Annotated in this window: 40 protein-coding genes, 1 tRNA gene and 1 pseudogene (1 of these 42 running past the window's edge); 17 read left to right on the plus strand and 25 right to left on the minus strand. The window is 41.7% G+C overall.

The genetic code is table 11. The features are described 5' to 3' along the window. Nucleotides 1–216: 216 nt before the first annotated feature. The 4 genes from ETF27_RS00330 to ETF27_RS00345 form a co-directional block, all read right to left on the minus strand. Nucleotides 217–2,130 carry a RecQ family ATP-dependent DNA helicase gene (locus ETF27_RS00330; protein WP_130829743.1) on the minus strand — a complete coding sequence of 638 codons (1,914 nt, stop codon included), beginning with the start codon at nucleotides 2,128–2,130 and terminating at the stop codon, nucleotides 217–219. Nucleotides 2,131–2,158: 28 nt separating this feature from the next. Continuing rightward, nucleotides 2,159–3,883: a single-stranded-DNA-specific exonuclease RecJ gene (recJ, locus tag ETF27_RS00335; protein ID WP_130829313.1), complete on the minus strand. Its 1,725-nt coding sequence runs from the start codon at nucleotides 3,881–3,883 to the stop codon at nucleotides 2,159–2,161. A gap of 134 nt (nucleotides 3,884–4,017) precedes the next feature. Beyond that, nucleotides 4,018–5,223, minus strand: coding sequence for a C1 family peptidase (locus ETF27_RS00340; protein ID WP_130829314.1), 1,206 nt, complete (start codon nucleotides 5,221–5,223; stop codon nucleotides 4,018–4,020). A gap of 118 nt (nucleotides 5,224–5,341) precedes the next feature. Beyond that, on the minus strand, nucleotides 5,342–6,739 hold the full coding sequence (locus ETF27_RS00345) for an aminopeptidase P family protein (protein ID WP_130829316.1): 1,398 nt from the start codon (nucleotides 6,737–6,739) through the stop codon (nucleotides 5,342–5,344). 86 nt (nucleotides 6,740–6,825) lie between these two features. Between ETF27_RS00345 and ETF27_RS00350 the strand changes: the two genes are divergently transcribed. Continuing rightward, on the plus strand, nucleotides 6,826–7,683 hold the full coding sequence (locus ETF27_RS00350; protein ID WP_130829318.1) for a patatin-like phospholipase family protein: 858 nt from the start codon (nucleotides 6,826–6,828) through the stop codon (nucleotides 7,681–7,683). 112 nt (nucleotides 7,684–7,795) lie between these two features. Here the strand turns inward: ETF27_RS00350 and trmD are convergent, their stop codons facing one another. Further along, nucleotides 7,796–8,470 (minus strand): tRNA (guanosine(37)-N1)-methyltransferase TrmD, encoded by a 675-nt coding sequence (trmD, locus tag ETF27_RS00355; protein WP_130829320.1) that lies wholly within the window; start codon nucleotides 8,468–8,470, stop codon nucleotides 7,796–7,798. A gap of 99 nt (nucleotides 8,471–8,569) precedes the next feature. On the opposite strand from trmD, the gene ETF27_RS00360 reads away from it, so the two are divergent. Next, nucleotides 8,570–9,316 (plus strand): nucleoside-specific channel-forming Tsx family protein, encoded by a 747-nt coding sequence (locus tag ETF27_RS00360; protein WP_130829322.1) that lies wholly within the window; start codon nucleotides 8,570–8,572, stop codon nucleotides 9,314–9,316. Nucleotides 9,317–9,790: 474 nt separating this feature from the next. On the opposite strand, the gene ligA is transcribed toward ETF27_RS00360, so the two are convergent. The 3 genes from ligA to ETF27_RS00375 are packed head-to-tail and all read right to left on the minus strand — an operon-like array spanning nucleotide 9,791 to nucleotide 12,856. After that, nucleotides 9,791–11,767 (minus strand): NAD-dependent DNA ligase LigA, encoded by a 1,977-nt coding sequence (ligA, locus tag ETF27_RS00365; protein WP_130829325.1) that lies wholly within the window; start codon nucleotides 11,765–11,767, stop codon nucleotides 9,791–9,793. 40 nt (nucleotides 11,768–11,807) lie between these two features. Beyond that, a complete protein-coding gene (locus ETF27_RS00370; RefSeq protein WP_130829327.1) occupies nucleotides 11,808–12,470 on the minus strand; it encodes a B3/B4 domain-containing protein in 663 nt (220 codons plus the stop codon). Beyond that, entirely contained in the window at nucleotides 12,455–12,856 is a 402-nt protein-coding gene (locus ETF27_RS00375; protein ID WP_130829329.1) for a (deoxy)nucleoside triphosphate pyrophosphohydrolase, read from the minus strand. The genes ETF27_RS00370 and ETF27_RS00375 overlap by 16 nt, the downstream gene beginning before the upstream one ends. Nucleotides 12,857–12,988: 132 nt before the next feature. Here ETF27_RS00375 and nhaD point away from each other — a divergent pair, with 132 nt between their 5' ends. Together nhaD and ETF27_RS00385 are read left to right on the plus strand one after the other, a co-directional pair. Next, the gene (nhaD, locus tag ETF27_RS00380; RefSeq protein ID WP_130829331.1) at nucleotides 12,989–14,371 is read left to right on the plus strand and encodes a sodium:proton antiporter NhaD; all 1,383 of its coding nucleotides are present in this window, start codon (nucleotides 12,989–12,991) and stop codon (nucleotides 14,369–14,371) included. A 135-nt stretch (nucleotides 14,372–14,506) separates the two neighbouring features. Then, nucleotides 14,507–16,114 (plus strand): NAD(P)/FAD-dependent oxidoreductase, encoded by a 1,608-nt coding sequence (locus ETF27_RS00385; protein ID WP_130829333.1) that lies wholly within the window; start codon nucleotides 14,507–14,509, stop codon nucleotides 16,112–16,114. Between the two features lie 160 nt (nucleotides 16,115–16,274). On the opposite strand, the gene carB is transcribed toward ETF27_RS00385, so the two are convergent. The 5 genes from carB to ETF27_RS00410 form a co-directional block, all read right to left on the minus strand. Further along, nucleotides 16,275–19,499, minus strand: coding sequence for a carbamoyl-phosphate synthase (glutamine-hydrolyzing) large subunit (gene carB / locus ETF27_RS00390; RefSeq protein ID WP_130829335.1), 3,225 nt, complete (start codon nucleotides 19,497–19,499; stop codon nucleotides 16,275–16,277). Beyond that, a complete protein-coding gene (gene carA, locus ETF27_RS00395) occupies nucleotides 19,499–20,575 on the minus strand; it encodes a glutamine-hydrolyzing carbamoyl-phosphate synthase small subunit (RefSeq protein WP_130829336.1) in 1,077 nt (358 codons plus the stop codon). The genes carB and carA overlap by 1 nt, the downstream gene beginning before the upstream one ends. A 27-nt stretch (nucleotides 20,576–20,602) precedes the next feature. Then, nucleotides 20,603–22,495 (minus strand): amidophosphoribosyltransferase, encoded by a 1,893-nt coding sequence (locus ETF27_RS00400; RefSeq protein ID WP_130829338.1) that lies wholly within the window; start codon nucleotides 22,493–22,495, stop codon nucleotides 20,603–20,605. A gap of 29 nt (nucleotides 22,496–22,524) precedes the next feature. Then, nucleotides 22,525–24,372: a glutamine--fructose-6-phosphate transaminase (isomerizing) gene (gene glmS / locus ETF27_RS00405; RefSeq protein ID WP_130829340.1), complete on the minus strand. Its 1,848-nt coding sequence runs from the start codon at nucleotides 24,370–24,372 to the stop codon at nucleotides 22,525–22,527. Between the two features lie 132 nt (nucleotides 24,373–24,504). After that, the gene (locus tag ETF27_RS00410) at nucleotides 24,505–25,287 is read right to left on the minus strand and encodes a polysaccharide biosynthesis/export family protein (RefSeq protein ID WP_130829342.1); all 783 of its coding nucleotides are present in this window, start codon (nucleotides 25,285–25,287) and stop codon (nucleotides 24,505–24,507) included. Between the two features lie 362 nt (nucleotides 25,288–25,649). On the opposite strand from ETF27_RS00410, the gene ETF27_RS00415 reads away from it, so the two are divergent. After that, nucleotides 25,650–26,693: an asparaginase gene (locus tag ETF27_RS00415; protein ID WP_130829344.1), complete on the plus strand. Its 1,044-nt coding sequence runs from the start codon at nucleotides 25,650–25,652 to the stop codon at nucleotides 26,691–26,693. A gap of 37 nt (nucleotides 26,694–26,730) precedes the next feature. Here the strand turns inward: ETF27_RS00415 and dapA are convergent, their stop codons facing one another. The 6 genes from dapA to ETF27_RS00445 all read right to left on the minus strand — a co-directional run bounded on the left by dapA (nucleotide 26,731) and on the right by ETF27_RS00445 (nucleotide 34,364). Next, nucleotides 26,731–27,615 (minus strand): 4-hydroxy-tetrahydrodipicolinate synthase, encoded by an 885-nt coding sequence (dapA, locus tag ETF27_RS00420; protein WP_130829346.1) that lies wholly within the window; start codon nucleotides 27,613–27,615, stop codon nucleotides 26,731–26,733. 869 nt (nucleotides 27,616–28,484) lie between these two features. Next, nucleotides 28,485–30,491: a YgiQ family radical SAM protein gene (locus tag ETF27_RS00425; protein ID WP_130829744.1), complete on the minus strand. Its 2,007-nt coding sequence runs from the start codon at nucleotides 30,489–30,491 to the stop codon at nucleotides 28,485–28,487. A gap of 112 nt (nucleotides 30,492–30,603) precedes the next feature. After that, on the minus strand, nucleotides 30,604–30,915 hold the full coding sequence (locus ETF27_RS00430; RefSeq protein WP_130829348.1) for a hypothetical protein: 312 nt from the start codon (nucleotides 30,913–30,915) through the stop codon (nucleotides 30,604–30,606). 29 nt (nucleotides 30,916–30,944) lie between these two features. After that, entirely contained in the window at nucleotides 30,945–33,530 is a 2,586-nt protein-coding gene (locus tag ETF27_RS00435; RefSeq protein WP_130829350.1) for a golvesin C-terminal-like domain-containing protein, read from the minus strand. Between the two features lie 2 nt (nucleotides 33,531–33,532). Then, entirely contained in the window at nucleotides 33,533–34,087 is a 555-nt protein-coding gene (locus tag ETF27_RS00440; protein ID WP_130829353.1) for a 1-acyl-sn-glycerol-3-phosphate acyltransferase, read from the minus strand. 4 nt (nucleotides 34,088–34,091) lie between these two features. After that, entirely contained in the window at nucleotides 34,092–34,364 is a 273-nt protein-coding gene (locus ETF27_RS00445; RefSeq protein WP_130829355.1) for a hypothetical protein, read from the minus strand. A 195-nt stretch (nucleotides 34,365–34,559) separates the two neighbouring features. Here ETF27_RS00445 and ETF27_RS00450 point away from each other — a divergent pair, with 195 nt between their 5' ends. Next, nucleotides 34,560–36,215, plus strand: coding sequence for a diphosphate--fructose-6-phosphate 1-phosphotransferase (locus ETF27_RS00450; protein ID WP_130829357.1), 1,656 nt, complete (start codon nucleotides 34,560–34,562; stop codon nucleotides 36,213–36,215). A gap of 100 nt (nucleotides 36,216–36,315) precedes the next feature. After that, nucleotides 36,316–37,137 carry a glycoside hydrolase family 25 protein gene (locus ETF27_RS00455; protein WP_376744090.1) on the plus strand — a complete coding sequence of 274 codons (822 nt, stop codon included), beginning with the start codon at nucleotides 36,316–36,318 and terminating at the stop codon, nucleotides 37,135–37,137. On the opposite strand, the gene prmA is transcribed toward ETF27_RS00455, so the two are convergent. Beyond that, on the minus strand, nucleotides 37,070–37,939 hold the full coding sequence (prmA, locus tag ETF27_RS00460) for a 50S ribosomal protein L11 methyltransferase (RefSeq protein WP_130829361.1): 870 nt from the start codon (nucleotides 37,937–37,939) through the stop codon (nucleotides 37,070–37,072). The genes ETF27_RS00455 and prmA overlap by 68 nt on opposite strands. Nucleotides 37,940–38,106: 167 nt before the next feature. Here prmA and ETF27_RS00465 point away from each other — a divergent pair, with 167 nt between their 5' ends. Together ETF27_RS00465 and ETF27_RS00470 are read left to right on the plus strand one after the other, a co-directional pair. Next, entirely contained in the window at nucleotides 38,107–39,048 is a 942-nt protein-coding gene (locus tag ETF27_RS00465; RefSeq protein ID WP_130829745.1) for a hypothetical protein, read from the plus strand. A 43-nt stretch (nucleotides 39,049–39,091) separates the two neighbouring features. After that, entirely contained in the window at nucleotides 39,092–40,699 is a 1,608-nt protein-coding gene (locus ETF27_RS00470) for an OmpP1/FadL family transporter (protein ID WP_130829746.1), read from the plus strand. A gap of 847 nt (nucleotides 40,700–41,546) precedes the next feature. Here ETF27_RS00470 and ccsA read toward each other — a convergent pair. From ccsA to ETF27_RS00500, 5 genes are all read right to left on the minus strand, one after another. Beyond that, complete coding sequence (gene ccsA / locus ETF27_RS00480) at nucleotides 41,547–43,697, minus strand: cytochrome c biogenesis protein CcsA (protein ID WP_240048085.1); 2,151 nt, start codon at nucleotides 43,695–43,697, stop codon at nucleotides 41,547–41,549. Nucleotides 43,698–43,831: 134 nt separating this feature from the next. Continuing rightward, nucleotides 43,832–45,418, minus strand: coding sequence for a di-heme oxidoredictase family protein (locus tag ETF27_RS00485; protein ID WP_130829362.1), 1,587 nt, complete (start codon nucleotides 45,416–45,418; stop codon nucleotides 43,832–43,834). A gap of 110 nt (nucleotides 45,419–45,528) precedes the next feature. Further along, entirely contained in the window at nucleotides 45,529–46,713 is a 1,185-nt protein-coding gene (locus tag ETF27_RS00490; RefSeq protein ID WP_130829749.1) for an imelysin family protein, read from the minus strand. A gap of 46 nt (nucleotides 46,714–46,759) precedes the next feature. Next, nucleotides 46,760–48,103, minus strand: a complete 1,344-nt coding sequence (locus ETF27_RS00495) for a hypothetical protein (protein ID WP_130829363.1) — start codon at nucleotides 48,101–48,103, stop codon at nucleotides 46,760–46,762. Between the two features lie 713 nt (nucleotides 48,104–48,816). Further along, nucleotides 48,817–49,230, minus strand: coding sequence for a DUF3127 domain-containing protein (locus tag ETF27_RS00500; RefSeq protein ID WP_130829364.1), 414 nt, complete (start codon nucleotides 49,228–49,230; stop codon nucleotides 48,817–48,819). A gap of 208 nt (nucleotides 49,231–49,438) precedes the next feature. On the opposite strand from ETF27_RS00500, the gene dnaN reads away from it, so the two are divergent. The 8 genes and pseudogenes from dnaN to ETF27_RS00540 all read left to right on the plus strand — a co-directional run. Beyond that, complete coding sequence (gene dnaN, locus ETF27_RS00505) at nucleotides 49,439–50,563, plus strand: DNA polymerase III subunit beta (RefSeq protein WP_130829365.1); 1,125 nt, start codon at nucleotides 49,439–49,441, stop codon at nucleotides 50,561–50,563. Nucleotides 50,564–50,627: 64 nt separating this feature from the next. Continuing rightward, nucleotides 50,628–51,482: a 3'-5' exonuclease gene (locus tag ETF27_RS00510; RefSeq protein WP_147785305.1), complete on the plus strand. Its 855-nt coding sequence runs from the start codon at nucleotides 50,628–50,630 to the stop codon at nucleotides 51,480–51,482. Nucleotides 51,483–51,485: 3 nt separating this feature from the next. Beyond that, nucleotides 51,486–52,685 carry a bifunctional phosphopantothenoylcysteine decarboxylase/phosphopantothenate--cysteine ligase CoaBC gene (gene coaBC / locus ETF27_RS00515; protein WP_147785306.1) on the plus strand — a complete coding sequence of 400 codons (1,200 nt, stop codon included), beginning with the start codon at nucleotides 51,486–51,488 and terminating at the stop codon, nucleotides 52,683–52,685. Next, nucleotides 52,651–53,547: a type IX secretion system protein PorD gene (porD, locus tag ETF27_RS00520; protein WP_449421270.1), complete on the plus strand. Its 897-nt coding sequence runs from the start codon at nucleotides 52,651–52,653 to the stop codon at nucleotides 53,545–53,547. The genes coaBC and porD overlap by 35 nt, the downstream gene beginning before the upstream one ends. 10 nt (nucleotides 53,548–53,557) lie before the next feature. Next, complete coding sequence (recN, locus tag ETF27_RS00525; protein WP_147785307.1) at nucleotides 53,558–55,237, plus strand: DNA repair protein RecN; 1,680 nt, start codon at nucleotides 53,558–53,560, stop codon at nucleotides 55,235–55,237. Nucleotides 55,238–55,273: 36 nt separating this feature from the next. Continuing rightward, complete coding sequence (locus tag ETF27_RS00530) at nucleotides 55,274–56,938, plus strand: tetratricopeptide repeat protein (protein ID WP_147785308.1); 1,665 nt, start codon at nucleotides 55,274–55,276, stop codon at nucleotides 56,936–56,938. 68 nt (nucleotides 56,939–57,006) lie between these two features. Further along, nucleotides 57,007–57,081: transfer RNA gene (locus ETF27_RS00535), tRNA-Arg, on the plus strand. 244 nt (nucleotides 57,082–57,325) lie between these two features. Next, nucleotides 57,326–57,671 (plus strand): annotated as a pseudogene (locus ETF27_RS00540) (phage integrase SAM-like domain-containing protein); its annotated part runs 19 nt beyond the window's last position; the annotation flags it as partial.

The raw sequence follows: 57,671 nt of genomic DNA on the forward strand, positions 1-57,671 counted from the left end.
AAAAAGGGCTGATACCTCGTGAGAAGTGTCAGCCCTAATTCATAAAAAATGTGGGATGTTTAGCGGACAGTAATAATAAAATATGCCAAATCTCATGGTTGTATGCTTACAAAGAAAAGGTAACTTGCACACTTTTTAGAAATAGTAGCATGCCCGGATAGAGCGGAAGCCTCGAACCTCATTTGTCGAAAAATAGGAAAAATGATGTTTTGAAGGTTAATTGTTCATATTGAGTTGTATGAAACTTCCATCCATAGAGATTTCTTCTTCATCCAATAAGTTCCTAAGTGTGTCTTTTAAATAATCGGCATCAGTGTCTGCGGTTCTTATTGATTTCAGTTCAGTAATCAAATGTTTCTTTCCATCAGACAATAGGGTTAGGATTTGTTCTTTGGGGCTTATCCGCATGTCAGGATGTTTTTCGGTCTGATGTTCGAGACAAACATCGCATTGACAACAATCTTCTGATTTTATTTCCCCAAAATACTTCAGCAACTGTCGGCTTCTGCACACTTTTCCATTTTGCGCATAGCTGATTATAGCCATGATACGAGCGACAAATCGTTCCTTACTGTCTTCGTAAACATTCTTATTGAGGATGATATCTTTCCCATCTTCTCTGTCTTTTGTGTATCGTATCAGTGGAATGTCCTTTCTTGGAATGAAATCAATGATTCTTTTTTTTGCCAAATTCTGTAATGTCAGATACGTTTGGTTGTGATCTAAACCGGCTTCTTCCGCCACATGTCCCTCGTCAATGAAGGAATAGTCCGTGAACAGACCTCCATAATTTCTGAGTAAGGAAATGATAATCTTATTCTCATAACCTGAAAGCGAGTTGAGTTTGTAAAGATCCTCTCGTCCTAACAAGAAATGCACTCTGGCTTTGGTGTCAGGGTCAGGATCGTATTCTATGTATCCCGCTCTTCTGAGAAGATGTAGCGCGGAGTTGACGCGTATGGGGAAATGCTTGAATGCAACGCAGAATTTATCTATCGGGAATTCAAATGTCATGTTGTGTCCGCTGCCCACTCCTATCTGATAAAAATAGGCCAAATGTTCATATACCTGTCGTATATATTCCTTGGGTGGGAATGTGTCGTCTATTCTTTTTCTCAATATGTTTTCATCGTGAGCCGGCGTATAGAGCAGTATGGCGTATGATTTGTTTCCGTCCCTTCCCGCACGCCCTGCTTCTTGAAAATATTCTTCAATTGAATTTGGGAAATCAACATGAATGACAAGGCGGACATCGGGCTTGTCTATACCCATTCCGAAAGCATTGGTCGCCACCATCACCCTCACTTCGCTTTTTTGCCATTTGGTTTGCCGTTTGTCTTTTATCGTAGGTTCCAAGCCGGCATGATACCATGTTGCAGATATGTTGTTATTCAGAAGCAGAGTTGCTAATTCTTTTGTACGCTTTCGGCTTCTGCAATAAATGATGGCTGTGCCTTTTACCGATTGCAGTATGTGAAGCATCTCATTGAGCTTATCTTCGGTTTTTCGCAGAACGTAAGCAAGGTTCTTACGTTCGAAACTCATTTTGAAAACATTCTCTTCCCTAAATTCCAACTGTTGCTGGATGTCTTTTATAACCGCCGGAGTAGCGGTCGCGGTTAGGGCAAGTATGGGTGAGTTCGGAACAAGTCTTCTTATTTTCGCTATGTTGAGATAAGCCGGGCGAAAGTCATAGCCCCATTGACTGATGCAGTGGGCTTCATCCACTGTTATGAAACTTATCTTGATGTGCTTGAGCTTTGCCTGGAAAAGATCTGATGACAATCGTTCCGGAGAGATATATAAAAGTTTGATGCTTCCGAAAATACAGTTTTCGAGTGTGGTAACAATTTCATTGCGCGACATTCCGGAATGGATGGTGGCTGAGAGAACACCCTGTTTTTTGAGATGATCTACTTGATCCTTCATTAGCGAAATGAGTGGTGTTATGACGATGCAAACCCCTTTCTTCGCCAATGCTGGTATTTGGAACGTTAGCGATTTGCCGCCACCGGTGGGCATGAGACCAAGCGTATCTTTTCCCAGACCGATGCTTTCAATAACTTCTTTCTGAATGCCCCGGAAGTCAGGATATCCCCAGTATTTGTGGAGGATATCCTTATAAGTCAATTTCTCTTGTTTACTCACTGATTTCGGCTCAATCTTCTTCAGACGGTCTGATGCCTTCTATTTGCAGCTGTACCGCTCCCCGCTTGAAAATATTGTCTTCTATCGTATAAGCAATGTCGAAAGAACGTTTTGATTTTATGTAGCGCGCCGACTCACTCTGTCCGAACGCAATGCCGTTCATGACATTGTTTGATTTGGAATCGACAAGCTCCAATTTGATGTGTTCCTGTTCGCGACCCACAACCTTACTCGTTCCGAAATCAAACACGTTTTTTGTGCAGAAGAGTGGCTTGGGATTTCCGGGACCAAAGGGTGCGAAACGCTTCAAGTCATTATGAAGTTTCTTCGTGATGTCTTTGAAGTCGATTATTGCATCGATATCAAGAGTTGGTTCTGTTTGTTCGGGGAGAATATGCTCATCTACATATTTCTGTAGTCTGTCCCTGAAAGCCTTTACATCTTCCCAATTGAGTGTCAGTCCGGCGGCGTAGGTATGTCCGCCAAAATTGATTAATAAATCGCTGCAACTTTTTATGGCTGAATAAATATCAAATCCTGCTACACTGCGCGCCGAACCGGTTGCCAATACACCATCTTTTGTGAGTACGATAGTCGGGCGACAATATATTTCCGTTAGCCGGGAAGCAACAATACCTATCACACCTTTTTTCCAATTCTCATCGTACAGTACGATACTGTTTTGATGTTTTTGACTTTCCAGACGTTCCACGATTTGGTTTGCCTCATCAGTCATTTGGCGATCAACATCTTTTCGCTTTTCGTTGTATTCATTGATGTGTTTTGCTTCCAATAACGCACTGGGCAAGTCGCGTTCCACCAACAAATTCACACTTTCACATCCGTTTTCCATTCTTCCGCTTGCGTTAATTCGTGGACCTATCTTGAAAATGATGTCGCTCATGGAAAGTTCCCTTCCGCTCAGACCGCAAATGTCAATAATCGCTTTCAGACCGATACTCGGATTTTGGTTGAGTTGCTTCAATCCGTGAAAAGCCAAAATGCGGTTTTCTTCTACTACCGGTACCAAATCAGCTGCTATGCTAACCGCGCAAAAATCGAGTAAGGGGATGAGCCGTGAAAAAGGAATGTTGTTATTTTTAGCGAAAGCCTGCATGAATTTAAAACCAACTCCACACCCACACAATTCCTTAAATGGGTATGTGTCATCGGGACGTTTGGGATTTAAGATAGCGGTAGCAGGAGGTAGATCATCATCCGGCACATGATGGTCGCAAATAATGAAATCTATTCCCAATCCTTTGGCATACATAATCTCCTTGTTTGCCTTAATGCCACAATCAAGTATGATTATCAATCTTACATTTGTATCTTTGGCATAGTCTATTCCCTTTTTGCTTACGCCATATCCTTCTTCGTAACGGTCAGGGATATAGTAGTCTATATTTGAATAGAATTGTCTTAAAAATTTATACACCAATGCTACAGCCGTACAGCCGTCCACATCATAGTCGCCGTAAATCATGATACGTTCTTTCCTTCCCATGGCATCGTTCAGACGATCAACGGCTATATCCATGTCCTTCATAAGGAATGGATTGATAAGGTCGGATAATTGAGGACGAAAAAACCTCTTTGCCGCACTCTCGGTATTGATACCACGCTTGATTAACAGGGATGCCAATGTAGGACTCATGCTGAGTTTTTCTCCCAATTCTTTAGCTGCGTTTGTCTGTTCAGATGTAGATGGTGTGTAGTTCCATTTGAAATGCATTTTAATTGTTTTTTAATATGCGGTAAAGGTACAAAAAAAAAGCGTAAGTCTGTGTAGATTTACGCTTTTTTAATTTCTGCTTGATAATCCTCTTTTAAGTTAGGGTTATCAGAGAAGAATGAGTTTTTATGCTGTTAAAGCCCCATCTTCTTGCGGAGATTTTCGGGGATGGCATTCTTATTCACCATGAAGTCCATCGTGTTCGCAGCGATGAAATTCTTGGTCATGTACCATACGCCTTTGTATTCGCCTGTTTCGCCCCATGAATTCTTAACCATATAGTATTCTTTACCATTCTGGTCTTTCGCGATACCGAAAATCAACATACCATGGTCATCAGTAAGTTCCCAGTTGTCGAAACGCTCTTGACGCATTTCTTGCGTTGGGGTAACTTCTGGTACGTTCATGCCAAGCTCATCAATGATGTTGCGCTTCTTGGCTGCTGAAAGTCCCAACCATCTTGCCATATCGCTGCCTTTCATGGTTTCTACCTTCTTGCCATCAACCATATAAGCCAATCCATTGCGTGTGAAGCCCGGTTCGCTAACATCACCACCCCAAGCAATGCAATAGCCATTCATTACGGCATTGTCTATGATTTGCATCATTTCGTCCATTGGAACGTTATGAGACTGCGGATTGCGCCAGTTGTCCTGTACTTCTACTGCAAATGTAGAATAGAATGGGTGGTGTGTGTAAGATGTAACTGTTACATAGTCATCCCAATTCAGTCCAAGACTTGCAGCAAATGACATGGGAGTGTATTCCTTTCCTTCATATATGAACTTCTCCGGACATTTACCCAGATAAGAATCGAGGATAGCTTGAAGTCCCGGTTTCCACTGACCGGAGATCTTGCTTGCCTTGTTGGTAGCAACAGCGTTTACGTAAGGCTCCATTACCGAGAAGAATTCGTTAAAGTTGTAGAGGGAGTCGCCCGTAAGTGAGCCGGGGAAAGGCATGATGCCCTCGGGACAGATACCATAATTCTTCATGCAGTATAGTGGGTCATAGCAAGACCCCCCTTGTGCAAATTGGGCATCGCCGTGCATGCGTACAACGGTTATGGCACGATCCATGTAAGTCTTGTTGGCTACGAAACTTTCGCAAAGGTCGTATGTCTTACCGGTTTTCTTCAGAATTTCTGCTTCAAAATAAGATAAAGTTGAATAATCCCAGCATGTACCTGAACGATTTTGGTCTTTAATACTGGTGATTGGATTTTCTTTGATTACAGTGAAAACCGGTTTGTTGTTGTTTTTCTTTGCATCCTTTTTGGGTGCCGCGTTCACGCTTGTCGCAAAAATCGCGAGCAATGCGAATACAAAAATTTTTCTCATAATTCTTAAATTTACCGGAATGTCAATTTTAGGAATAGCTTATCCGGTTGGTTAAAAATGTTGTTTAATTGATTATTATTGATTTGTTGTTTAATTCCGTTTATGTTTCTATCGGAAATCAAGCGTTCATGAATGCCTCAATGTCCTTTGGATGATAAGGAATGAGTTCTTTTCCGATAAACCGGCAACCATCTTTTGTGATGAGTAAGTCGTCCTCTATGCGGATGCCACCGAAGTCTTTGTATGTTTCGAGTTTATCGAAGTTAAGGAATTCCGCACAATGTTTCTTTTCTCGCCATTCGTCTATCAATGCGGGGATGAAGTAAATACCGGGTTCATCAGTTACCACAAAACCTTCTTGCAACCTACGTCCCATTCGAAGTGCGTTAGTTCCGAATTGTTCCAAGTTGGGGCGCGTCTCTTCATCAAAGCCCACGTAAATCTGCCCGAGTGCTTCCATATCGTGTACGTCCATGCCCATCATGTGTCCAAGTCCATGTGGCAAGAACATAGCGTGTGCGCCTGCTGTCACGGCAGCATCAGTGTTTCCCTTGGCAAGTCCGAGTTCTTTCATGCGATCAAAAATGATGCGACATACGGCAAAGTGTACATCAGCGTACTTCATGCCGGGTTTTGCCAATTGTAATGCAGCATCGTGGCATTCCACAACCACATTATAAATATCTAATTGTCTTTGCGTAAACTTTCCATTAACAGGGAAAGTTCGTGTATTATCTGAACAATAATGGTTCAGAGTTTCACCTCCACAATCGCAAAGTACCAATCTTCCGGCTTGTAACTCTGCCATGGAAGGATTACCGTGCATGATTTCTCCGTGTTGGGAGAAGATGGTTGGGAATGAAACCATTGCGCCATAAGAATTGGCGACTCCATCCACATTGCCGGCTACAAACTTCTCGGTTAGTCCCGGTTTTGTTAGGCGCATTGCCGTAGTGTGCATCTTGTAGCCGATAACGGCTGCACGTTCCAATTCTTCTATCTCTTCAGCCGTTTTCGTCGAACGCATCTTTACAATTGCGTGAATCAGCTCCAAACTTGCGGCTTCTTTTTGTTTATTGGGATGGATTCCGAGCAAATCGGATATTTGTATCTTGATGTCTGAGCGATAGGGCGGAAGGAAATGAATTTTCCGTTGCGCTTTCTGTGCTTTATCGCAAATGCTTTTAAGTTCTGCCATAGGAGCGGAATTAGCAACCCCTACTTGCTCACCGAGTTCCCTTACGGTATCTACACCTCCAAACCACACGATGTCTTCAATGTCGATATCATCGCCGATGAGCATTTCCTTATTCTCATCAATGTCTATTACACCTACAAGCCCATCTCTTTGTTGTCCAAAATAATACAAGAAAGAGGAGTCCTGACGGAAAGGAGAGTAATTATTGGCAGGTGAATTAACTGCCGATTCGTTGTTCCCGAATAAAATAATCACGCCGCTTTTTACGAGCTTTTTCAGCTCGGCGCGACGGTTGATGTACGTTTTTTTGCTAAACATATAGGTTTTGGTTGATTGTTTAGTTGCAAAGATAATGAAATTTCCATCAAAATCATTAACTTTGCATTGTATTTTACAAGATTTTTATGGAAATAAATCAAAATACGGGTTTAGTCTTAGAGGGAGGCGGTATGCGCGGCGTATTTACTGCCGGCGTATTGGATGCTTTTATGAAATATGGATTGTATTTTGATTATGTTGTAGCAGTCTCTGCCGGAGCATGCAACGGTTTATCATACATCAGCAAGCAGCCTCGACGTGCACGTGTTTCTAACATTGAGATGTTGTCAAAATACAACTATATCGGTCTGCGGCATCTTGTAACACAAGGTTGTATTTTTGATCCCGACCTACTGTACCATCGGTTTCCTTTTGAATTGGTACCTTTTGATTACGATACCTTTTTCAAAAGAGTAAATAATGGTTGTGTTTTCGAAATGGTAACAACCAATTGCAATACCGGTAGGAGTGAATATTTGCAGGAATGCAGCGGAGATCGTCACAGGCTGAATGAACTGGCTCAAGCTTCCAGCAGTCTTCCGTACGTTAGCAAGATCGTGATGATAAATGGTGTTCCCATGTTGGATGGTGGTATTGTTGATTCCATTCCGTTGCAGCGTTCCATAGTTACCGGTCATCGTACCAATGTCGTAATTTGCACTCGGAACAAAGGTTGGCGCGATAATGGAAAAGACCTCAAACAGCCAAAGTTTATCTATAAGAATTATCCTCGCTTGCGAGTTGTTTTAAGCCATCGCTTGAAAACATACAATCGTCAGTTGGATATGATTGATGAGTATGAATCCAGAGGAGAAATATCAGTCATTCGTCCCGAGAAGCCCATTGTTGTAGGGCGAATGGAAAAAGACATAAGAAAGTTGGATGACCTATATACCGAAGGATTCCAATTAGGTGAGCGATTTATTATGGATAATGAAATTTAACCTTGAAATCAATGGTTAGGCTTCATTATTACAACACTTCGTTAATTCTCATGTAAGCGTTTGAAGATGAGATAGAGTTAATTAACAGAGTGTTGTCAGATATTAGAAAATCTCATTTTAACAAGTCGGGGCGCAATTTGCGCGTGCGTTCCATGGCTTGGTCAAGTTCCCATTGTCTTATTTTGGCTTCGTTGCCACTCAACAGAATTTCAGGTACATCCCAACCTTTATAGCTGCGAGGGCGTGTATAGATGGGAGCTGACAATAGATCGTCTTGAAAACAATCCGATAAGGCACTTTGTTCATCTCCTATCACGCCCGGTACTATTCTTACGACAGCATCGGCTATAATCGCCGCGGGCAACTCGCCTCCAGTAAGCACATAATCGCCCACGGAGATTTCTCTTGTTATCAAGTGGTCCCTAACCCTTTGGTCTATGCCTTTGTAATGTCCTGCCAATATTATGATGTTGCCACCAAGCGAAAGTTCGTTGGCTATTTTTTGTGTGAAAGACTCGCCATCGGGTGATGTAAAAATGACTTCATCGTAGCTCCTTTCTTCTTTCAGAGCACTGATGCAGCGATCTATTGGCTCTATCTGCATAACCATGCCTGCTTGCCCCCCAAAGGGATAATCATCAACGCGTCGCCACTTGTCAAGGGTGTAGTCGCGGAGATTGTGCAATCTGATTTCTGCCAATCCTTTTTTTTCGGCTCTTGCCAAAATGCTTTCATGAACAAAACCTTCCAGCATCTCCGGCAATACGGTAATGATGTCTATTCTCATATTTATCGACAAAGTTACCAATTATTTTACAATATTATTTACTCCTTGGGATTTTTTTGTAACTTTGCCACCGTTTTTCAATATAATTCTTAAAAACTCATGAGAAAAATCTTTTCCCTCGCCATCTTTATGGCTGCTTTTGTAAATGTGCAAGCTCAAGACATACAGTTGCATTATGATTTGGGGCACAATTTGTACGACAACTTGGACAATCGCCCATCAGTAACCACTACTTTGGAAATGTTCAAGCCCGACAAGTGGGGTTCAACCTATCTTTTCACAGATATAGACTATAAGAATGATGGCGCGACAGGAGTCTATTGGGAAATTTCCCGCGAATTCCATCTTACCAAAGACAAAAGATGGGCTGCTCATGTTGAATATAACGGGGGTGCGGCGACAGGAGAACTGCTTGATGGATATTATGGAAATCGCTTCCAACATGCATTTCTTGCGGGTGGAGCGTGGAATTGGGCTTCTCACGACTTTTCAAAAACGTTCAGTGTGCAGCTGATGTATAAATACTATTTTAAGAACGGACACACCGGAACACATCCATTCAACGGATTCCAATTGACTGAAGTTTGGGGACTTACTTTTGCGAAAGGCAGATGTTCATTCAGTGGCTTTTGCGATGTGTGGTATGATCCTAACGTAAACGGAAAACTCATTTTGCTTTCGGAGCCACAGTTTTGGTTTAACATGAATACATTAAAAGGATGGGACAAAATAAATCTTTCGCTTGGTTCTGAAGTTGAGATTAGCAATAACTTCGTGTGGGATAATAAGGGGCGGAACAATAGATTTTATGCCATTCCCACCATTGCCGCCAAATGGACATTTTAATTCGAAGCTGCCATTAAGCTGTCAAGCCACGTAGCTTCGGCAATCCACCCGAGACAAATCACATCGTGTTGTTATCTCTCTGAGTTTCGGGCGATTGCTGTTTCGTTTACGAGTGGAAAATTGCACTTGTCAGTACAGAGGATATGTCCAGCCAATAATAGTTGGACTATCGTTGTCCACCGATGCTTAATCGTGCCATCCATCGGATTATATTTGTAAAAACTTGCGCATCAAATTATAAGAGCTTAGCTTTTGACTTTTAAAAGCTAAGCTTTTGAACAGCAAAAGCTTAGCTATTGCATCGCAAAAGCTAAGCTTTTAAAATGCCATGTGTAAGTAATTGATAATCAGACTCTAATTTTTAGCCTTCACTGACCTGTAAATTTTGTGATTCATGCTGGAAAGATAGCTGCGTTGTCGTAGGCTAAGTGAGTGAAAAAACGAGGGTTTCTTTCTGCAATGTGCCGGCTATCACTATTTAACAAAGTCTTCCACAAATTTGTCTTCTGAGATAATCGGAATATTAAGTTGTTTTGCTTTTTGATTTTTTCCAGAAAGGCTGTCAATATCGTTATTGATAAGGAAATTGGTTGATTTGGAGATGCTGCCAACCACCTTGCCACCCTGACTTTCGATGTAGGCTTTAAGCTCATTTCTGTTCTTGTAATGATGAACATCGCCCGTTACCACGAAGGTTAGTCCTTCGCAACGCATGCCTTTAGGGATAGATTCGGATTGCGAAATAATGAGTTCCGGCAGCAAGTCATCGAGTATCATGCGATTGTTTTCATCTTTCATCCATTTGACGAAACTCGAACTTTTCTCAGGACCAATGCCGTCTATTATGGAAAAAACCATAGAATCGGTTGTCGCTCTCGCGGTTTGGATGAGTTCATTCAACGAATACTCGGAGAGCAAACGAGCGCAGACATCTTTTCCAACCAATGGGATGTTGAGCGCAAAAAGCAATTGTCGGGCTTCAACAGCTCGTGCTTTTTCAATGGCTCTTAATAAGTTAGAAACACTTTTGTTGCCAAATCCATCCATGAAACGCAGTTTGTTGGCATAATCATTTAAGTGGAACAGGTCGGCATATTCGGAAACCCATCCGAGGTTGATGAATTTTTGTAGGGTTTGTTCTGACAATCCATCAATGCTGATTCCTTCTTTCGAGACGAAGCGTGCAAATTTTTTCAACTGCTTCGCCGGACAATTCACGTTGGTGCAATGGAGTGTTTTCGTTCCGCTGTTTTCACTTTCTTTCACTTCTGTTTCTGCTTTACAAACAGGGCATGTGTCGGGAATAGTAAAAACTCCTTTTCTCTCCTTCACCTGAATGACTTTCGGGATAATCTTATTGGCTTTGATAACAGAGAGAAGCGACCCTTTACCGCCAATCCCCAGACGTTCGCATTCCGAGATGTTGCAGAGGCTTGCTCGTTTCACGGTTGTTCCTTCTAAATCCACCGGATTGAATACTGCGACAGGCGAGATGGTGGAGGCTGCGCATGACCATTCAATATGGTCGAGTTGCGTTTCCACACTTTCATCCTGCCACTTGAAAGCATACCCCGCGCGCGTGGCATGATGTCCGGTGATGCTTCCTCCGGCGGCATATTCCGTATCGTCAAACGAGACGACAAGTCCGTCGACAGGATAGGGATTGATGCGATGGGTTACAAGTTCCGTCCATTTGTTTACCACCTTATTAATATTGTCGGTAGAAGGGGCTTTTATCAGTTCGTGCTCAACAGTATTGAATTTATTTGCTTCCAAAAATTCCATGCGTTCTCCCCATGACCTTATATCTTTCTCACAATATACCAACGTGAAAGGTATCCATCTGATTTTTCGTTCCTTCACTTCGTTTATTTCTTTCAGGGTCAGAGATCCGGAAGCCAAGTTGCGCGGGTTGGCATATTCCTCATCTGCCTCCATGTTGAATTGTTCAAAATCGGCATAACTGATTACGGCCTCTCCTCGAATTACAACATGTCCTTTCTCCGCAATGGCAGGGTTTATACCCTTGATGGCAGGGGCAAGATGAGTAATGTTCGTACCAATATGCCCATTGCCGCGAGTTACGACTTTGGTGAGTTGTCCGTTGTCGTAGGTAACGACCAGTGTCAGCCCATCGAGTTTCCACGAAATCCATATCGGTTTTCCTTCAGCCCACTTCGCCAGTTCTTCCGTCTTCTTGGTTTTCGCCAGCGAGAGTGCCGCAAACTCATGTTGTTCTTTCGCTCCTGCTAAGTTGTCAGCACTCACGTTTGAGGTAGGAGAATCCGGTAAGACAATGCCGGTCTCCCTTTCCAATTCCTTGAGTTCATCGAAGGCTGCATCCCATTCATGGTCAGACATGATTTCACTCCGTCCGTTGTAATAGGCGTCAGACGCTTTGTTCAGCCTCGTTACGAGAGATTGCATTCGTAGTTCTTGTTCGCTTTGCATAATCATAGAAATTAATTGAAGTCGTTATGGGCAGAGGTATTTAATAAATGGTGTATGTTCCACCATCGCTATCACAATATTTCCGCAATAAATCTTGAATAAATTCTGCATTGTCCCTTACGGCTTTTTCATTTCCATCGTACCCATTGATGAGGACTACAAGGTGCGATGTGTCAATGGCTATCTTTGTGCGCTCGTTGTCGGAAGTGGGTGTGCCCACGCCTCCTGCCGCATCGCGATATACGGGCAAGCCATGAATGTTTATCATTCCTCTTCCTATTCCCTCGTAGGGTTCGCCCTCTTTTCCAATGCCCAACGTGAGCTTACTGCCTTCAAACTTATCGGCATCGAAACCGCCAATGCTGTAGCCGAATGCGATAGACGCAAGGTTAATGAGATCGACAAGTGTGTTGATTTGATAAAGTTCTTTTCCTTGAAGCATTCTTCGGATGAGCGATTCCGCAGCCGGACGATATCTCGAAGGATCTTTTCCGCACTCGCGATAAACTTTGCGTGTAGCTGCTATTCCCGATAATTCCTTTAAGCTTTCTGTGGTTAATCGCTCTTTGTATCGCGCGGCATAGGTATGAATCTCATCCCAAAGAGCAGGACAAAACTTTGAGTTTTTCACTTGCGCGTCCACACAAGCACCAATGAAGTTCGGACATACCTTTTCTATTTCTTTGCTTACTGTAACCTCCATATCTTTTCTATTAATAACTTGTCGGCTTCCGTCCAATTCAAGGAAGGAAATTCTTCTGTGGCCAGCCATTTTGCGTCCAAATGCGCAAGTAACTTGAAGTTGTTGTTGCGTGCAAGACATTCGTATGCTTTTAGATGGATGATAAAGTCGGGATATTCATGTTCTATTGTTCCAAGCTTTCTGCCCACGAATATGTCCCAATCCATTTCTTCGCGTATTTCCCTTCGCAAAGCCTCGTAGTCGTTTTCGTTATCTTCTACTTTTCCACCCGGAAACTCCCAATGTTCAGCTGTGTAATCGGGACCTTTACGGAGCCTTTGTGTGCATAAATACTTGTTACCATCACGCATGATGGCACAGACCACATTTATTCTTTTCTTTTTCATGATACTGTGATTTTGCTACAAATATACTATAAATTTATGAGAAATTCCAATCCTTATTCTATTTTTCCCATACTATTTATGTCTTACTCATAACTTTTGTGTACCTTTGTCGTCAAATTAAATTTAATAAAAATGTCAACACTATCAATTTCAATTATTGTTGCTTTTGTATTAGGGTACGCCCTGATTGCAATGGAAAGCCTGACAAAAATCAATAAGGCTGCTATTGCCTTACTAATGTTTGTATGCTGTTGGACACTTTACATGATTAATCCGGCATCTTTCATACAAATCATGCATCCCGACTTTAAGGGTGTAGGTCAAGAAGTTATTACGTTTGTCAATGAAGTCATTACACGTCATTTGGGTGATACGGCAACGACTTTGTTTTTCTTAATGGGAGCCATGACCATCGTTGAGATAGTGGATCAAAATGGCGGCTTCAATTGGGTGAAAAATGTCATGCAAACCAAGTCGAAACGCAGTTTGATGTGGCGCATAGCTTTTATGACCTTTATACTCTCTGCCATACTCGACAATCTTACGACGAGTATTGTAATGATTATGATTCTGCGGAAACTCATTCGCAACCATAACGATCGACTGATATATGCTTCTTTGGTTATCATCGCTGCCAATTCGGGAGGGGCTTTCTCACCGATAGGGGACGTTACAACCATTATGCTGTGGAATGCGGGAATGATTACCGCTGTGGGAGTTATTTCGGAAATCTTTATACCATCATTGGTGTCGATGGTTATTCCGGCTTTCATCCTTCAGTACATGTTGAAAGGCGACATGGAAAGCGATGTTGAAAAGATAGTGGAATCTGAAGTGTCTGATGAGGAATTTGGAAGCAAGCAGCGTAAGGTAATTTTTATTGTTGGTGTGGGAGGTCTTTGCTTTGTACCTATATTCAAGTCCATTACCCATCTGCCTCCGTTTGTGGGTATATTACTCGTCCTTAGCGTCTTATGGACGGTAACAGAGCTATTCTATCGTCATTTGCATCGAAAGAACGGAGGCAATCAAAATTTCGCTAAACGTGTTTCCAATATCATGCGCAGAATAGACATGTCCACCATCCTCTTTTTTCTTGGCATTTTGATGGCAGTCGCTTGTTTGCAGGAAATAGGATTGTTGACACAGATGGGTGGTTCCTTAAATGATATATTCAATGAGAACCACTATGCGGTAACAGGAATTATAGGTGTGCTTTCATCCATTGTGGACAACGTGCCATTAGTAGCCGGTTGTATGGGTATGTATCCCATTCAGGCTGCCGGGGATATGGCAGTAGATGGCATCTTTTGGCAGTTGCTGGCTTATTGTGCAGGTGTGGGAGGTTCCATGCTGATTATTGGCAGTGCTGCCGGAGTAGTCGTAATGGGTTTGGAAAAAATCACTTTCGGATGGTATATGAAGAAGATTACATGGATAGCTTTCGTGGGCTATATTGCGGGGATTCTCAGTTATTGGGTTATTCGCAATTTCCTTTTAACCACTCCGCTATAAGTTTGTCGCAGTATAGAGGTCGATAGATTTCTTTATTAATTCTATACCCAAAAGGCGCACTCCCATTGTCTTGGAAGTCTCCTCTTGGGTATTTTTTTTAACGAAGATATACGAGTAAGTTTTTTTTGATTAATTATGATACAGGAATATCAACTTAGGGTTACCCCACAAACAGCTTACAACGAACAAAACATTAAAGCGTTTCTTGCCCGGGATAAGGGATTGGATGCGAGAACCATCCATGCGGTTCGCACATTGAAAAAGTCAATAGACGCCCGACACAGGGATATATATATCAACTTGAAAGTGCGGGTTTATATAAACGAAGAACCTACCGATGATGTTTTCGTGAGAACTGAATATGCTGATGTAAGTTCCGCTCCTGCTGTAATAGTCGTAGGCGCGGGACCCGGTGGGTTTTTTGCCGCACTTCGTCTCATTGAATTAGGCTTGCGCCCCATCGTGCTTGAGCGAGGGAAATCTGTTCGAGAACGCAATAAGGATTTATCCTTGATTTCTAAAACTCAGAAAGTAAATCCCGAATCCAATTATTGTTTTGGAGAAGGAGGAGCCGGTGCAAACTCTGATGGAAAACTCTACACTCGAAGTAAGAAGCGAGGTTCGGTGGAGAAAATTCTGAATGTGTTCTGTCAGCATGGAGCCTCTCCTGCCATATTGTCGGATGCTCATCCTCATATTGGTACGGATAAACTCCCGAAAGTGATTGAGAATATGCGAAATACTATCCGATCGTGTGGGGGAGAAGTATATTTTCAAACAAAGATGACCTCCTTTATCATCGATTCCAACAAAGTTATTGGGGTTCGTGCCAAGACGGTTTTCGAGAGCGACATCCAAATTGAAAAAGTGTTTCATGGACCGGTCATACTTGCCACAGGTCATTCTGCTCGTGATGTGTATCGCTATTTAGCGGAAAGCAAAGTTGAGATGGAGCCTAAGGGAATAGCCGTGGGAGTGAGATTGGAACATCCATCGCAGCTTATTGACCAAATTCAGTATCATAATAAGACAGGTAGGGGAAAATATCTCCCCGCCGCTGAATATTCTTTTGTAACTCAGGCGCGCCAACGAGGTGTTTATTCGTTCTGTATGTGTCCCGGGGGCTTTGTTATTCCTTCCGCATCGGGACCACGGCAAATCGTTACCAACGGAATGAGCACTGCCAATAGAGGTTCCAAATGGTCAAATTCGGGAATGGTGGTACAAGTAAATCCTGATGACCTGCCGGGTAATGACTTACTTAGGATGCTTACTTTTCAAGAACGCATGGAACAAGACGCATGGCAACAGGGCAACATGCGGCAGACTGCTCCGGCACAACGCATGACTGACTTCGTAAACAAGCGCTTGTCCTATGATTTGCCCTCATCAAGCTATACGCCGGGGTTAATATCAAGCCCATTGCATTTTTGGATGCCACCTTTCGTTACCATTAGATTGCAGGAGGCGTTCCAAACCTTTGGAAAACAGGCTCATGGTTTTCTCACCAAGGAGGCTTTGATGATAGCTGTCGAAACGCGAACAAGTTCTCCGGTGCGTATTCTCAGAGAACCTGACACCCTGATGCATCTGCGATTGCGCGGACTTTTTCCCTGTGGCGAAGGAGCCGGGTATGCCGGAGGAATTGTCAGTGCGGGTATGGATGGAGAACGATGTGCTGAGATGGCGAAATTATATGTTGAAGCATCGCTGACTGACATCAAAAAACAGATAATGAAATAATACTCCCCCACTATATCATCTGTCTATGTAGGCTAATGTCTTGCACCATCAGGCACGAATAGATAGAGATTTTATCTTATTATTTCCTTATGAATTGTTTTATCTCGAGGCTCATAGCATTGGCATGCATGAGCCTCGAGATGGTAAAAGCATGAATGGATCAGTATTCTCCCCAAGCCTTGATATCGATGGTATCGAGGCTGTTGTTGCAAAATGCCGTGATGAACGCGCTGGCAAGACGGCTATTCGTAATCAATGGTATGTTCAGGTCGATGGTGGCACGCCTGATTTTATAGCCGTTGGTCAGTTCGCGAGGCGTGAGGTCTTTGGGAATGTTCACTACCATGTCTATCTTCTTCTCGTGCAAGAGGCTGAGTGCCTGTGGCTGCATACCCTCATCAGAGGGCCAATAAACCAATGTGTTATCCACGCCATTCTCCGTCAAGAACTTGGAGGTGCCTCCGGTTGCGTAGAGGTTATAACCATGGTTGCGCAACATTTTTGCCGCGTCGAGCATTTCGGCTTTTTGCTTTGCACCACCTGTGGAAAGAAGAATATTCTTCTTCGGAATGCGATGCCCCACCGAAAGCATGCTCTTCAGTAAGGCGGTTGAAGTGTCATCGCCAAGGCATCCCACCTCGCCGGTGGAACTCATATCAACGCCCAAGACTGGGTCTGCCTTTTGCAAACGATTGAAAGAAAACTGACTTGCCTTTATGCCCACATAGTCAAGATCGAAGAGGTTCTTACTTGGCTTTTCCACGGACACGCCTAACATTACCTTCGTGGCAAGGTCAATCAAGTTGAGTTTCAAAACCTTGCTTACGAATGGGAAGGAACGGCTCGCACGAAGGTTGCACTCAATGACCAAAATATCGTTCTCGCGTGCCATGAATTGTATGTTGAACGGACCATTAATATGCAATGCCTTTGCTATCTGCCGACTGATGCGTTTCACGCGGCGCACGGTTTCCACGTAGAGTTTCTGTGGGGGGAACTGTATGGTGGCATCACCGGAGTGAACTCCGGCAAACTCGATATGTTCGGAAATGGCATAAGCAAGTATCTCTCCGTCCCTTGCCACTGCATCCATCTCAATTTCCTTAGCATGCTCAATGAACTTGCTGACCACCACAGGATGATCCTCGCTAACATTGGCTGCCAACCGGAGGAACTTCGTCAGCTCATCCTTATTGGAGCATACGTTCATCGCTGCACCTGAGAGGACATAGGAGGGACGTACAAGAACAGGAAATCCTACCTTATCCACGAATTCGTTGATATCGTCCATGCTCGTGAGTGCACGCCATTCGGGTTGGTTAATGCCTCGTTCGGAGAGCAGCGAGGAAAACTTGGCGCGATCTTCAGCATTGTCGATGTCCTTTGCCTTTGTTCCAAGAATGGTAACGTTCTCGGCATCAAGATACATGGCAAGATTATTGGGAATCTGTCCGCCTGTAGAGACTATCACGCCGTGTGGACTTTCAAAATCGATGATGTCCATAACACGCTCGAAAGTAAGTTCATCGAAATAGAGGCGGTCGCACATGTCATAATCGGTGGATACAGTCTCCGGGTTGTAATTGATCATGATGGAACGATAGCCCTGCTTGCGAATGGTATTTAAGGCTTGGACGCCACACCAATCGAACTCCACGGAACTTCCAATGCGATAGGCTCCCGATCCAAGAACGATGACGCTGTTGCGGTCGTTCACAAATCTGATGTCGGATTTTATGCCCGAATAGGTAACATAAAGATAGTTGGTTTGGGCAGGATATTCAGCGGCGAGGGTATCGATTTGCTTTACCACGGGAAGAATACCATAACTCTTGCGTAGCTTGCGAACAACGAGCATCGCTTGATGCATGTTCTTACACTCTTCCTCCAACCCAACGGCGCGGGCGATTTGAAAGTCGGTGAACCCATATACCTTTGCTTCACGCAATTGTTCCTTGTCCAAAGTGTTGATATTGTGTGCTTTCAGTCCCTCATCAATATCAATGATGTGCTTGAGCTTGTTAAGGAACCAACAATCTATCTTTGTCAGGTCATGGATTTGGTTCACGGTATAACCTTTATGCATTGCCTTTGAGATGACAAAGACGCGTTTGTCTGTGGGTTCACGCAGAGCTTCGTCGATGTCCGGGATTTGCAGTTCCTTGTTCTCTACAAAACCATGCATACCCTGTCCTATCATTCGGAGACCTTTTTGTATGGCTTCTTCAAAGTTCCTACCAATTGCCATGACCTCGCCCACCGATTTCATGCTTGATCCTAATTCCTTGTCCACGCCACGGAACTTGCTCAAGTCCCAACGGGGTATCTTACATACAACGTAGTCGAGTGCAGGTTCGAAGAATGCCGATGTTGTTTTGGTAACGGAGTTCTTCAGTTCAAAGAGTCCGTATCCCATACCGAGCTTTGCAGCCACGAAAGCCAAGGGATAGCCTGTGGCCTTGCTTGCCAAGGCCGAGGAGCGCGAAAGGCGGGCATTTACCTCGATGACCCGGTAATCCTCGCTTTGTGGGTCGAAAGCATACTGCACATTGCACTCGCCCACGATACCTATATGGCGCACGATGCGAATGGCAAGCGCTCTAAGCTTATGATATTCGCTATTGGTAAGGGTTTGCGAGGGTGCTACCACAATCGACTCTCCTGTATGGATGCCAAGGGGATCGAAGTTCTCCATGTTACAGACCGTGATGCAGTTATCGTAACGGTCGCGCACCACTTCATATTCTATCTCTTTCCATCCCTTAAGACTTTTCTCCACCAAGACTTGTGGCGAGAAAGAGAAGGCTTTCTCGCAGATTTTGTCGAGTTCTTCCTCATTATCGGCAAAGCCACTTCCCAAGCCACCCAAGGCATAGGCAGCTCTGATGATGACGGGATAACCGAGCGTTTTTGCTGCTTCGCGCGCGCTTCGTATATCTTCGCAAGCCTCGCTCTTAATGGTCTTTACGTCTATCTCGTCCAGCCGTTCGACGAACAGTTCTCGGTCTTCTGTGTTCATGATGGCTTCAACGGGTGTTCCCAATACCTTTACATTGTATTTTCGCAACACTCCCGAACGGTCAAGCTCCACACCACAGTTAAGTGCCGTTTGCCCACCAAAAGAAAGAAGAATACCATCCGGCTTTTCCTTCTGAATGACACGCTCTACAAAGTAGGGCTGTATGGGTAGGAAATAAATTTGGTCGGCTACCCCTTCTGATGTCTGAACAGTTGCAATGTTTGGGTTGATAAGCACTGTGGAAATACCTTCCTCGCGCAATGCCTTTAATGCTTGAGAACCAGAGTAATCGAATTCTCCCGCTTCACCAATCTTTAATGCGCCTGAACCCAATATCAGGACTTTCTTTATTGATTCGTCTCTCATTATTTCAGTGCTCCTACAAATTTGTCGAAAATAAATTCAGTATCCATGGGTCCGGAACTTGCCTCCGGGTGGAATTGCGAACTGAACCAAGGATGAGTCTTATGCCTGATTCCTTCATTGCTGCCATCGTTCATATTCACAAAGAGTTCTTCCCAATCCTTATCAAGCGTCTTGGCGTCCAGGGCGTAACCATGGTTCTGAGAGGTTATATAGCACTTATTCGTACCCACCATGCGTACCGGCTGATTATGACCACGGTGTCCGTATTTCAGTTTATAGATGGTAGCTCCGGCAGCCTTTGCCATCAATTGATTACCCATACAGATGCCGCATATCGGCTTGGAACCGGCATTCATCTGCTTACGGATAATGGCAACGGCATCGGCGCACATATCAGGATCGCCGGGTCCGTTGGCAAGGAACAATCCATCATAGTCCATCCCTGTATAATCATAGTTCCATGGAACGCTAATTACTTCTACATTCCTGCTGACCAGTTCGCGAAGGATGTTTGCCTTTACTCCACAGTCCACGAGAATCACCTTCTTTCCGCCACCTTCATTATACTTTATGATTTCTTTCGTTGAGACAATATCTACGAAGTTCACTCCCTCATAATGAGCTTCGGGAATGTTGTCAGGCTCGTCGTCAAATATTATCTTGCCCATCATCACACCATGCTCGCGCAACACCTTCGTAAGCTCGCGAGTATCGATGCCGGTGATACCCGGGACATGTTCCCTCTTCAACCAGCTTGCCAAACTCTCCACGGCGTTCCAATGTGAATAAGCCTCACTATAGTCTGATACAATAAGGGCAGAAACATATATCTTGTTGCTCTCCATATAAGATGGAATTTTGTTTTGCTCTATTGTAAACGGTGGTACACCGTAATTACCAACTAAAGGAAAGGTCATTACAAGCATCTGACCGGCATACGAAGGGTCGGTCAGACTTTCGGGATAGCCCATCATAGCTGTGTTAAACACCACCTCGCCGGCTACTGGGGCATCATAACCAAATGACTTTCCATGAAATTCAGTACCGTCATTTAAGACTAAAGTTACATTTCTCATTATATTATATAATTGCTTGATTCCGAATTATTCTTTGCTATAGACATTTTCATAGTAATTTATGAAAGCCTGATTAACGTGCCGCATACCACCGGACGTGGGATAATCCCCTGTAAAATACCAATCTCCCTTATGATTGGGGATAGCTTCATGCAGTCCCTCGATGCTTTGATACACTAAATCCACAGGAGTTGTCATACCATCGGGACGCAACATTTCCACTATCTTTCTATTGATTTCATCTATAGAGAAAGGGGAATATACCTTACGAACGGCATTGTTGATAGTTTCGCCTTGCCCTTTGCTCACTTCTCGTTTACAATCCTCATAGACCTCATCCAACAGCCGACCTTGTTTACGTTCCTTTATCAGCTCCACTGTTGCCCGGAAAACACAAAACTCTTCCAATCGCGGCATATCAATACCATAATAATCAGGATAACGGATTTGCGGAGCACTGGAAACAATGACTATCTTCTTGGGATGCAATCGGTCGAGGATGCGCAATATACTCTCTTTCAACGTTGTTCCCCTTACGATGGAGTCGTCGATGATGACAAGATTATCTTCATAAGGAACGATACTCTCATAGCTGATGTCATACACATGGGATGCTAAATCTCTTCTCGAATTGCCCTCAGTAATAAAAGTACGTAACTTAATATCTTTCCATGCCACCTTCTCAGAACGAATCGACTGATTGAGTATGGTTGATAGTTCGTCTTCCGAGGGCTGATGTCCCAAAGCCTTGATACGTTCCACCTTTTGTTCGTTGAGCCAAAACTTAAGTCCCTGTAAAAGACCGTAGAATGCGACTTCTGCCGTATTTGGTATAAACGATAACACAGTGTGAGACGTGTCGTAATCAATGGATTGCAAGACATTTTGAGTGAGCTGCTCTCCCAACTTCTTTCGCTCTTTGTAGATGTCTCTATCCGACCCTCTTGAAAAATAAATACGTTCAAATGAACAGGCAGCATCACCTCTTTGCTCAATAATCTGTTGCAAACAACATTCCCCGCTTTTATTTACGATGAGAGCTTCACCGGGATGAAGCTCACGCACATCTTCACAAGACAAGTCGAAAGTGGTTTGAAGAACAGGACGCTCACTTGCTAAGGCAACTATCTCGTCATTCATATAATAAAATGCCGGGCGAATGCCCCAAGGATCCCTTATAGAAAACATCTCGCCCGAACCTGTAATGCCACAGATGACATATCCGCCATCGAAAGCGTGCATGGTGGTCTGAAGAACATTTTTCATATCAACATGGTCTTCGATGTATTTTGTTATATCCCGCTTTTCAAGTCCTTTCTTCTTCGCGGCAACAAAATTTCTTTCCACCTCTCTATCCAATCGATGCCCCATCAACTCCAATAAGATGTAAGTGTCGCTGTAAATGCGCGGACATTGTCCTTGCTCGGTCAGCTTCTCAAAAATCTCATCGATATTGGTCATGTTGAAGTTGCCACACAGGGCAAGATTTTTAGCCTTCCAATTGTTTCTTCTCAAAAAAGGATGCACGTAAGATAATCCGCTTTTGCCGGTTGTGGAGTAGCGAAGATGTCCCATATAAAGCTCTCCGGCAAAAGGAATTTCTTTTTCGGCAAGAGCAGAGTCAGCCATTTGGGCTTCAGAATAATGCTTATAAGAGTGATGAACATTGGCAAATATTTCTGTTACGGCATTCTTTCCTTCAGCTCTCTCACGAAACATATACTCATGTCCGGGATCGGAACAAAGTTTCACGGCCGCCATACCGGCACCTTCCTGTCCGCGATTGTGTTGTTTCTCCATCATCAGATAGAGCTTGTTCAAAGCATACCTCCATGTACCATATTTCTTCTGATAATAATCGAGAGGTTTCAGCAGCCTGATCATGGCCACGCCACAATCTTCATGTATCTCTTTCTCCATTAGGTTATGTTTATTTTTTCATAAAAAGATTACTCTACAGTTACCGATTTCGCAAGATTTCGGGGTTGATCAACATTCTTACCTTTGCAAACTGCTATATGATATGCCAACAATTGCAGGGGAATTGTAGCAAGTAGTGGTTCCAAACATTCCAAGGTGTCGGGAAGTTCTATAACAGAATCAGCTATCTTTGAGATGGTCGTGTCTCCTTTTGAAACCAAAGCGATGACTCTTCCCTGCCTTGCCTTAATCTCTTGTATGTTGCTTCTTACCTTTTCATACATCGCGTTGTGTGTGGCAATTGCAACAACCGGCATATCGGAATCTATCAACGCGATAGGACCGTGCTTCATTTCTGCTGCCGGATAGCCTTCTGCGTGGATATAGGATATTTCCTTTAACTTCAATGCTCCTTCCAAAGCGACCGGGAAACTAAATCCTCTGCCGAGATACAAGAAGTTGCGAGCGTATGTGAACGTCCGAGCCAAATCTGCCACGAGGTCGTTGGTCTTCAACACTTCCGTTATCTTATCCGGCATGGACGTCAATTCCTTTACCACCTCCACATATTTATTATGCGAAAGGGTGCCTTTGGCGTTTGCCAATGCCAATCCGAACATGGTCAAGACTGTAACCTGACCTGTAAAGGCTTTGGTGGAAGCAACTCCGATTTCTGGTCCTACATGGATATAAGTTCCGGTATGGGTCGCACGAGGAATGCTCGAACCTATTGCATTGCATATTCCATAAATAAAGGCTCCTCGCTCTTTAGCAAGTTCTACCGCCGCAAGCGTGTCGGCTGTTTCGCCGCTTTGCGACAAAGCTATCACCACGTCATCATGAGAGACCACCGGATTGCGATACCGAAATTCACTGGCATATTCCACATCAACCGGAACGCGGCAGAACGTCTCTATGATTTGCTTTCCAATTAATCCGGCGTGCCAACTTGTTCCACAAGCAACAATGATAATGCGCTTGGCGTTCACCAAGTTACTGCGGTAATCTATCAGCGCGCTTAGGGTTACATTGTCATGCTCTACGTTTATCCTTCCTCGCATACAGTTTCTCAAACAGTCAGGTTGCTCAAATATTTCCTTTAACATGAAATGAGGATAACCGCCTTTTTCTATTTGACCAAGATTCACATCAACCTTCTTAACCTCAAGCGAGAGTTTCTCATTATCTATATTGACAACCTTCAGTTCTTCTCCAAGTTTCATTACGACAATATTGCCATCATCGGGATAAACCACCTTGTCTGTATATTCCACTATCGGACTGGCATCCGAACCTAAGAAGAACTCTCCATCACCAATCCCCACCACCAGCGGACTTTGCTTGCGTGCGGCAATGAGGGTGTCGGGATGCCGTTTATCCAAAATGGCTATGGCATAGGCCCCTATCACCTGGTGCAAAGCTATTTGAACGGCGGAGAGAAGATCGGTTTTCTTTTGAGTTTGAATGTATTCCACTAATTGCACCAATACTTCCGTATCGGTATCAGAAAGGAATTTAACCCCATTCGCCTGTAATTTCTTCTTTATCTCGGCATAATTTTCAATGATGCCGTTATGGATGATGGCTAAATTTTTAGACTGTGAATAATGCGGATGCGCATTGGTGGAAGAAGGTTCGCCATGTGTTGCCCAGCGAGTGTGGGCAATACCAATGGTACCTTCTATGTTTTTTTCCGCACAATAAGCCTCCAAATTCGAGACTTTTCCTTTTGTTTTATATACACTCAGATTGTTATCACTACTCATCAGTGCTATTCCGGCACTATCATAGCCGCGATATTCCAATCTTTTCAATCCGTTTATTAATATTGGATAGGCTTGTCGCTTTGTTCCTATGTATCCTACTATACCACACATAAATAAAAAATCTTGAAATCTAAAATAAAAATTAATACTTGCTCTGAAACGAACTAATGAAAATCACCAAAAGCCATGAGAGAAAGTATAAAATAAAATTTTCATCTTAATTCCAAATTCAACGAGCATACTTTATCTGAGAATATTAACTATTAATGAAGCCAATGAAGTTAGAATCCCAACTACGGAGAACCATATTGTTGTTGAACTTCCGATTTCGGAGTTTTTTGCTTTTACACTGTTGGGGGCTACATATAAAATATCATTCTGTTGTAAATAAAAATAAGGCGAGTTAATGATATTCGCGTCATTCAGATTTAAACGAGTCTTGTGCTTCTCTCCATTGGCATCTTCGCGCAAAAGTATTACATTGTCACGTTTACCGTATATCGTCAAATCACCTGCTGCTGCCAAAGCCTCCATCACACTCATCTTCTCAGTATTTACCGGAATTACGCCCGGATGGTTCACTTCGCCGGTAACCGTAACTCTGTAACTACTCATACGGACAGCCACCAATGGATTTTCCGTGCGCGACATATAGGGTTGTATTTTGCTTTTCAACAAATCTTCACACTCGTTCTTTGTCAAGCCCGCCACATGAATTTTCCCTACCAATGGGAAATTGATATATCCATCATTATCTACAAGATATCCACTAATTCTGTGTTCATCTATAGTATATTGGTTAGGTTGTCTCAAATTAAATGGCTCTGAAGTAGCCGGATCAGTGGTCTGTACAAGGATATTTAATTCATCCTTCGGCATAATTCTCGCATCGTACAACCCTTTCGAAGCTGCCAAACTGATAGAGTCAATATTTTGCCAATAAACGATTTTTCTACTTGAACCACAACCTGCGACTATGGTGAGGAGAATGGCACATACAAAAAGGGGTAAAAGTAATTTCTTCATATATTTAAAAACATGTTAACAGAAACATTCTCATAAAGATGTTGCAAAAATACTACTATTTTTTGATAACAACAAAAGAATAAATCACTTTTCCGTTTCTATTGATGCCTTTTCCTAAAAACTTGATACAAATGGACGCAAAGAATACGAAGTTATCAAATGGGTAAGTTTAATTGCGCTTTACAACCTATCGCAAGAAAAGAGAAGCATTTAGTCAATTATTTTCAAGAAACAGCTATTTACTGTTAGCCATCCATGTAGATAAAAGGAGACGTTATGGTGTTTTGAGAGAAAAAATCAGGCGAAAGAATGTCAAACAGGTAAAATCTTTTTAGTATCTTTGCGCCAAAGATAATACTAACATGAAAAGAACAAATAAAGTTTTATTAATTTACACCGGTGGAACCATTGGTATGGGAAGCAATCCGATTACCGGTGCTTTAGAGCCTTTGGATTTTAACCATTTAGCTGATAACGTCCCCGAATTTAAGCAAATTACAACTGACATCGACACTTATCAATTCGTACCGCCCATCGATTCATCGAACATGTCGCCAAAACTTTGGGGCGATATTGTTACTATCATCGCCGACCGATATGATAGGTATGATGGGTTTGTCATTCTGCATGGCACGGACACCATGGCATACACTGCTTCGGCGTTATCGTTCATGTTTGAGAACCTTACAAAGCCCATTATTCTCACCGGTTCCCAACTGCCTATAGGGCAACTCAGAACAGACGGAAAAGAAAACCTAATGACAAGTATCGAACTGGCATCCACCTACAAAGATGATGGCACGGCAATGGTTCCCGAAGTATGCATCTACTTCAATGGGCATTTGCTACGAGGCAATCGCTCCACAAAGCAGAACGCGGACGAATTTAACGCATTCGATTCGTTCAATTATCCACATCTCTGCGAGGCCGGAGTAAACTTCACATTTCACGAACATAACATCCTTAAGCCCGATTTTAATAAACCAATGATTCCGCATATCGGTCTTGACAACAACGTCATTATCTTCTCTTTGTTTCCCGGTTTGGAGGAGCATTTGGTGGAACATGTACTCGACGCGCCTGAGTTGCGAGGCATCGTAATGCGTTCTTTCGGTAGTGGAAACGCCCCTCAAATGCCTTGGCTTATGAAACTTTTGAAAAAGGCTACCGAAAGAGGTATTGTGGTTGTCAATATCAGCCAATGTATCAGTGGTCAGGTAGAGATGAGCCGCTACGACGCGGGTTATCATCTGAAAGAAGCCGGAATTGTAACAGGATACGACAGCACGGTGGAAGCCGCTGTGGCAAAACTCATGCATCTGCAAGCCAGATACAAGGATTCTGACATTATTCGCCAATACATGAAAAAATCCTTGGCTGGAGAAATAACCATACCGAGAACTTAGAAATACGATTCCGAGAATCAAGCAAAGGGGTGAGCACTTAGTGTCTCATCCCTTTTAATATTTCGTCCATTTTCTTCTTTGTCTCAATCCGAGTGGGAACCAAAGGAAGACGCAACACATTTTCTATCATCCCCATATCGTTCAGCAAAGCCTTACATCCCGCAGGATTTCCATCAACAAAAAGGAGCTTATACAATTCGGTAAACTGATGGTGAATTTTGCGAGCTGACTCAAATTCTCCATTTAATTCCAATCGTATCATTCTTGAAAACTCTTTTGGCAGCGCGTTGCCAATAACGGAAATGACACCAACCGCGCCGCTGACAATCATAGGAAAGGTTAGAGCGTCATCGCCACTTATCACCTCGAAATTTGTCGGCTTAAGTTTCATTATCTCATCTATCTGCGCCAAATCGCCCGAAGCCTCCTTTATTCCCACTACATTGGGAAAATCCTTAGCAATACGCACTGTCGTTTCTGCTTTCATGTTCACGCCCGTGCGCCCCGGAACGTTATACAGGACTATCGGCAACGGCGATATCTCCGCTATGGCTTTGAAGTGCTGATATAGTCCTTCCTGACTGGGCTTGTTGTAATAGGGACAGATGCTCAAGATACCATCAATCCCTTGCCAGTCGCTTGTTTTAATTTCATCAACAACGGCAGCGGTATGGTTGCCACCACAATATTTAAGGATCGGAACTCTGCCTTTAACTACCGACTTAATGAAAGTGGTCAGCTCGTTTTTCTCCTTTGATGTTAGACATGGGGTTTCACCCGTAGTGGCTAAAATACATAAAAAATCTGCACCGTTCTCTATTTGATATTCTATTAATTTCTCAAGTGCTCCATAGTCAATGTCACCATTAATATTAAAAGGTGTTACAAGAGCGACTCCTAATCCGCGAAAAACATTTTGCATATTGATTATCTTTGTTTCATTGCAAAAGTAACACATTATTGTCAATCATCAAAGAAAATTCACTTTTTATATATTCTTAATTCCGCAACACTTTAATTTTGAACCCCTACTTATATTGTTAAAAACTTGAGCAACGATATATTGTTCATGATTTTACCATGTCGAAAAATCACATTTCTAAGTATTGCAAAATCAAACAAGTAAATTCTGCGACTAACATGACAAAAACCAATACTATCTTATTTTTTTATTCTATCTATCCCCAAAGCTTACCTTTTACCAAGCAAAAGCTTAGCTTTTGGAATGCAAAAGGTCATGAATTGAAGCGCAAAAGCTAAGCTTTTAAATCGAAATTAATATCGCCTTGATTATCAATACATTACGAAGCGTGTCCTGGATGCAGCTTTTGTAATATAATTTCGCGGTGATGGTCGGGGCAAATGCCCGGCATTAAGTGTCTGTTTTCCACTGGCTGAATACGAATTGAAGCCATGAGGAGATTGGTGCTGCACGGCATTGGAACAAAACACGTCAAGTCGTATGATTTGCTGCAACCTTGCGTGAGACTTACACGAAATCATTCAGGACACCATTAAGAAAAGAAAAAGATTTCTCACAGCCATACAACACCGGGGATTCCTAATGACCGGTGGAGTTGAATATATGTCAATACTGTAAATGTATGGTAGAAATGTTGGGATTATGTTGATTTGTGTGGGTAATGACTAACTCAATTCCCCAAATATTATTGCCTTTGAAGTCATGAATAAAGATATGCTTTTTTCAATAGGTTTCAGCATAGCCTCTTGTCGAAAAAAATATGGTAATAAATGATATTTGTAACGACTAAATATGCGTTGGGAAGGCTGCTATCTTCGCTTTTTGTCATTTCGTGAATACCGTTCCTTGACACGTTTAACAGTGTTGTTTCTTTTTTTTGAACCTTGTTTATCATCCAAAGGATTACTGCCAATAGCTTGTCGGTTATAATTTACTTTGGTGCGGAAAGGCTTGCCATCATAAAGTCTTGGGATTAAGTCGCTTCTTCCTATCCTTCGTAACTCTTTTTCAATATTATGCCTCTCGCTATTCTTATACCAAAAGAAGAACTGGCGTTGTGCAAGTTTTTCTCGAGGAGTTTTTGCTGAAAAAACCGGTTCAAGTGTATATGGATCAAAACCGGAATACCAAGTTTCAGTGGCAACGGTCATTGGAGTAGGGGTAAAATCTTGGACCTGTTCCAAATGAAAATCCAAATCTTTGGTCAGCACAGCGAGTTCTGCCATATCCTCCTCTTTGCAACCGGGATGAGAAGAGATGAAGTAGGGAATGATTTGTTGCTTCAGATGTGCAGCGCTGTTTATTTTGTCAAATATGCGCTTAAAGGCATAAAACTGTTGGAACGAGGGCTTTCTCATCAGTCGTAGTACATTGTTGGATGTGTGTTCCGGAGCTACTTTCAGGCGACCGCTAACATGGCGTGTTACCAATTCCTTGGCATATTCCTTTGCCGCTTGATTAACTTTTTCATCTTTGGATTTATGGAGAATTAAGTCGTATCGGACACCGGAACCTATAAAGCTCTTTTTTATTCCGGGCAACCGATCCACAGCCCTATATATGTCCAACAACTTGCTATGATCGGTATTTAGATTTGGGCACACTTCCGGGAAGATGCAACTTGGACGCTTGCAGCGGTCGCACGCTTTTTGGTTCATGCCCCCCATGCCATACATATTGGCGGACGGACCGCCCAAGTCTGACAGATAACCCTTAAAGTCGGGCATTTTGATGATTTGTCGTACCTCCTTCAATATGCTTTCTTTTGATCGGCAGGTAATAAACTTTCCTTGATGTGCAGATATGGTGCAGAATGCGCAACCTCCGAAACACCCCCGATGTATGTTTACGCTATGTTTTATCATTTCGTACGCCGGTATGATTTTCCCTTTGTATTTGGGGTGTGGCTCCCTTGTATAGGGTAAATCATAAGCAGCATCCACCTCATCTGTTGTCATGGTGGGGTAAGGAGGATTGACCACAACGTATTTTTTATCAACTGCTTGCAGGATTCGTTTTGCATATCTCTTGTTGGATTCCTCTTCGATATGCTTAAAATTTTCCGACTCAAATTTTTTGTTGTTCAGACATTCTTCGTGGGAATGGAGGATGATGTCTTCTTCTTTTATTCCTCCGGGAATATCTTCTTTTTTGCACAAGAATGCCGTTTGAGGGATTTCTTTAACTTCGTTTATATTATTACCAGCCCCAAGTTCCTTTGCTATTGCAAGAATCTGCTTTTCCCCCATACCATAGATTAGCATATCAGCATCAGCATCGCAAAGGATGCTTTTCCGGAGTTTGTCTTGCCAATAGTCGTAGTGAGTCAATCGACGCAAAGAGGCTTCTATCCCTCCCAATACGATAGGAACATCAGGATATAGCTGTCTTAATATCTTGCTATAGACAATGGTAGGGTATTCGGGTCGGAGGTCGTGTCGCCCGTCTGGTGAATATGCGTCTTCGGAACGGAGCCGTTTGTTCGCAGTATATTTATTTACCATTGAGTCCATTGCTCCCGGGGCAATTCCGAAAAAAAGTCTGGGACGCCCCAATTTCTTGAAATCACGGAAATCACCATGCCAATCGGGTTGTGGGACTATTGCAACTTTATAACCTGCCTTTTCGAGTGTTCGCCCAATGACGGCTGCGCCAAAAGCCGGATGGTCTATATACGCATCGCCGGAAAAGAGAATGATGTCAAGTTCGTTCCAATGTCTTAGTTCTACTTCTTTTTTTGTTGTCGGCAAGAAATCCGTCAGTTGAAAACGTGAATATGAAGCAGAAACCAATTTGTTGTTTTTAGTTCCCATCATTTCCGGTTTCTGCTTTTGGGTATTCGTTCTCCCTGATATTTTTTCAGGATTTATCTTTTCCTTTGATTTACGTGTTTTCAAATGATTATTGGATTTACTGCTAAGGATGAGATTATTCTTTCACTTCTTTATTTGTTAATTCCCATTCGTGGAACAGGGTAAGAAGGTTTTTTAATCCCAAAGCCTTCATGTTAGGATTGTAAATAACATCAAGACATAGGTCTAACAGGGAATTGTCTTTGGAGATATCCGACTCCAACAATCCTCTTGTTTTAAGCCTGAGTCTGTCAAGCATATCCTCATTGATAACTCCACTTGAATCTATAAGATTGGCAAAAAGAGAATAGTGTCTAATGGTTTCTAAATGTTTCTCATTAATGTCAATGTGCCTCGTTCCTGAAGCGTTTGTTTGTATTTTATACATAAAACATCTATTGTTATGGTTTTACTCTCTTAATTCATTAAAAAGGTGATAATCCCCTTCATAATTCTTAATCGCTGATTCTTGTCTTTGATACATTCAAATGGGAATGACATCGCGAACAAGTTGTAATCAGTTCCTTTATAGGCCACGGCAGCTCCGGTGTTATCGGAATATTTCATGGCGCAGAAAGCTGGGCTTATGGGCAAAATGATGTCGGGTGAATAGGCACCATAATGATTCTCATTCAGAAATCTGTAAATATCGAAATTGGTGTTAAGTCCTACAACTTGTGAGCTGCTCCCATTTCTATTCACACCTCCAAACTGAATTTTGAGATAGCGTGCCAGCCATTTCCTTTCTGAATCGCTATAAGCGTCGGAAGCAAAATAGGCACCATTAATAAATATTTTTCCTTTATTCTTCAAATAATCAGATAATTTCTTTTGCATTTGAGGTTTAATCGCCTTATAGTAGAACAAGCTATGTCCATCGTCTTTTTCCAATCCCAAAGCTAAATCCGCCAAAGCATATTTATTAATATCTATCCATCCATTTTCTACAGCTTCAGAGGAACAACTTACAATATTGTATTGATTTAATGCTGCAATGGCATCAGCATGGGTTGTTATGTGATTGAAATTATTACCCGTCAATAATTTCCCTGCCAACTCATCTCCGCTGAAACCAAGTGCATCTGTTCCTTCTTTGCCGAATTGTGATTTATCAAAGTTGCTTTGTTTGCCACACCAACCCATCGTGGGACCATAGCTTATGCCGGGATCAGAATCCATGTCAAATCCTTGTTCAGTTTCCGTATCAATAATTGCAGGTGATGACAAACGGTGAAAGCCATTGATAATGAGTATGGTTTGTTTCTCGTTCCCGGCATTGTATGCCGATAAAACTTCTGTTGGAAAACTTTCGCCACCCTGATTGCATGCCGTTATTCGAAAATGATATAAAACTCCCGGCTCCAATTTCAGTTTATATGAATTTTTCTTTATATTTGTTCCATTGTCAAAACCACTCGTTCCTGTGGCTATATAAACATTGTAAGATGTGGATTTCGCCGATGGCTCTGTGATATCGCTAACAGCTTTCCAACTCAGTTTTACTTTATTTTTTGATGTAAATTCTATTTTAAAATTGTTCGGTGTAAGCGGCTGCACCGTATAATGCGTACCATGTAATTGAGAGGTGTATCTTAGAATTGTTTTATAGATGGAACGAGCGAGGGTGAATTTGAAATTCGGATCTTGTCCCATTCGCATATCATTAAAATTTTGATGGGACATTGTTTCAAGTATAGCGGATGGGACTTCCGGCAATCTGGTTTCACTATAATTTTGATCGATTACATTACGAATATTCCAAGCCTTATAGAACGTTTTTTCAATGTCTGTTTTTATGTTGGCGACAAGTTGTTCGGCAAATATCTTCGAAGCGTTCCGCGAAAGACCTGTCCCAAGTCTTGGGTTTCCGCTCTTTGTGGTACATATTCCAAGCGTTCCTACCGTAGTTCCATCCTTCTTAACCCCTGCATCGCTATGAATAGCCAGCGATAATTCTATGGGAACTCTTAATCCATACTTATTTGGAACATAGTCAGAGCCTCCCGCCAACCAATTAATATATAATGAACGGCTGTTGATATCGTCATTATAATCGTTAGCACCATTGCTTTTGCTCACAATATTGCGTGGTGCACCTGCCCATTGCGTGAAATATCTTGCTCCTTCCAAAGCTTTTGGAACGCCACTGGTGGTTCCTCCTCGAAGTATGTTCCCCATTCCTCCACCTATGCGTACAGCATCAGTAGTAACTATTCCGTTTCTTTTACTATGATTGGAAATGATGACGCGGTTGTAGATATTATTTCCTTTGTCAAAATCGAATGTACCAAGGTACACCCATGTGCCTCCACCCATTTTTTGATTTACCTTAATTTTGGTTTCTTGTCCTTTATGGCAGACAATATATTCGGCATCATCAACACTATGTTTTAAAGTTCTATAACTGACATAAACTGCATATTTCCCATCCGCAGGGATAAATGGCTGATAGAACGCATAGCTTAATTTGTTCTTGCGCCTTGTTGTTTTGATTTGACGTATAGTACCTGCAATGAAGGGATTTTCTCCATCAAAGTAATTCCCTCCATGAGCTGCAAATCCTAATTCAGTGGAGCCTTCCCACTTGTGTTTTTCATTCACCTCAAAATAGTAAGGTTTTCCACTGTCATTATCAACAATTATTTCATGCTTTTGCCAATCTCGCTCACGAGGCGATATCACAACGGCACCGGCATTTTCAAGCATTGGCATGAGATATGGAATAACAATGGACTGGGTGAATAAATCCTCAGTGGTGCAGAATAAATTTGGACGTTGCCATTTCCATATTTGTTTTTGAGAGTCATAATATCTTCCGTGTGAGGCCCACACGGAGATGTGTCGCCCATTTAATCCTTCGGAGATTCTATTTGGCTTTGAAACATTCTCCACCCACGGCTTACCTTTATATTCAAATTTTCCCCATGAAATTTGGTTGCTTTGCGCAACACAAGGCAAAATAGACAGTATGACGAAGAAAGAAAATAAGAATAGTCTTTTCATTATCAGATATCTCCAATAGTAAAGTTCTCTGGTATCTTGCCGTGAAAGTCCTTAAAGTATAATTTTATTTCCCTCATGTCTTTTTTTATGTCTCCTGATGGAATTATCGACTTTGTGCAATTAATCATCTTCTTTTTGTAATCCACCCCAAATAAGAGAATAGGTATTTCAGCTTTTTGGGCTATGTAATAAAAACCTTTCTTCCATTCTGGATTCAAGGATCTTGTTCCCTCGGGCGTAATACATAACTGGAAAGTGTCTGACTGTCGTGCTACTTCTGCCATGATATCGGTCATACTCGTATGTTTCTCTCTATATACCGGTATTCCTCCCATTTTTTTAAAAAGAGTTCTTAAAGGCCAAAAGAACCATTCTTTCTTCATTAAGAAATTGCTGTTTAATCCTTCAGCGTGGCTGAATAATTGTCCAATGACAAAGTCCCAATTGCTCGTATGAGGAGCTAAACAGATGATAAATTTAGTTGGATAACTGATGCTTACTTCTTTTTTCCAGCCCATTACCCTATATAAAATCCATGAGAAAAAATTACTCAGCATTGATTTATCCTAAGTTTGTGATTTGGTCGATGATTTCGCTTACTTCTTCATTAAATTTGTACTTTAAGTCATTAAAATAAAGTTTGGATTTCATGCCCGGCTCTATGTGTGATACCCGGCTTATGTAATTATTACGCAGAATTAAGATAGACGTTAAAAGTGCTTCTACATCTTCTTTATTTACATTCGAGCCATATAGCGAAGCCGCTAATGCTTCCGCGAATAAATCGCCACAGATATAATTGATAGTTCGTTTTAAATCTCTTTTGTTACTCATTTTATATATGAATTATGAAGTTAGTCAAATGATTTTAATGTTCAAAGATAAACAAAAAAAGAGAAAAGAAAGAATCAATTGAAAAAAAATAAAACCATTACTATTAAAAATGATTTTTTCTGCATATTTATCATGTAAAAACAGTACATTTGCATTCACGAAAGATTGTATAAATGAATTTCAAACTTTTAACGTATGGAAACAAGCTCGTTGCAAAAAGAAAGGGCAAAATATCAGCCCATGTTGCCAAAAGCTCTTCAGAGTGCGGTTAGTATTAAAGAAGGAAATCCCACTCAAAGTGCTGATGATCATGAGGATATAAAGAAATTATTCCCCAATACTTACGGATTACCTATCGTAGAATTTGAACCGACTATTTCAAAAGAAACGCCAAATTTCAATGTTGGGGTTATTCTGTCCGGTGGACAGGCACCGGGTGGACACAATGTTATCTCAGGTATTTTCGATGAATTGAAGAAGTTAAATCCAAATAGTCGCCTCTATGGCTTCCTTATGGGACCGGGTGGATTAGTTGATCATAATTATATTGAAATAACCACTGAACTTATTCAAAATTATAGAAACACAGGAGGTTTTGATCTTATTGGCTCCGGAAGAACAAAACTGGAAAAAATTGACCAATTTGAAAAAAGTTTGGAAATCATTAGGCAGTTGGATATAAAGGCAATTGTAATAATAGGTGGCGATGACTCTAATACAAACGCTTGTGTTTTGGCTGAATACTATGCCGCAAAAAAATATGGAGTTCAGGTCATTGGATGTCCGAAAACGATTGATGGAGATTTGAAAAATGATCAAATTGAAACTTCTTTCGGATTCGATACTGCAACAAAGACTTACTCTGAAATGATAGGAAATATTGCTCGGGATTGTAATTCTGCTCGTAAATATTGGCATTTTATTAAGTTAATGGGACGTTCAGCTTCGCATATAGCATTGGAATGTGCCTTGCAGACACACCCGAACATATGTTTAATCTCAGAAGAAATTAAGGCTAAAGATAAAACTTTGAATGATGTCGTAGAGTATATTGCGACCATCGTTGCCAATAGAGCTAAGGAGGGTAAGAATTATGGTGTTGTTCTTGTTCCTGAAGGGCTGCTTGAATTCATTCCCGCAGTTTATCGGCTCATTCAAGAATTGAGTGATTTGTTGGCTACGCATGGAGAAGAATATAAAAACCTCGACGATTTATCTCAGAAGGAATATATTACAACTCATCTATCTGAAACTAATAGAGCAACATTCGAAACACTGCCCTTGGAAGTAGCTCATCAGTTGGCTCTTGAGCGTGATCCACACGGAAATGTACAAGTCTCTTTGATAGAAACCGAGAAACTGCTTTCGGTTATGGTTGAAGCAAAACTAAAAGAATGGGTAAAAACGGGAAAATATGTGGGTAAATTTTCCACCATTCATCACTTCTTAGGTTATGAGGGGCGTTGTGCCGCTCCGTCCAATTTTGACGCAAACTATTGTTATTCCCTCGGTACAACAGCTGTTCAGCTTATAGCCAATGGAAAAACGGGATATATGGCAATTGTGAAAAATACCACCGCCCCCACAGAAGAATGGATTGCCGGTGGAGTACCTATCACTATGATGATGAATATGGAAAGGCGTAATGGAGAAATGAAACCCGTAATTCGTAAGGCTCTTGTTGATTTGCAAGGAGCACCTTTCCAAACTTTTGTCCTAAATCGAGAGAAATGGGCTAAGGAATCATCGTATATATACCCCGGTCCAATTCAATATTGGGGACCAAAAGAAGTTTGCGACAGAACAACGAAAACATTAGCTCTTGAAAAAGGAAGCAATAAAAACGAATAGTTGAATTTTAAACATGAAATTCCAACTTATTGTCAAAGATACGGTAGCATAATAAATGGATATTCCTAAAACCATCTGTCAAATCATTCGGAAACTGCAAATGAAGTATTCATGGATGTGGTGGGCATTAGGAATATCTTTCTCTATATTTTATTCACTCGCTTTTTATCTTTTGTTTGTTTCACCCACCGCATTTCGATGGAGAGCAATATACGGAGACCCGGATTATCCGGATGGATATGAGATTCATGGTATTGATATTAGTCATTATCAGGGGGACGTGAATTGGAATCGGCTTAGAAATGCGATAATCGATACCTACCCCATTAGGTTCGTATTCTTAAAGGCTACAGAAGGCGATAGCCATTTGGACGCTAAATTTCGCGAGAACTTTTTTAATTCAAAAGAAGCTGGTCTTATTCGCGGAGTATATCATTTTTGGAGCAACCAGTCTTCCCCTCGCAGGCAAGCTTATTTTTTTCTTGCAATGGCTCCACTTGTTCCCGGAGATTTGCCACCGGTGCTTGATGTGGAAACAAAACCTACAGATTTATCTACCGAAGACTTTCAACAGAATATCCTGACATGGCTTCATATCGTTGAGGATAAATATCACGTCAAACCAATCATATATACCTATTATAAGTTTAAGGATAAATATCTTTCCGATTCTCGTTTTGATGATTATCCATATTGGATAGCACATTATTATGTGGATAAGATGGAATATCAGGGCGCATGGAAATTTTGGCAACACACTGATGCCGGTCGCTTACCGGGTATAAAAGGGTACGTGGACTTGAATATTTATAACGGTAGCTATTATGACTTGATAAAAATGTTAATACAGAAGCCTATGCCGGTTGAAGTACAAGACAGCACCAGCGATGTTCCTCTTTTTGAAGACACAGTCTCAGATTGAGCGATTTGGCTTTATCAAGAATTAGTTCATTATCTTCCGTGTAGAAACCACTCAATATTAAGAAACCATCCTTATTCAAAACCGCTGCCAAACTATCCATATCGTCTAATACAATGTTTCGGTTGATATTGGCAAGGATTACATCAAAGTTTGTTTCAAACTTATTGATAACATGCTTATTACCTTCTAAAACTTTAAGTGTAACATCGTTCTGCTTCATGTTATCAATGGTGTTCTTGACACTCCACGAATCTACATCGTAGGCACATACTTTCCTCGCTCCCAACTTTGAAGCAACTATACCCAATATACCGGTTCCACAACCACAATCCAATACACTCTTTCCTTTCAAATCCATATTAAATAGTTGGCTAACTATCATCTGAGTAGTTTCATGCGTACCTGTTCCAAAGGCTTTGCAAGGATTAATTTCGATAATCAGTGGATGAGAATTGTCGTTTAAGGCTGATTTCTTAGCTTGTAGTACATCTTTAGTATTACAAATCAAACATTTATGCTCTATAATAATTGGTTTGAAATTATTTTGTTCCCATTCTTCATTCCAGTTCCTGTCCTCAACTTTTGAAGTGGTGAAAGAAATTTTTGTATTAGGTAGGGGAAAATCGGCTAACGCTTTATTTAATATCAATTCATCAAAGTTTTCTTCTTGACAATAGGCAATTACTGCACCATTATTCTCTATGAAAGATTCACAGCCGGTTTCTCCTGCGATTGCCGTTAATAAATCGCGAGCGGTGGAGGAATCTGGCGATAAATAAAATTTTATTTCTATATAGTTCATTACATTGTATTGAAAAGTCAATGCAAATTTACAAAAAATAGGGAAAAACCTATCTTTTATTAGGGAAATTCCGTATATTTGCACTAAAAGTTAATGTATTTTTGTGTCAAATAAATTAGGTAATACCAATATTGAATTTAACAAGAAATAAAAATAAGGATATGGCAATGAAAAAAATTTTTATTTTATCAATCCTAACACTTGTAATGCCATTGGCTACATGGGCACAGGACGACTTATACTTTGTACCTGCTAAGGATAAATCCGATTTTCAGCACTCTATCGTGAAGACAGAACCCTCCACTTATTATGCCGGAATTAATAAGTCGGACGCAGACTACAACCGTAGAGGACATTTTCATAGTTCATATCAGAAAATAGGCAAGGACTCTCTTGGGAATGACATTGTTTTGTTTGACATGAACGATGCTAAACGAGACACTATTTATCAGGTAGAACGGCTTTTCGATAATGGTGAAAGCGATTTTGCTTATAGCCAACAAATGAATCGCTTCGATGATGGTTGGGATTATTACCCATGGAGGTATAGAGGTTCATTCTATTATGACACATGGTGGGGTTGGAATCCTTGGTATGATGATTACTACTATGGACCATGGAATGATTACGGATGGTATCGCTATTATGGATGGTATTCTCCTTGGAGATATGGTTATTACCGCTGGGGATGGCCCTATTATTCTTATGGATGGTATCCTTATTCGTACGGATGGTGGACACCCCGATATTATGGAAGAGTATATGGTCATACCGGTACGGCGAACCATTGGGCAAATGGGCGAGTTTTTAACAGAAGTACGACAGGTTATCGTGGCAATATAAATAGAAACGATAATGGAAGAGTTACTTTTGGAAACACGACAGTTCGTTCAAATCGATTTGGAGGTACGAGAAATGATGGCAACGTGAGGTTTAATGGTTCGAGAAATAATAACTCTCTCAACAACAACAGACAATTCACTCCAAATCGTAACAACAGCTTTGGCAATGGAACTCGCTCGTCAATTGGCGGCGGTAACTTTGGTGGATCGAGAGGCGGCGGAAGCGGAACTCGAACTGGAGGTGGACGTTTTGGCGGACGTCGATAAAACGGAAAAATAACACTTTAATAATGAATTACAACTGATGAATATGAGAATACAACATTTTTTGCTGGCAGCCTCTTTGGTTTCATTGCCGGCAATAGCACAAGAAACTTATGAGAATGCCCGTATTTCAGGCGAAGATCTTAATGGAACGGCGCGTTATGTTGGAATGGGTGGTGCATTAGAAGCTTTAGGAGCTGATATTTCCACAATGGGATCAAATCCGGCGGGTATCGGATTGTTTCGCCATAGTAACGCCAGTATCAGTGGTGGACTGATAATACAAGGAAAGGGTAATGAGTTCGCGAATGGGAATAAAACAAATGCAAGTTTCGATCAGGCTGGTTTTGTGTACTCCACTCGCACGAGAAAAGATTCTTACTTAAATTTTGGTTTCAATTATCATAAAGGTAAAAATTTCAATTTCATTCTTAATGCCGCCAACAGTCTTAATGGAAGTTCACAGAACAGACAGTCTTATCTGAAAGGATTGATAGGAAACGAAGCAAGTGGCGGTTTCTCGGTTGGACAAAATAAACAAGGAGAATATTTCGGATATGTCGATGATAAAAGTACATATACGGCTTTGACCTATAGCACGGTAGATTATCTCTATTGGAACACGATGATTCCGGATGCTAAAGATGGAAAGTTTTATACTTATGATGCCGATGCTTATCAATTTGACAGAAGTAATACCGGATACATATCCAACTACGATTTCAACATCAGTGGAAATATACATGACAAGGTCTTCCTTGGAATAACATTTGGCGTTAAGGATGTGCATTACAAGGGGTACAGCGAATACCACGAATTGTTATCTAACGGAGGGGGAAGTGTAACTTTAGCCGATAATAGACGAATTACAGGTAGTGGCTTTGATGTAACTGCCGGAATTATAGTTCGTCCAATGCAAAATTCTCCATTTCGTATTGGTGTCTATGTAAAAACCCCAACTTGGTTCGATTTAACTACGGAAAATTATACGAATATCGCAAATAATTCCACCGAGGGAGGAACATATGACAAAGGCTCTATTACAAACTCCTATGACTTTAAGATATGGACACCATGGAAGTTTGGTGTTTCTCTCGGACATACCATTGATAACTATTTTGCTTTTGGACTAACTTATGAATATGAGGATTATAGTGCGATAAATACGAGAATAAACGACGACTCTTATATTGACTATTACTATGGTGATTTATATCAATCCACTTCAGCAGACCAATTTATGAATAACCACACTGAAAAAGCCCTTAAAGGGGTCAGCACTCTTAAGTTGGGAGCAGAGGTTAAACCAATAGACAACTTAGCTGTTCGTTTTGGTTACAATTATGTGGGTCCAAAATATTCGTCTTCAGCTCAAAAAGATTCCGGTTTGATGTCGTATGGAAGTAGTTATGCTTCTGCAACAGACTTTACCAATTGGAAATCAACGAATCGTTTTACTATAGGACTTGGCTATATAGTTGATAAGTTCAGTGTTGATTTAGCTTACCAATATAGCACTCAAAAGGGCGAGTTCTATCCATTCTCGGCGATGTCTGTAAATGATGGCGGGCAAACCTATGCGAATGTGCCAACAATGACCAAGGTGCAAAATGACAGAAGTCAATTGCTCATGACAGTAGGCTATCATTTCTAAACAGCGGAAAAGATTAGGAATAAAAAATATATCAAGTGTAAGCTACAAAACAACCGTGTATCAAGTATGTTTTGTAGCTTACATTTTTTTAGTAGGGATATTTTGTAAATTTCCAACTAATTGTTTGTCAGTGTGATATGTTATTTATACCCTTACACACAGGGAATTATATGAATTTTCCTAAATAATTTTATTAGCCCGCACTCAAGGTTGCATTAAACCCAAATTGGTCATTAAGATTTCTCAGTGTTGTATGCCAGTGAGAAAACTTTTTATCTTTTCCCAATGGCGTCCTAATCACCACGAAATTATATTACAAAAACCGTTTCAGGAACACGCTTCATAATCTATTGATAATCAAGACGATATTGATTGCAGTTTAAAAGCTTGGCTTTTGTACTCCAATTCATGACCTTTTGCATTGTAAAAACTTACCTTTTGGAAAGCAAAAGCTAAGCTTTGGATGGATGAATGAAGAAAATTTAGGACATTATTGAACATTTCCCATATCGCCGGGAAGGATTTTCGCGTTTTCAATGCCCCGGCTAAATAAAGAGAATATGCTTGGCTCTCGCCTACCCTATTAGGCGCAGGTCTTGATATATAAAGTTCATAGCGCATGGCTTTTAGTTAGTAAATTGCAGAATAACAAACTCATATAATTGAATATTTCTAATGACAGTATAACTAAAATAGTTTCTAATTTCTTTGGACGGTAGCGGAAAGCAGCTTAGCCCTTATTAAATCACAAAGAAGAAGAGAAAAGAAAGTTGGCACAGTGGAGAAAACATTCACCCGAGGGAGCGATTATCTGAATAAACAGACCTACCGGCATGTATCCATACCACTATGCGTAGCTGTGAAGCCCTCCCAATAAGAAGTTTACGCCGAAATAAGTCATCAATACTGTCAAAAAAGCCAGCACCAAATAGAGATGGAAGAAGATGGAACGACGAAAAGCTGGAAGAGAAGCCCTATGAAAGCTTACCGAATAAACCATCATGGCTATCAATGCCCAAGTTTCTTTAGGATCCCAGCCCCAATAGCGTCCCCATGAAACATTAGCCCATACTGCACCGATAAATATTCCCAAGGCAAGCAGGAATACAGCCGGGTAGAGAATCAGGCGACTAAGGTCGGACAATCGATCGGCAAGCCGAACTCCATTTTCTGTATGCCACAACACCAAAGCCGTAATACCATTGAAAAACAAAAAGGCTAACAACGAATAAGCAAACATAATGATTGCCACGTGAAAGCTCAACAATGGCGATGCCAATACAGGCATGAGTGTGGTAATCTGTGGATTATTCTCTCCCATCATTGACACCATCAGAGCCAAACCACCCATCAGAAATCCAAAAGGCATAAAGAGAGATAGGCGACGACACAGCAGCAGGGCGATGAGCAACACGCAAAAAGCCATAAACTGCATGGTTTCATAACCATTGGAGAGTGGCATATACCCACCGGAATAGCCGCGAAGAACAATCACAGTGGACAAAAACACAGTTGCCAAGAGTAGAAGCCAGCGTCCACAATGCCGAACAAGGGAAGACATAGGATGATTGTTCAACCAGCTCCGAACCACAAGAACATAATAAACCACTCCGAGCAAAACAAGGAACACCGCCAACGGCAGGGAGTATTGTAAGGAATTATAGAGTTGTTCGGCTCTAAAACGAGTGGCAGAAGGCAAATATGCACCACCCTTTTTCTGTTGATAAAGTCTTATTTTGTCGAGCACTTCATCCAAACCGGCATAATCGTTCGTTAATGCCAATTCCATGATATAGTCAGTGGAACGCTTGATAAAGAGCCACTCATCGTGTGGAAGAGTCTCCGGCAGCCGGTCGCCCTGCGCCACCCAATTCAAAGTGCCATTTGTACTGATGGGAAACATCCTGACAGCACTGCCCGACATCAACGAGGCTATAATATTATATTTCTCATAGGCTGCCGAGACGTCATTGGCTTCATTTCCCTTCAGCACGCCACGGTTCAACTCCTCCACCAACGATGTCAACTTGAATTGATTGGTGTCATCCATATAGTCGCGCCAAGATACATAAGTTCCTTTGGCATCCAACGCCTCTCTCACTTTGTGCCCACTCACTTTAATCATGGATTGATTCACCCAATCAGTGGGATAGAGCATCCATCCCACGAGTACTTGAACAGCACTGTAACCCTTATAACGGTCGTGTCCGTAGAGTTTGGTGGTGAAATCTCTTGCCAACGTCTGCATGGGGCATATACGTCCATTATGATAAACATAAAGATTACCGAAACGTTCTGCTTGTGTCGTTGGCAAAGTTTTCGGAAGCGACTTGTCGTTAGCTCGCAAAGGAAGAGATAATAGCAGAGCTAACACAATCATCCAACTATTACTGTATTTCATCACGTTACGCCACGCATGACGAAAGCCCTCTTTCGGGTGAAGGAGCAATGCAAGAATGCCACAAAGCAATAATGCATAGCCAATATAGGTAACGAAGATGCCCCAAGGATCGTGTGCCACCGAGAGATGCACCCCCTCGCGTTCCAAGTCGTAGCCACTCTGATAAAACCGATAATGCTGGTTCTGCGCTATGTGGTTCATGGACACTTGCTGTTCGCCATCTCCATCGAAACTAACTCTGCTTACAAAATCCATAGGCGACTGTGTGCCGGGAAAATAAACAATTTCAAACTTTCGCAACCTTACGGTAAAGGGAAGTGGCTCTCGCTTACCATCTGAGGTGGTGAAGGAAGAAACGGGTTGTCCGCGATAGAGATACATATCGCCCTGTGTCCCAAAGAAGTGGGTAAGTCCCGCACCCAAAAGAATGAAAGCAAAAGAACAATGAAATAAAAGCAGAGCCGGACGGCGCATCATGTTCCAAGCTCCAAGCATGGCTACCAATGCCACTATCGCGAGTAGCAGCCAGAGGACAATGAAAGGCAAGGAGCCATAAAACCAATGATGAGCCGTTTCCGTATCGACTACTTTCTCCACGAAAGAGGCTGTAGTCAAGACTAAGACAATCAAGACTAACAGCCCAAAAGAAAGGTAAGTCAATGTTTTTCTTATTCGATGGTTAGAAATCATATTATCTACGTGAATTCAACAGATGGACTGACTGACAAGTATTATATGGATTCTATGAATTTCACAATGGCCTGTCGGTCTTCCTTTTTTAATTCACGGAATTTCTTAGTGGTCCAACGTGCGTGAGACACACCGCCTTCACGAGAGCAGCCATGCCACATAATAGCCTCTATGACATTACGTGCGCGAGCATCGTAAAGACGATCATCATGTCCCGTGCAGACTTTCATCAGTCCTTTTCCCCAAAGGGGCGGTGTGCGTATCCATCCTTTTCGCACATCATTCTTCATGTACAAACGATGAGACACTAAATCAGTATAAGGCCATATCTTTTGTTTCGGATAATGTGGCAAGCGAGCATCGTTGGGAGTAAAATTAAGATCACCCGGATATTTGAACAAGTCGTTTCCTGTTATCCACATTGGACGATGGCAAGTTGCGCATCCAATCTCCGTAAAGAGCTGCTTACCTCTCTGAACAGCAGGGTCATCCAAATTGCGAGCTGCTGGAACCGCAAGTCCGCGAAGCCAAACCATATAATTCAGGTAATCTCCATCCTTCATTTCAATGGGGTGGTCATCGCTCATAAAATAATTATAAATGTCTTTCTCAGGATTACCCGTCTTTTTCCATTCTGGATAATATTTATAAAAAACTTTTTGCACTTCAGGATCCTTGCTGGCAGTAAGCGCATACTCCTTCGTTACATTGATGCTGGTATGCCCCTTACGAGTTACATTAAAATTAGCCCAATGTTGCACATCCCATGTAAAAGTACTTAAGTCAAGGAAATGTCCAAAGCGGAAAGGAAGCTTCGTTATGGGATCGATTGCTGCCCACTGACCATTCTTAAACCGAGTTGGGTCGAGTGGGACGTGCGCCTCTTCGCGTTTCCACTGAAGCAGCAAACTGTCGTCATCAATGGCACCAATAAGACCATTGCCAAAGAAAGGAATGGCATTTTTTAAACGTATCGTAATGTCTTTTACATCAACCGGTTTGCCATTATGTGAAGGTTTCACATAGTAACCATCCTCTGGTATTTCCACCTCCGGATAAATCAGACTATAATGCTCACCATCTGGAAAAGCATTACCCCAATCATCGACGTACTCTTTCCATGTGATTTTAACCTTTGCCGGGTCAAGATAAGATTTGAAAGGAGGCATGCCCTGAAATTTTGGACTGAAAAACGACAGCAAGTCTCCATCAGAATTACATATCTCAAGTTCTGTGGAATTGCCCCATTGCTTGGGATCAAACCGGGTAATGCGCCAACCATGACCATAGCCACAATGACAACTCTCGCAGGAGGGACGCGAATAGAGCGGACCTCGCCCATTGAACGGACGAGTGCTGGAGTTGTACGGACGTTCAAAGAAGTACTCACCCATCTTAAATTGATACTCTAATCCGGCTTCCTCTATGGCAGGAGTCGGATCTTCGTATGCACTGGCAGTCGCATTGAAAGTTGTGCCGAGTTTTCCACCGGCATACCACTCGTCTGCCAACTCTGTTTTTTCACCCGGATTGGGTTTAGGCAAATTCACATCATCATGACATGCGGCAAGACTACCCCACATCATTGTCATGGTGATCAAAAAGAGAAACGATGTACTCTTCTTCATTCTTTTTTTCATAGCTATACTTTTTTAAAGGTGGGTCATCATCATGATATGAACAACCCACCTGATAAATTCAACCTATTGAGTGAAGAGTTCTTAGAAACCTCATTCACTTATTTTTCCAGTGCGCTCTTGAGTTTACTGAGCGTCTCATCTAAAGCTTTACAAGCATCCATGGCTTTCTCGCAGCTGGCATCCTTATAATTTTCAACAAAAGGAGCTTTCATGCCCTTGATGGCATCCTTTGCTTCCTTGATGGCATTCACCACTTCCATATCCATAGCCTTGTTATTCTTAGCCATATAGTTGTGCATGGAAGCTTTGCCACGCTTGCCCTCAATACCGCCATAGTAAACATTTTCTACGGAAATAATATTGTTATGGAAATCCTCGATCGACATCCTGCTATATGGAGACTCAATATAGGATATATCTTGACCGGTATGTGCGGAGCCTATTTTTGAAGTACCCACCTCATCGCAAATATCGTTGCATCCTGACACGATGGATTGTAGAGCGTTTACCCAAGACCTATAGATAGAACCGGGTTTGCCTGCCATGAGGATATTCTCTCCATACGACAAATCTTTTCCCCCTACGGTAACAGACAGTTCTACATCTTCTATGATGTGTCTCACCAAATCTGCATCGAGCTTTGACGCATATTCCTTACCTGCCCATGAGGTCAAGAGTTGCCAGCAGCTGTTTCGCAAATCGCCTGCAACGGCAATAGCATAAACCAAATACTTATCTTCTATAGAACCTGCGATACGAGGCTTCCCCTCATCAAATAGTATGTATTCCACACCATGATAACCCAATAATTCCTGACCGAGTTTCGTGCGTGCAGCGATATCAAAGTCTTCGCCATTGAGATCCTCGATATTCGTTGCGGTAGCAAGATATTTTTGCAAAGCCGGAAGGTCGAGAGGCCATGAGTCGATATGCGGATCAATACCAAAATCAGAAGCTGCACCAAAAAGGAAAGCCTCACTGCGTTCCCACCATTGACGTGAGAGGAGAAAATCCTCACAAGCTTTGTTGAGATTGTCTTGTGTCGGATTTTTCCGATAGGTTTTCAGATCTTCCACTAAGGCGGAAGCCTTCAGCGCCATTTGCTCATAAGTGGGAACCACTGTATTATTCACGAAGGCATCAGCAATTTCATTATAAGCCTTATCGCGCTCTTCCGACTGCGACAACGGTTTATCTTCATTTTCATCGCTACAAGAGACAAATGTTGTTGAAAGAGATAACGCAAGAAATGCCAAGAAAGCATAATTAAAAACTTTTTTCATTCTCATTTTTATTTATTATGTATAAATGGTTAGTTAAAGATATATCTTACAAGAAGAAACCTGCATAAGCAATGCCTATGGAAACACTCGGTTCATCGTTGAATTGCTTTTTGAGAAAACGCTTACTGAATTCAGCCTTGACTTGTAATTCCTTCATGGGGAAATAGTTAATACCGAATGCCATACGCTGTCGATCGGTCCATTCATAATCACTGTTTCCTTTCACCGGATGATAAGCATCATAGTGCTCATAGGCTCCAAAGCAGTAAAGTTTCTGCTTCTTGTCGCGCAGCATAGGGAACAAGTTCAGTACATCGTATCCCACTTGTATGCCGGCAGCATGAGCCCGATCGCCCACAAGTGTACGTTTGTAAGGCGAAGACGAACTCTGCGAACGATTGTAGATGGAAATGATATCGGCATCTCCAAGATGACCATAGTCAAAGTTTCCGAGAACGCGCCAGCCATGACCTTGATAATTAAAATCGAACGACCCAATAACAACGGTGCCTTTCACGTCTTTATATTTACCACGTTCATCACTCTGCAGCGTATTATTGAACGATTGTCCATAATAACCACTCAAACCCAAACGTAATCCCCGAATGGGATAGAAATCAAAACGGACAGCTGTGGCATATTTGTTGGACGGCGTAAACTCAAACGCACTGGCAGCACCATTCTTTATCCATTGGTCTTTGCTAAACATCAATGAGTTCAAACCCGGAAGGAACATAAGCTGATAACGCAAAAACTTCCAACGTCCCCAGACCGAAATTCCGGTCTGATGCCATGTGCAGGGAAGGATCTGACTTTCACCTTCAGGTCGATAGACCGTAAAGAACTCGTTGGGTGTATGATGTGCGTTGGTATAACCTATGGGCACAATGTCATGGCCCACACGAATATTCAGTTCGGGGCAAAATGACTTCTGAATCCAGAATTGCTCCAACGCAACTTCTCCTCCTCGCTCTATCTCACCTTCCCATTCGCCAAATTCTTCATCCTCCATTTCCATGGCACTCTCCGTTCCGCCATGCTCAAACTCTATTTCTGAATTCATCGACCAACCTTTACCAAAGTCATAACCTAACATCAGCACCACATGTGGCAAATCGGTCTGTCCCCTACTCTTGGCATCTTTATACCTTTCCGCTTTACTATAGCGATTGATATTATCTGAATAGAATAGACGACTCGTTACTGCCTCTCCGTAACCACCAAGCGTAAACTTGCTTTTTTTACGAGAGGCACACTTATCACATTTACCTCTGACCGCGCTTTTATCTAACTTCGAACTGCTGAGAGAATCGCTCTGCGCCTTCATCTTACAAGGACAATTCGTCAGGAGAAAAGCTCCGATCGAGACAATGATTAATAGACGTTTCATTTTGTTTTTTTCTTAGTTTAATTACTTCTGATTTTGTTGCAAAATTAGAGGTTTTGCGCTACCGGAACAATACCCAAATGTGGGTAAATTTATCAAATATAAAGAAATAAAAACATATTTTCAAGGGTTCATATCCCCATTTATTATTAGTATTCTGCTAAAAACCAACCAAACATCAGGTAAAAAAACACTTTGTCCCACTGATTTCTGCTAACCGTTGGAATAAACAATAATTCAAAATCGTCTGAGCACTCAAAAACCATAGTTCCTTGTTAAGAGAATTACCAGTGAGTGGTAAGAGGATTACCAATGAGCGGTAAGGGGATTACCAATGAGTGGTAAGAGGATTACCAATGAGTGGTAAAAAATGTTTTAGCAAATTTACAAACCGCATGACATTCCTTTACACCTTATTTATTTAATAAATAGGTGTTCAAAAATAATTGCAACAATATTTTCGTTTGATTTTCAATCAGCCTTTTGACTTGAAAAGGGAGCGTAATGAGCTATTCGACCGTTGAAAGGCTGAAGAATGAAGAAAAAAGACGAAGAGATTGTGGTAAAGTGAAATCAAAAAACTAAGAAAGGTATATACGTTTAATTTTGAATACCCACTTAACAACTTAACTTCTTCAACATGGGCTCATGGAAAAGAAAAATCCCCCTTCCTACAATTTAATCAGAAGAGGGATATAAAACTTTATCGACCTTTGTCAGAAAGGTAAATCATCATCGGCAGATGATTCCGTTGCCGGTGGGAACGGATCCTGATTGCCGGCAGTGGTTGCCGGGTTGCCGGAGGGCTGAGATTGAGTTGGTGTAGCGGCGGCTATAGGAGCAGCGGCTTGAACGGCAGCAGCATCTATTCGCTGAATATTCCAAGCACGGATATTATTGTACCAACGCCCCTGATATTCATGTGCGTCAATATCGAAACTCACGATTATCTCTTCACCGGCCTTGATTCCAAACTGATCAATCCTTTCTGCACCAAAGATGTTGAATACCATCTTGCGAGGAAATTGATCATGTGTTTCAATTACATACTCCTGTGATTTCCACGGACCACGTGCCGAAGTTCCCTCACGAGCTTCCAATACGGCGATGACTCTTCCTTGTAATTCCATATATTCTGAAGTAATATTTATATTTTAATGTTTATTCCGAATGCGAAATTACTAAAAAAAGTTCTAAAAACAAAAACTTTTATTCTTAATTTTTGTTTTTCGGTGTGTTTTTTGTATTTTTGTAGAATAAAAGAGAAAGTTTTACGACCATCCGGGTGTAAGGCTTTCTGTAACAGAATGAATAATAACTAAAATACATAGGACGCTCATGAGATTTACAATTTCAAGTACTGCATTGGGCAGTAGATTGTTGACACTTTCGCGTGTTATTAACAGCAAAAATTCACTCGCGATTTTGGAATGCTTTCTTTTTAACGTACAAGATGGACAACTCAAAATCACAGCCTCGGACAGCGAGAACGTGATGCAATCCACCTTAAACCTTGACAGTTCTGAGGGAGAAGGCGCATTTGCTGTAAAAAACCAAACCATCTTAAACGCTGTAAAAGAACTTCCGGAACAACCCTTGAACGTGGACGTAAATTTCGAGGAGTTCAAGATTTATATTACCTATCAGAACGGTTCATGCAATTTTCCCATACTCAATGCGGAAGAATATCCTAAAGCACAGCCCGTGGCAGAGGATGCCACAAGCATAGTCATTGACTCCGAAATACTCTCGGAAGACATTACGCGCACTATCTTCGCTACGGCACAAGACGAGTTGAGGCCGGTGATGAACGGTATTTTCTTCGACCTTACACCCGATGCGCTGGCGATTGTGGCCACTGACGGACATAAATTGGTACGCAACACTATCACCTCCATAAAAAGCGAAGCACCGGCATCGTTCATTCTTCCAAAGAAACCCGCTAATTTGCTGAAAAATGTATTAACAAAGGATGGTGGTGATGTAGTTATCCGCTTCGATACACGGTCCGCCGAATTTTCTTACGCTGACGGTAATCTCACTTGCCGTCTCATCGAAGGCACCTATCCCAATTACAACAGCGTTATTCCGAACAACAATCCCTATCAAATTGCGATTGATCGCAAATCCCTTCTCGGTGCCATCAGACGTGTCTTACCCTTCGCAAGCGACTCTTCACAATTGATACGCTTCCACATCAACAACGGACAATTAGACCTCAACGCAGAAGATATAGATTTCGCAACCAATGCCAAGGAGAGCATCATCTGCGATTACGTCGGCAACCCCATGAACATAGGCTTCAAAGGGTCAAGCATGATTGAAATATTGAACAATCTCTCCGGCGATGACGTTAATATTCAACTTGCCGACCCATCACGAGCAGGAATTATCATTCCAAGCGAGTGCCCGGAAAATGAGAACATTCTCATGCTCATCATGCCCATGCTGCTAAATGATTAAACTCAGGCAGAATTGGGCAGATACATAAAACTTGCTGTCGAAAATCATTTAAAAAAAGTTAGAAATGCGATTAAACCTTACGAAGCCCCTGATTGTCTTCGATCTCGAGACAACGGGGCTTGACCTTGTTAAAGACCGTATCATACAAATTTCATATATAAAGGTACATACGGACGGAAAAGAAGAACGAGAAAATATTTTTATTAACCCGGAAAAAGAAATTCCCACAGAGGTGGAACAATTAACAGGTATCTCAAACGAACGAGTGGCAGATGCGCCAACTTTCAAGGAAAAAGCCGCCGAGCTGGCTTCTAAGTTCATGGGATGTGACTTCGCGGGCTTCAATTCCAATCGCTTCGATGTACCTATGCTGGCTGAAGAGTTTCTGCGTGCAGGTGTAAATTTCGACTTCTCAAAATCTAAACTCATCGATGCACAAAACATCTTTCACAAGATGGAACGAAGAAACTTAGCCGCTGCCTATGAATTCTACTGCGGTAGGAAGATGGAAGAAGATTTTCGCGCCCATCAAGCTGACGAGGACACCGAGGCAACTTGGAAAGTGCTGCAAGGACAAATTGAAATGTATTCACCCCAAAAACAAACCGACCCGGAACGAATATTACAGAACGACATGAATGAGCTGGCAGAGTTTTCCCGAATGAACGAATTTGTGGATTTTGCCGGAAGGATTATTTGGAAAGACATAACTGACAAAGACGGTAATGTTCTCCTTGATAAGCAAAACAAACCACAACGTCACGAGGTTTTTAATTTCGGGAAGTATAAAGGCTGGGACGTTGCAGAAGTTCTTCGCAAAGACCCCGGCTATTATAGTTGGATGCTTGCCAACGACTTCACCTACAACACAAAGCAAGTATTGACACGCATCCGCCTTCGAGAACTTCAAAACAAATAAGATATGCTGGAAGGAAAGAAAATAGTTCTGGGGATTACCGGATCGATTGCGGCATATAAAAGTTGTTTGATTATTCGCCAACTCATAAAAAAAGGTGCCGAAGTGCAAGTTGTCATCACGCCTGCGGGAAAGGAGTTCATCACCCCCATAACGCTTTCCGCACTAACACATAAACCGGTTATCAGCGATTTCTTTTCACAACGTGACGGCACGTGGCATTCGCATGTCGATCTTGGACTATGGGCAGATGCCATGCTGATAGCTCCGTGTACAGCATCGACTATTGGAAAATTGTGTAATGGCATAGCCGATAACATGCTCGTTACCACTTATCTCTCCATGAAAGCACCGGTATTTATCGCTCCGGCTATGGATCTTGATATGTTCAGACATCCCTCTACGCAAGAAAATTTACAAACGTTGCAAAAAAGAGGCAACCATATCATCGAACCCGGAAGAGGATTCTTGGCAAGCGGACTGGAAGGAAAAGGACGCATGGAAGAACCGGAAAAAATCGTTAAGGCTTTGGAAGATTTCTTTCGAGAAGAAAGAACAAACAAAGACTTCTCTGAAAAAAAAATACTGATTACAGCCGGTCCCACTTACGAGAAGATAGACCCTGTTCGTTTTATAGGAAATTACTCGTCCGGAAAAATGGGGTTTGCCTTAGCAGAAGAGTGCCGGAGAAGAGGTGCTGAAGTAACACTCATAACAGGTCCCGTACATTTGGATTGTTCCCCATCCATCAAGCGCATCAACGTGGAAAGCTGCCAACAGATGTTCGAGGCATGCCTCACAGCTTTCCCCATGGCAGACGCAGCAATTCTTTGTGCGGCAGTTGCCGATTTCAAGCCACAAATTGTATCCAACCATAAAATAAAACGTGGGAAAGAGGGTTTACACATTGACCTTGAGCCAACTCAAGATATTGCTGCCACACTTGGACGACAGAAGAGAGATGACCAAAAACTCGTAGCTTTCGCACTTGAAACAAACGATGAAGAAGTGCACGCCAAGGAAAAACTGGAGAGAAAGAATGCTGACTTCATCGTTTTGAATTCAACTAAAATTCCGGGAACAACATTCCAATCTGATGAAAATCAAATCACAATCATCTCAAGGAAAGGGAAAAAGAAGTATGAGAAAAAAAAGAAGATGCAAGTGGCTCATGATATTGTTGATGAATTGTCTGCTATCTTATAGTCATAATACTCTTGCACAGGAATTGCAGGCAAAAATAAAAATCAACCATAACCAGATACAAGGCACTGATGCTTCTATATTTGAAAACCTTCAACAAACATTGGAACAGTTTGTAAACGAACGCCAATGGACCAACTTGAAGTTTCAAAAAAACGAACGCATCATTTGCAATTTTAACATCACGGTTACTAAATATGACCCAAGCAGCAACGCTTTCAGTTGCACGGCTCTGATACAAGCCAACAGACCGGTATATAACTCTGCTTATACAACCACCTTATATAATAATCAAGATGGAGAATTTAACTTTGAGTTCGCACAATTCGATCAGTTGGAATTTAATGAGGAAAATATCGACAATCAGCTGACGGCTCTCTTTGCATATTATGCTTATCTCATCATCGGAATGGACCTTGATTCTTTCTCACCGATGGGCGGTGAGGATATACTCAGAAGATGTTTGAACTTAACCAATAACGCACAAAATCTTAATTTCACGGGGTGGAAAGCTTTTGAGAATCCTCACAACCGATTCGCTTTCATCAACGACTATCTTGATGAGGCTCTAAAACCTTTCAGACAACTTCAATACAATTATTACAGGATGGGACTTGACGAGATGGCAAACAGCGTGGAACGAGGCAGGACAAACATTACAACAACGCTGGAAAACGACTTAAAGAAAGCCCATGAAGGACGCCCCATGAGTCTGCTCACACAAATATGGACAGATTATAAGAAAGAAGAATTAGCACAAATCTATTTCGGGAAAGGTACACAAAAAGAGAAAGAAGCAGTTTATGAAATTCTTTTCGGCATCAACGCCAGCCAGAACGCTACTTGGGAGAAAATAAAAAAATAAGAAAACGATCATGCTCAAGCATCTTTACATAAAAAACTTTGCGTTAATCGATAAGTTGGACATTGACTTCCATTCGGGCTTTTCCGTCATCAGCGGTGAGACGGGAGCCGGAAAAAGCATCATTTTAGGAGCCATAGGACTGCTGTTAGGCAATAGAGCCGACAGCAAACAAATCAAGCAAGGGGAAAAGAAATGTATCATAGAGGCATTATTCGATATAGAGAAATACGATTTTGAGATTTTTTTTAATGAGAACAATATCGATTTTGAACCTAAAGAAACACTCTTACGAAGAGAACTCACCGATAAGGGGAAGTCAAGAGCATTTATTAATGACACACCGGTTTCCTTATCGCAAATGAAAATATTGGGAGAGCAACTGGTTGACATCCACTCACAACACCAAAATCTACTCCTGCAAAAACAAGACTTCCAACTGAACGTCATAGATACCATGGCACAGAACACCGCAAAACTGAAAGAATATCAAGTCATGTACAGTACTTATATTTCATCGGAGAAAAAGTTGGAACAACTGAAAAATGATATCCGAGAGCGCAAAGAGAACGAAGACTTCATCAGGTTTCAATTTGATGAACTCGATAACGCTAATTTGCAAGAAGGAGAACAAGAAAGTTTGGAAATAGAAAGCAGAGCCCTCTCACATGCGGAGGAAATAAAGAGTGCATTATATGAGGCAGACAACGCACTTAATAATGAAGACACGGGTGTCATAGACATGTTGAAAAAAGCTTCCGAAGCAATGCAAAATATCATTTCCGTTTTTCCAAAAAACAAAGACTTGGCAGAGCGATTAGAGTCTGCCTACATTGAATTACAAGATATCGGCAGTGAAATTGGAACAAATAAAGAGGATATAGATTTTAATCCCATGGAATTGGATAGAATAAACCAACGGTTGGATAACATCTATCACCTTGAACAAAAGTTCCATGTAGAAACTTTGAAAGAGCTAATCGATACTAAAAACGATTTAAAAATACAACTAAACAGCATCGATAATAGTTCGGAAGATATTAGGGAGCTCGAAATGGAAGTTGAGCAAAAGCGAAACGACTGTAGGAAACAAGCTAAGCTATTAACAGCAACAAGACAAAAAGCAGCTAAACTGATAGAAGAGGAATTGAAAAAGAAACTTATTCCCATGGGTATTCCTAATATTAGGTTCTGCATTGATATTCATGAAAAGCCAATGAGCGACAATGGAACCGACGCCATAGAGTTTCTTTTCTCTGCCAATAAGAATAGTCCGCTACAACCTGTTGCCCATGTAGCTTCAGGCGGAGAAATCGCGCGCGTCATGCTATCGATGAAAGCGATGATAACGGGAGCTCTTCAACTTCCAACCATCATCTTCGACGAAATTGATACCGGCGTAAGTGGCAAGATAGCACAGCAAATGGCACTTACCATGCAGGAAATGGGAAAACATGACAGACAAGTAATCTCCATTACTCATTTGCCACAAATCGCCGCAATGGGGACGAGTCATTACAAAGTAGAAAAAAAAGACACGGAAATGGGAACAACCAGCCATCTAAGGGAGCTAACCCAAGAGGAACGCATCACGGAAATAGCTCAAATGCTTTCCGGATCTGACATCAGCGAAGCAGCTTTACGCAACGCGAAAGAATTATTGGAATATAGTATAAGAGAGAAAATAAATTAATATAGAACAACATTGGAATAAACATAAACAAGTTGTATGAAAAAGATTATCAAAACATTCCTAACGCTCATATTTATCATTTATCATGGTACGGTATTGGCGCAACCATCTAACATAAAGAAAGCAGCAAACTCCACTTTCACACTTACTACATTTAAAGCAGATGGATCCATATTGGCAAACTCTAACGGCTTCTTTATTACTACCAATGGGGTATGCGTCAGTCCTTGGAAACCTTTTATCGGTGCAAGCCGGGCTGTCGTTATAGACAATAAAGGACAAAAGCACGAAGTTGAAGCTATCATGGGTGCAAATGGAATCTACGACATCACGAAATTCAAAATCAACGCATCCACAACACCAATTAACTTAACATCCAATATTACAAGCAATTCTAATGCATGGATAGTTACCACATCTAAAAGTCATTCTGCAGAGAAAGCCACTGTGAAAAGGGTGGAGAAGTTTATGGAAAAATACAACTATAGCGTGCTTGTAACTTCTGCCGATGAACAGTGCAATGGAGCTTTGGTTACCAACGATATGGGACAAGCTATCGGAATGTATGCTTTCAATAATGAAATACGAAGTGCCACAGATGCGACTTTCGCCCGAGACTTCAACATTTCCGGACTTTCTCAAAATGACCTTACACTTCGCGACTGTTTCATAAGGGTGGCGTTACCAACCGAACAAGAAGATGCCATTATAGCACTCATGTTATCGACAGACAAACCGGAAAAATATAGAGAAGGAATCGTAGATGAGTTTTTGAAAAAGTTCCCACAACTAAATGACGGATACGCAGCAAAAGCTAATTTATTGATTAGCAAAAAGGAATTTGAAAAAGCGGACAAAGTGCTGAGAGAAGCGATTGCAAAAACTACAGCTAAAGATGTGGCACATTATAACTTTGCAAGAATACAATACCAGTGTGTCCTAAATACCACAACATCAAAAACTGTGAAAGACTTAGGATGGACACTTGATGAAGCGATGAAAGAAGTTCAGGAGGCGAACAAAATTAAACCAAACCCACAATATAGGCATTTGCAAGCAAAACTCATATTTGCAAAAAGGGATTACGAAAAAGCTTACAAAGCATTTGAAGCCCTTACCACCTCTTCCATAAAAAATCCGGAGTTGTATCTTGAAATGGCGCAATGCAAACAACAATTGAATGGGGACGACAATGAAATTCTCAATTTGTTGAATCAAAGTATTGAACTCTGCGATACACCATATGTACGAACATCAGCTCCCTACTTCTTCGCTCGTGCCCAACAGTTAGACAAAATGGGGCAATACCGGCTTGCCATGAAGGATTACTACGCTTATGAATACTTCTATCGAGGACAATTGGGAGCAGAATTCTACTATATGCGAGAACAATGCGAAGCGAAAGGAAAGTTATGGCAACAAGCACTGCAAGACATTCTCATTGCCTCCCGGTTAGACCCTAAAGAGCCAATATATTGTGCTGAAGCCGGAAGTCTTTTGCTTCGCGTAAATAAATTTGAAGCAGCCATCAGCGCGGCAAAACAAGCAATAGAACTTAAACCGGATTATGCTGAGGCTTACTTGATATTGGGAATAGCACAATGTCAAAGCAACCAAAAGGAAGAAGGGATAAAAAATATTCAAAAAGCCAAAGAACAGGGAAATGATCAAGCAGATTCTTTCTTGGAGAAGTACAAATAAAAGAATAAAAAAAATTAAAAAATTTGGCAATAAAGAACGGATTTACTAATTTTGCACCCGATTTTGATGGTTCCGTAGCTCAGTTGGATTAGAGCAACAGCCTTCTAAGCTGTGGGTCTTGGGTTCGAACCCCAACGGAATCACAACCTAAGAAAAAGAGGATTTTGACAACAAAATCCTTTTTTTTGTTTAGAATGAGCCACTTGTAAGCTAATTAGCACATTTAGAGGTGTTTATACTTAATGTTAAACCCCGTGGTAATGGGAAGTAATGAGAGCAAAAAGGAGCTCTCGGGAATAAAATGTGTTACCAATTTGTGTTACCAGAATACACAATGTGTTACCACTTTTTCCACCAACCTCCCTTCTCCACAAAAATGATGCTAATATGGCAAAACAGGAAGTTGTGGTCATCTTTGACCGAAAAAAGGTAGCCGACAAACGCGACAAAGGAAAAGTTGAGGTCCGTGTCTATATCAGTAGAACCGAGAGAAAATATATTTCTCTTGGTGATGTAGCTCCTGATGAACTGGAGACTTTCATAAGTTCTCCTAAGGTATGTGCTATCAAGAAAAGATGTGAGCAGATTTTGGCTGCAATGAGTGTTCTTGACGATAAGCTATCCGTTGAGAAGTTTGACTCCTATTATTACGAAACAGAAGACAATCCATTTGCCAAAAGTAAAGGCTCGGTAAATTTCTTGCTGTATATGGAACAATCCATTAAGCAAGAAA

The sequence above is a fragment of the Prevotella brunnea genome (assembly GCF_008016795.1).
Taxonomy (GTDB): Bacteria; Bacteroidota; Bacteroidia; order Bacteroidales; family Bacteroidaceae; genus Prevotella; species Prevotella brunnea.

Excerpts from the sequence above, each read along its gene's own strand:
- recJ (WP_130829313.1), bottom strand. The coding sequence starts at position 3,883 with ATGCATTTCAAATGGAACTACACACCATCTACATCTGAACAGACAAAC.
- ETF27_RS00340 (WP_130829314.1), bottom strand. The coding sequence starts at position 5,223 with ATGAGAAAAATTTTTGTATTCGCATTGCTCGCGATTTTTGCGACAAGC.
- ETF27_RS00345 (WP_130829316.1), bottom strand. The coding sequence starts at position 6,739 with ATGTTTAGCAAAAAAACGTACATCAACCGTCGCGCCGAGCTGAAAAAG.
- ETF27_RS00350 (WP_130829318.1), top strand. The coding sequence starts at position 6,826 with ATGGAAATAAATCAAAATACGGGTTTAGTCTTAGAGGGAGGCGGTATG.
- trmD (WP_130829320.1), bottom strand. The coding sequence starts at position 8,470 with ATGAGAATAGACATCATTACCGTATTGCCGGAGATGCTGGAAGGTTTT.
- ETF27_RS00360 (WP_130829322.1), top strand. The coding sequence starts at position 8,570 with ATGAGAAAAATCTTTTCCCTCGCCATCTTTATGGCTGCTTTTGTAAAT.
- ligA (WP_130829325.1), bottom strand. The coding sequence starts at position 11,767 with ATGCAAAGCGAACAAGAACTACGAATGCAATCTCTCGTAACGAGGCTG.
- ETF27_RS00370 (WP_130829327.1), bottom strand. The coding sequence starts at position 12,470 with ATGGAGGTTACAGTAAGCAAAGAAATAGAAAAGGTATGTCCGAACTTC.
- ETF27_RS00375 (WP_130829329.1), bottom strand. The coding sequence starts at position 12,856 with ATGAAAAAGAAAAGAATAAATGTGGTCTGTGCCATCATGCGTGATGGT.
- nhaD (WP_130829331.1), top strand. The coding sequence starts at position 12,989 with ATGTCAACACTATCAATTTCAATTATTGTTGCTTTTGTATTAGGGTAC.
- ETF27_RS00385 (WP_130829333.1), top strand. The coding sequence starts at position 14,507 with ATGATACAGGAATATCAACTTAGGGTTACCCCACAAACAGCTTACAAC.
- carB (WP_130829335.1), bottom strand. The coding sequence starts at position 19,499 with ATGAGAGACGAATCAATAAAGAAAGTCCTGATATTGGGTTCAGGCGCA.
- carA (WP_130829336.1), bottom strand. The coding sequence starts at position 20,575 with ATGAGAAATGTAACTTTAGTCTTAAATGACGGTACTGAATTTCATGGA.
- ETF27_RS00400 (WP_130829338.1), bottom strand. The coding sequence starts at position 22,495 with ATGGAGAAAGAGATACATGAAGATTGTGGCGTGGCCATGATCAGGCTG.
- glmS (WP_130829340.1), bottom strand. The coding sequence starts at position 24,372 with ATGTGTGGTATAGTAGGATACATAGGAACAAAGCGACAAGCCTATCCA.
- ETF27_RS00410 (WP_130829342.1), bottom strand. The coding sequence starts at position 25,287 with ATGAAGAAATTACTTTTACCCCTTTTTGTATGTGCCATTCTCCTCACC.
- ETF27_RS00415 (WP_130829344.1), top strand. The coding sequence starts at position 25,650 with ATGAAAAGAACAAATAAAGTTTTATTAATTTACACCGGTGGAACCATT.
- dapA (WP_130829346.1), bottom strand. The coding sequence starts at position 27,615 with ATGCAAAATGTTTTTCGCGGATTAGGAGTCGCTCTTGTAACACCTTTT.
- ETF27_RS00425 (WP_130829744.1), bottom strand. The coding sequence starts at position 30,491 with ATGATGGGAACTAAAAACAACAAATTGGTTTCTGCTTCATATTCACGT.
- ETF27_RS00430 (WP_130829348.1), bottom strand. The coding sequence starts at position 30,915 with ATGTATAAAATACAAACAAACGCTTCAGGAACGAGGCACATTGACATT.
- ETF27_RS00435 (WP_130829350.1), bottom strand. The coding sequence starts at position 33,530 with ATGAAAAGACTATTCTTATTTTCTTTCTTCGTCATACTGTCTATTTTG.
- ETF27_RS00440 (WP_130829353.1), bottom strand. The coding sequence starts at position 34,087 with ATGCTGAGTAATTTTTTCTCATGGATTTTATATAGGGTAATGGGCTGG.
- ETF27_RS00445 (WP_130829355.1), bottom strand. The coding sequence starts at position 34,364 with ATGAGTAACAAAAGAGATTTAAAACGAACTATCAATTATATCTGTGGC.
- ETF27_RS00450 (WP_130829357.1), top strand. The coding sequence starts at position 34,560 with ATGGAAACAAGCTCGTTGCAAAAAGAAAGGGCAAAATATCAGCCCATG.
- ETF27_RS00455 (WP_376744090.1), top strand. The coding sequence starts at position 36,316 with ATGAAGTATTCATGGATGTGGTGGGCATTAGGAATATCTTTCTCTATA.
- prmA (WP_130829361.1), bottom strand. The coding sequence starts at position 37,939 with ATGAACTATATAGAAATAAAATTTTATTTATCGCCAGATTCCTCCACC.
- ETF27_RS00465 (WP_130829745.1), top strand. The coding sequence starts at position 38,107 with ATGAAAAAAATTTTTATTTTATCAATCCTAACACTTGTAATGCCATTG.
- ETF27_RS00470 (WP_130829746.1), top strand. The coding sequence starts at position 39,092 with ATGAGAATACAACATTTTTTGCTGGCAGCCTCTTTGGTTTCATTGCCG.
- ETF27_RS00485 (WP_130829362.1), bottom strand. The coding sequence starts at position 45,418 with ATGAAGAAGAGTACATCGTTTCTCTTTTTGATCACCATGACAATGATG.
- ETF27_RS00490 (WP_130829749.1), bottom strand. The coding sequence starts at position 46,713 with ATGAAAAAAGTTTTTAATTATGCTTTCTTGGCATTTCTTGCGTTATCT.
- ETF27_RS00495 (WP_130829363.1), bottom strand. The coding sequence starts at position 48,103 with ATGAAACGTCTATTAATCATTGTCTCGATCGGAGCTTTTCTCCTGACG.
- ETF27_RS00500 (WP_130829364.1), bottom strand. The coding sequence starts at position 49,230 with ATGGAATTACAAGGAAGAGTCATCGCCGTATTGGAAGCTCGTGAGGGA.
- dnaN (WP_130829365.1), top strand. The coding sequence starts at position 49,439 with ATGAGATTTACAATTTCAAGTACTGCATTGGGCAGTAGATTGTTGACA.
- ETF27_RS00510 (WP_147785305.1), top strand. The coding sequence starts at position 50,628 with ATGCGATTAAACCTTACGAAGCCCCTGATTGTCTTCGATCTCGAGACA.
- coaBC (WP_147785306.1), top strand. The coding sequence starts at position 51,486 with ATGCTGGAAGGAAAGAAAATAGTTCTGGGGATTACCGGATCGATTGCG.
- porD (WP_449421270.1), top strand. The coding sequence starts at position 52,651 with ATGATATTGTTGATGAATTGTCTGCTATCTTATAGTCATAATACTCTT.
- recN (WP_147785307.1), top strand. The coding sequence starts at position 53,558 with ATGCTCAAGCATCTTTACATAAAAAACTTTGCGTTAATCGATAAGTTG.
- ETF27_RS00530 (WP_147785308.1), top strand. The coding sequence starts at position 55,274 with ATGAAAAAGATTATCAAAACATTCCTAACGCTCATATTTATCATTTAT.